Source organism: Streptococcus sanguinis SK355, from assembly GCF_000212855.1.
Classification (GTDB): Bacteria; Bacillota; Bacilli; order Lactobacillales; family Streptococcaceae; genus Streptococcus; species Streptococcus sanguinis_A.
The window spans coordinates 939477-979996 of the sequence record NZ_GL890993.1; the positions used below are offsets into that span (position 1 = coordinate 939477).

The following is a 40520-nucleotide window of genomic DNA, read 5'->3' on the forward strand; positions in this document are numbered from 1 at the left end:
AAACGCAATAAAATCAACTGATTACAAAAGTGTTGATTTTATGCGTTTTTATGTGAACTATTATTATATTTCGGCTAGAAATTGAGTTTTTTCTAACTTCTTGCTCTATATCAGCAGGGTTATTTAACTTCTCCGCTTTCAACAACTAGGTCGTCAGCCTTAGCTGCTTCGCCGTATGTTGGGTGGAGGGTTTCTTCATAGGCCTTGTGGAAGAAGTTTTCTTTGCCGAGTTTCTTGATTTCGTCGTTGATGTAGTTGAGTAGCTCGGTATTGCCTTTCTGCACAGCTGGGGCAATGGTATCTGGATCACCTAGCGAAGTGATGCCGACTTCAAAGCCTTTGTTCTCCAGTGCCCAGGCTAGGACTTCAGTATTATCTGTAGAAAAGGCATCGCCGCGGCCGTCCAGCAGGGCTTGGTAAGCATCGCTGTACTGATCATACTTTTGCAGCTTGATATTCGGGTAGTTCTTTTCAAAGTAGGTTTCAGCTGTGGTTCCTTTGGTGATGATCAGGGTCTTACCTTCCAACTGCTCAGGCTTGGTGATAACTGAGCCTTTTGGTGATACAACTCCAAGAGATACTTTCATATAGGGCAGGGCGAAGTCAACTTGTTTTTTCCGCTCGTCTGTGACAGTGAAGTTGGCTAGGGTAATATCGACCTTGTTGGAGATTAAGTATTCAGCCCGGTTGGCAGCATCTACAGGCACGTACTCTGGCTTAACACCCAAATCTTTGGCTAGTTGGTCGCCCAGATAAATGTCATAGCCTTGATATTTTCCGTTGTTATCTACATAGCCGAACGGTTTCTTGTCACTGAAAACCGCGATACGAAGCTTACCGCTCTTTTTAATTTCCTCAAGACTGCGGGCCTTGACTGTTTTGCTGGAAGCTGCGTCTTTGTTACCAGCATCTTTCTTGCTGGAAGTTCCGCAAGCGACAAGGAAGAAAGCCAGAGTTAGGGTTGTTAAAGCAAAGATTGTTTTAGATAATTTCATAGGAGACTCCTTTATAAGATATGGAAATGTGAAGAAAACACAGAGATACCAAAGAGTAGCCACATCAGTGGTGGGGTAGGCATAACTGTCAGCCTAGATGACTGAAGTCAAAGACATTGAGAAATTCCTGGGCTCGCTGGGTTTTTGGTTGGCTGAAGAACTGTTGGGCGGTATTTTCCTCGAGGATACCACCTTGGTCCATGAAGATAATCCGATCGGCAATGGCGCGGGCGAACTGCATTTCGTGGGTCACAATCAGCATGGTCCGGCCTTCTTCAGCTAGGTCATTAATGAGTTCTAGCACTTCACGGACCATCTCGGGATCCAGCGAAGCAGTTACTTCATCAAAAAGGATGATTTCCGGGTGCATGAGGAGCGAACGGACGATTGCCACCCGCTGCTTTTGGCCGCCAGACAGTTGGCGAGCAAAGCTATGCTTTTTATCAGCCAGGCCGACCCGCTCTAGCAGGCTTTCAGCTTCCTTAATGACCTCGTCCTTCTTGCGCCCCTGAGCCTTTATGGGACCAAGAATCAGATTTTGCAGGACATCCAAATGGGGGAAGAGCTCATAGCTTTGAAAGACCATGCCAATCTTCTGCCGAACGAGATGGAAGTCCTTTTTCTGGCTGAGGATGGACTGGCCGTCCAGTAAAATATCGCCAGATTGGATGCTTTCAAGGCCGTTAATGCAGCGAAGCAGGGTTGACTTGCCACAGCCAGATGATCCTAGGATGACCACGACCTCTCCTTTTTGGACAGAGAGAGACAGGCCTTTAAGGATGGCATTGCTGCCGAAAGACTTGCGAATGTCCCTTAATTCTAAAATGATTTCTGACATGATGTCCGTTACTCCTTCCAGATGGTTTCCAAATAAGAGGACAGCTTAGAAATAGGGAAGCAGACTGCGAAGTAAAGCAGCAGAATGCAGCCATAAATCCAAAAAGCAGCAGAAGGGATAGACAGACGATTACTGTCAATGATCTGCTGGCCGACCTTGACGACCTCGATGACTCCGATAAGGACGATGAGTGAGGTTGTCTTAATCATCCGCGTGATTAGGTTAATCGCCTGCGGCAAAAGCCGTCTCAGTATTTGTGGGATGACAATGTAGGCATAGAGCTGGCGCTGAGATAGTCCCAGTGCCTGACCACTCTCAAACTGATGCTTGGGTAGGGAAGTGATGGCACCCCGTACCAAGTCACCCATCTCCGCCGTTCCCCAAAGAGAGAAGACGATAATGGCTGAAAGCTCACCGGAGATATTGATGTCGAAATTTCTGGCTAAGCCAAAGTAAACCAGAAAGAGCAGAACCAGCTGAGGCATGACGCGGATAAACTCTAGGTAGGCTCTGGACAGAAAGCGCACGATCTTTGAGTGCGAGGTCATAATGATGCCAAAAATAGTCCCCAAGATGAGGGAGATTATGACCGAGAGGATGGAAATACCAATGGTAACACCTAGCCCTTGTAAGATACGTAAGAAATTATTCCCCTGAAAGAGAACTTGAATGCCCGAATCCTGCACGCCGCAGCCTCCTTTCTATCCAGCTAAAGCCAAGTGAAATTGGCAGCAAAATAATCAGATAAGCGATGACCAACATGAGCAGAGCCGTATCTGTCTCGTAGTAAAGGCCAATCAAGTCCTTAGCTACAAACATTAGGTCTGCCAAGGCAACAGCTGAAAATACTGAGGTTTCCTTGATTAAAAAGATGATATTGGCACTAAAGGAAGGCAGGGCAATAGCTGCAGCTTGAGGCAGGATGACATAGTAGAAGACTTGTACTGGTCGTAGGCCGATAGAGAGTCCGATCTCCCTCTGCGTCTGGCTGACTGCTTCAAGGCCGCTTCGGAAAGACTCAGCCATATAGGAACCGCCCAGAAAGATTAGCCCAATAGTTGCGCAAGCCTCAGAGGATAGAACAAGTCCAACACGAGGCAGGCCGAAGTAGAGAAAGAAAAGCTGCAACAACAGCGGCGTATTGCGGGAAAACTCGATATAGGCAGTTGCCAGCTGCTTCAAAATTGGAATCTTGTAAAAGCGAATCAGACTGACTAAAAATCCGACAGCAATTGACCCCAAAATCCCCCAAAAGGCGATGAACATGGTTAAAAGAAAGGCCTCTTGATAGAGGGGATAGTAATCACTGACGACGTCCCAGTTCACGGCTTTCACTCCTTTAAATAATTGATGTCCCTAGTGTAGCACAGATAGCAGACCTTTAGTAATATGTATTTTTTATCGCACTGATAAGGAAAATCTATCACTGGTCTGAAGAGAAATGCCAGATTGGGGGTTTGTTATTTCGGATGTGAAATTGATTAAACCAAGGTGCTTATAAAAAATTGCACTTTGATTTTGGATGAGTATAGAAAAACTAAAAATCCCTGACCTATGGTATAATAGGATAATATGACAAAAGACAATATTAGTTCAAACAAATTATACAAACTGCTCTTTGCTTTATTCAGCTGTGTCGTGGGGCTGTCGTTTCTGTTCATGATGCTGAAAGATGTCTCGTCCACTAATTGGTATAAGAGTCGATTTCAGGGGTGGCAGACCATAACGGCTGAGGTAAGCGGGTTTACGACCAGTCCGCAAAAACGCTCTACACCCGCTTACTACCCTATTTATCACTACATTGTTGATGGTCAAACCTACCAGGGGCTTTCAGACCTCTATCAAGATGAAGTGCCTAAGTCTGGGGAAACCATTAGCATTCTCTATAATCCCAAGTCGCCTGAGCAGAGCCAATATAAGAATGACATCCCAATCCCTATCCTTGTACTCATGCCATTGCTGGGATTCTTATTATTTATGGCATTCGCTGCCGGCTCCCTCTATCAGGCCTTTAATCCTCTACAGGAGCCAAAGCCGCAACCCAAGGCGGCAAAAAGGATCAGCATTGTTGAGGGAACGGTCCGTAAAAAGAATCCCATTGTATCTTTAGTCTACCTAAGCCTGATTATGATAGCCCTCACTTATATCTGTATCACTGCAACAGGGCAATTCAGAGCCGTATTTTATGGTTGGAAAACTACATCCGCTCAAGTCATTGACTATGATGTGTATGAAACCGGAGGAAGTAGAGGAGGAAGAGGATTAACTTTTTATAGTAGCATCTATCAATACCAAGTAGACGGCGTGGCTTATGAAGGCCATTCTGTTCTCGGTAGATTTACACAACCCAAAATTCAAAGTCAAATCCCTATTGCCTATAATCCTGAGTATCCCTATCAGAGTGCTTCTAGTGAAAACCGTCATTTCTTTTATATAGTCTTCTTGCCTGGCTTTAGTCTATTGCTAGTCGGCAAGATTCTCTCTCTAATCATTGCTTCTTGGATAAAGAAGGCTAGCCTCGCTCAAGCCAGAAGACTAGGGCCTGTCTATGACGGCTATATTATCGATGTTATCCCCGCTGAACAGTTTAGAGAGTATAATCAGTTGCATGAGATTTGGCTTGAATTTGAAATTAACCAAGTGCCCTATCAAACCAGCATTTGCCTTCCCTTAAGAGAGCATCATTTTATTTCTTACAGCCAGAATCCTAGACCTATCCCAGTCTATGTGGATCCTCATGATGATAGCCAGTTCCTGATAGATGACAATGATATCTATGCTATTACAAATAAAATACAGATTAGTTGATCCCCCTCCTAATGCCAGCTCCCTCATCATTGACCGGCAACTGGCTGTCCTACTGTCTTGACCTACTTTGATGTGCTTCCACATGAGTTGAAGAATATCGGGAATGCCGAATCTCACAGACACCATAGAGATTAGAATAGTACCATTTTTCCGTAGGATGCTAGAAGTTTATTTGCTGATTGTTTATTATAATATAAGAAAGCGTTTGATTTACAAGGAGGCAAAAAGATGACTGAAAAACTGACTTTTCCTGATGGTTTCTTGTGGGGCGGAGCGACAGCTGCCAACCAGTGTGAGGGCGCTTATGATGCGGATGGTCGCGGGCTGGCTAATGTAGATGTGGTGCCGATTGGTGCGGACCGTCTGGCCATCATCACGGGTAAGAAAAAGATGTTTGACTTTGAGGAAGGCTATTTCTACCCAGCCAAGGAAGCTATCGACATGTACCATCGCTTTAAGGAGGACATTGCCCTCTTTGGTGAGATGGGTTTTAAGACCTATCGTATGTCCATTGCTTGGAGCAGGATTTTTCCTAAGGGGGATGAGCTGGAGCCCAATGAAGCGGGCTTGAAATTTTACGAAGACCTCTTTAAGGAATGCCACAAGTATGGCATTGAGCCTTTAGTGACCATTACTCACTTTGACTGTCCCATGCACTTGATTGAGCAATATGGTGGTTGGCGGAGTCGTAAGATGCTGGAATTTTACGAGCGTCTCTGCCGCACTCTCTTTACCCGCTACAAGGGCTTGGTCAAGTACTGGCTGACCTTCAATGAAATTAATATGATTCTGCATGCACCATTTATGGGGGCGGGGCTCTGCTTTGAAGAAGGCGAAAATGAAGAGCAGGTCAAATACCAAGCGGCCCATCATGAGCTGGTCGCGTCAGCCATTGCTACCAAGCTGGCTCATGAGATTGACCCGGAAAACAAGGTTGGCTGTATGCTGGCAGCGGGGCAAAATTATCCTAACACCTGCCATCCACGTGATGTATGGGCTGGTATAGAGGAAGACAGGAAAAACTATTTCTTTATCGACGTGCAGGCGCGTGGTGAATATCCCAACTACGCCAAGACAGCTTGGGAGCGCGAGGGCATCAATGTCGAAATGACAGAAGAGGACCTGCAGCTGCTCAAGGAGCATACGGTGGACTTCATTTCCTTCTCTTACTATTCGAGTCGGGTGGCTTCGGGCGACCCTAAGGTCAATGAGCTGACCGAGGGCAATATCTTTGCTTCTCTCAAGAACCCTTATTTGGAAGCTTCTGAGTGGGGCTGGCAGATTGATCCTCTGGGCTTGCGCATTACGCTTAATACCATTTGGGATCGCTATCAAAAGCCCATGTTTATCGTGGAAAATGGTCTGGGCGCAGTGGATACTCCAGATGAAAATGGCTATGTGGCTGATGATTACAGGATTGACTACCTGGCGGCCCATGTCAAGGCTATGCGGGAAGCTATCAATGAGGACGGTGTGGTGCTGTGGGGCTACACGACCTGGGGCTGTATCGACCTGGTATCAGCCGGCACTGGCGAGATGAAGAAGCGCTATGGCTTTATCTATGTAGACCGAGATAATGAAGGAAAGGGAACACTCAAACGTTCCAAGAAGAAATCCTTTGACTGGTATAAGGAAGTCGTCGCAACTAACGGAGCATCTGTGAAATAGAAAAAAGGCTGAGATATGAATGTCTCAGCCTTTTTCAAGGATGTATGTTTATAGGAACTTTAGTCTAACTGAAATTTAAATACTTTTCAAGATTCATTATTTCAAGAATTCCTTTATTTGCTGGGCGATTTCCTCTGGCTTTTCATCATGGATATAGTGGGAACCTTCTAATGTTACAAGTTTGGCTTGGGCATTCTGCGCGACAAACTCTTCCTCTAGCTTGGGAGCTTCTCCGCCTTTCTGGACAGCCGCAAAGATAAGAGTCGGAATCTGCGGCACAGGTTCTTTGTTAATCGTTTCAACATTTTTCTTCCGATTCTTGACTTCGTTCATGACCGCCTGAGTGATTGACCGCTGGTGGAACAAGGCTTTAAAGATAGCTTTTTCCTGATCATTGAGGGCCCCAGACTTTATGGCTGGGCTGCTATTTTCATCAAAGAAAATCGGTAGGCGAGCTAAGCCTAGCATTCTCCCCAGCTGGATAGTCTGATAAGAGCCATAAAATTTCTGCTGGTCGGCCACCTCTGTATGAGGCATGGTCATATCCAGCCCGATAATAGCTTCTACTTCTTCTGGGTAATGATTGGCCCAGTGAATCGTTTCTAAACCAGCAATCGAATGCGGAACCAAAACATAAGGACCGGATATCTTAGCAGCTTTGAGGGCCTTACGTGTCTGCTCCACTTGTCTATCCAATGAGCGGTCATCGTTCCCATCATCGCTGTAACCATAGCCTAGACGTTCTACCACGACGATGCGATAATCGTCCTCCAGCTTGGAATAAAGAGCCTTGAAATCCAGAACCGGAGCATTGGTGCCCAGTCCCGCTAGGAAAACCAAAGTCTTCTTGCCCTTGCCGGCAGTGTAGACATTAAGCTTCTTACCCTCTACCTTGACTAGCTGACCAATCGGCTTCTCAATGAGTTTGCTTTCCTGAGCTATTTGAAAGCGGTGATAGAGAAAGATAGCCAATAAGGCCAGAGCTAAGAGTCCTACCAGCCAAGTGATTGTTTTAAGGATAAATATAAAGATTCTTTTCAACATAGGGATTCCTTTCTGTTCATCATATTTTAGACTCGCATACTTTTATTTATAATCTTTACTTCAAGCGGTCATATCGTGATTTACACTAAAAGCGAATAGAAGTTTAATCAGGTAAAGTGATAAAAGAGCTGTCATACTGATTGGCAATTTACTGTAACTAATAAGAAGAATGCAACCCAACCCCGCCATAGAAGCACCAGTTAATGCTTGCTCCCTGCAATCTTTCAGTAGTTCGCTAACAAACAGAGCGCCTATCATCGCAGCAAGCCAGACCATAGTACAGGTTAGTAAAAATTGATTAAAAAGTAGAGCTAGAAGTAAGGGCTGAATATGAATCAGGAGGAAAATACATCGTCGTTTTACAGACTCTTGATAATAATGATTAGTCCCTTGAGATAAATTAGCGATCACTCCTCCGCTGATATCTACAGATAAGAGGCAAAAAGTGATGATTTGCCATAATGGCCAATTCTGATCTGGCAAGGAAAGACGCCAGAGTAATCCAGTTACCAGAAAAGAGAAGGTCATCGTGATAGCTATGGTTATCAGGCTTGTTTTCCGTCCAAATAGTTCCTGTAAAAACTTAGGTGTGCAAATATCTCTCAATATTTTATTCCTCCCTGCCCCATGATAAATTCTATCTGTTCCAATCCTTTTTCCATTAAAAGTGATGGTGGCATATCCGTATAAAGATATCGGATTACCAAAAGCCCTAAATTGTTATAAAGTATTTCCAGCAGGAGGTCGATTGGGTAGTTTTCTGGCAGTAGATGAGCCTTGCTTTCCAAGTAAGTCTTAATTGATTGAAGATATTGACTATCAAGATACAGCAAGTTGCTCAAATATTGACTGGAATCAGTATCAGAGGTGAGAATTTGAAAAATGCTCTGCCAGTCGGATTTCTCAACTTCAGTTATAGTGCCAACATCAGATATAATCTGCTTTTTAATACTTGCCACAAGCTCTGTATAAGTTTCAGCATTTTCATCAAATTTTGTAGTCAGCTTAAACTGCTTCTGGATGACTATTTCAATAAAAATTTGCCCCTTGCTTTTAAAATAATTATATAGAGTTCCAGTAGCTATATCACAGACTTCTGCAATCTCTCGCATAGAAACTGCTCCAAAGCCCTTAGAGAGAAACAACTCCCCTGCCACTTCTAAAATAGCTTGACGATTCTTCTCTTTTTTACTTACTTTCATTTTTAAATTCCTTTTCAAAATATGAATACGTTCATTTTATGAACTTGTTCATATTGTAATAAATAAAATATAAAAAATCAAGAAAAAACTAAATACAATTTAGTGGTCAAAAAATAGAAAGCCAGAGGGACTGATATATAAAATTTGCCTTAGAGCACCCACCACTGCCAAAGCAGATAGACTTGTCAGGTGTATCTATATTGTTTCTGTCGCGATAGAGTTGGAAATAACAGCTAACAAACATTAGATATGTCTGGTTGGCCGCAAGGCCAAACTTAAAATAGCAGAATAGAACTAGGCCACTTTTTGATTTTCGGTGAGTATTAGTCGCTCAGTTATGCCTTTGACTTCTCATAGAATTTTTGAAGAAGATTATGAAATAGGGAAGGGAACTCAGTTATTTTTTCTTGCGATATATTTTTCATAATAACGGTTGCTATCAAAAGGATAAGGAGTCTCTTTTGATTTGAACAGTTGCTCAGGGATAAGAACGACACTGCTTACAAGAACTGTTCCACTGATAATGGCTAAAATGATTATTGACAAGCCGGGGAGATTTGTAGGATACTGGTTCAGAACATAGTAGAGAGCATGAAGCGTAAAGACAACCGCTGTCGCAAAACCTGGGTTATAAATGGTTCTTTTTCCTACTGTTCGAAAACGTCGGTACATACTGAACCCAAAAATCAGGTGGCCAATCATTTCAAAAAAGCAAAAGATAAGATTCCAGATGACAATGATCTGATTGACACCGTAGAAAAGACAGACAATACCAATTAATTCAGCTAACATAATAGTCAGCATATCAGAAAATTGATTCATAGGATAGCGATCGGGCTTTCGAGAGCGCCGAAGCATGTTGTAGTTATAATGAAAACCGCCAGGAAATCTCCATTCCTCTAGACAGTGCAAAGGGAGCATGACATAGATTATAGCGACAAATCTGCTTCCAGCATCTAGTGTAGTCCAATTTGTGATAAGATATAAGAGAATACCGATTCCCATAGCAAAGAGAATGGGAATCCAGATTTTTAACCAAACAGAAATCAGTTTGGACATAACAATACCTCATTTGTATAAGATAAGTCTAGTATAGACAAAATCTGCCATGAATGATACCAACAATTTTGCCCAAAGTGTCCGAAAGGAAAGTCATGAGTTTGTTATTTGCATTAGAAGAAACCAGAGAATTTTTTATGGAAGCTTTTCTCAAGGCTTTACGCGAAAAGCCTTTAAATAAAATATCAGTAAAAGAACTTTGTCAAAGGACGGGTTATAATAGGTCGACATTTTACTACTATTTTGAGGATGTTTACGATCTCAGGAAGCAAGTGGAAACCAATTTGATTCACTCTATCATTTCTGAAATCAGTCTGCAACCAAATCTGACAGACGAGAAATTTATAAAATCTTTGATTACTGTTCATAAAGTCTATGGTGAAATAATCGTATTTCTAAACAGAGATTCTTCCTTTTATGAATCTTACAAACAAGCCTTGCAACCTCATTTGCTGGCATTTTTAAAAGTTGAAAAAATAAATACAGAATTAGACTTGATTTTTGATTTTGTAATGGGAGGGATTTTCGCGCTGCTAGAAAAATATGCCAGGCAGGATATTCCCTTAACAGTTGAGGAACTAACCCTCTTTATTCAAGAACAAATTAACAAATTATCAGTTTGGCATTCATACTCAAATAATGAAAATTCACACTAGGCAGGAATAACTTGAGTATGAATCAAAAAACGTATGACATGTTACTATTTGATAGCTAAGCATATGTTTTCTCTTTCTCACCTATCTATTCTGTCAACCTGACACTGCTTCTCTACATCTTCCCCTCATACCTCCAAGCAGCTAATATGGAGGACATCATATTTTTCCAAAAAGCCAAAGCCCACTTTCCCAAAGGAAGGCAGGCAACTTATATCAAAGCACCCACCACTGGTAAAGAGACCAGTAAAGGATATTAGCAACCACTGCCAAAGCAGATAGACTGGTCATTGCTGTCAGGAAGAGGCGGCCCTTGCTGAGCTTTTCTCTGGATTTTCTGAAGAGCGGCAGCAGAGCAGCAGCGGTTAGTAGGAGTCCCAAGGCAGCAAAGAGCATGTAGCGCCAAGGAGCTAGAGAATCAAGGTCATCTGACATCAAAGGTATCATAATCATTAGTAGGTTTAGGGGAACCGCCAGAATACCAAGGGAAGTCAGTAGATTCCAGATCTTCCAAGTGCGGTCAGTGCGCTCAACCGTTTTTCGGGAAATCAAGCGATAAGCTCCTAATAAAAAGCTGATGATGAGCGTTCCAAAACTATAGACAATTCCAAGGATGCCTAATCCTAAGATGATATAGTCCTTATAGAAGTCGAAAGCAGAGATTTTCTCATAGTCCACCACAGCGACGGGAATTGTAATCCTTCCCTTGCTCTTATAGATGGTCCAAAAATTGGTACTCAAGATTCGGTTCTGAGCAGGATTGTCAATCTTTTCTATTGAGGGCGTCATGAGTCTTAGAAAGGACAGGGGGCCATGGAGAAAGGTACGTGGAGAAAGGTAGTAGCCTGGTGTAAACTGCTTTTGTGTATCTTCGTCAGCTGTTTTACGTCTTCCGAAAACCAGTTCAGGCATTTGGTAGTTGTAATTCTCTTCCATGCTTTGATTGGTCATGACTATGTAGCCGATGCCACTTTCCAAGTCTAGCATGAGACGAGAACTGAAACCATCAGTATTGCCGCCGTGACCAATGATGCTGACTCCGTATTCATTGATCCAAAAACCGTGGGCATTGCGGGCTATGTTTGTACCTGGATAGGTCGAAGTGGGATTGTAGAGGGTATTCCAAGTTTCTGGACGTTCAAAGAGAGCCTTGCGCCCCAGCAGAGCCTGAGCAAATTTCTGTAAATCCTCCAAGGTACCGGCTGCTTGGCCAATTGAGTAGAGACCATATTCATAAAAAGCTGTCCCTAGTGAATTTCCCTTTGTATCATAGGCCTTAGACTCTTGGCGTTTTTTCTGGACATAGGGATTATCAGATAAGTTCGGTAGGAGAGCTGTCTTGTCCATGCCAAGCGGCTGGAAGATATGCTCGTGGGTATAGTCAGCAAAGGTCTGGCCGGAAATCCGCTCGACAATCAGAGAAGCTAGCCCAGCACCATAGTTGGAATAAGAGGTTACTGTTCCAGGTTCAAAGGACTGGACAGGCTGGAGCATGCGTAGATTTTCCTCTATATTTTTATCACCTTTTGTGTAAGACAGAGATTCATCAAATCCCGTCTGATGATTCATGAGATCCAGCATCGTGATAGCTTTGTCGAAGTGTAGATTTTTAAGAAAATTCTCTGGCAGGTAGGTCTTGATATCTTCCTCTAGGTCAATCTTTCCTTGTTCCCAGAGTTGCATGACAGCTATCCAGACGGTCAGCTTGGTCACAGAGCCCCAATCAAAGACGCTGCTGTTGTCAGCTTTGATGCCTTTTTCTTTATCCATATAACCGAAGTTGCCTTGGTAAATGGTGCTATCCTTGTCAAATACTGCCGTTTCCATAGCGGCAGTCGTCTTTTCATGCTCCTTGACATAGTCTTCGATTTTTTGTCCAACTTGGTTGCGGTCAATGCCAGATGGGAGTTTCTGCTCTTCAGCCAGTGTGGTAATTGGTCGAAAGAGTCCTAAAGTCAAAAGAGTTAAAAGGATTAGGGAAAATGTTTTTTTCATAGCTGGCTCCTTTCATATTAGAATACCCACCACTGATATAGAGACCAATAGAGGATATTAGCGGCCACTGCTAAGGCAGATAGGCTGGTCACGGATGTTAGGAAGAGGCGGCCTTTGCTGAGCTTTTCTCTGGACTTTCTGAAGAGAGGTAACAGAGCGGCTGCGGTTAGCAGGAGTCCCAAAGCAGCAAAGAGCATGTAGCGCCACTGAGCGATTTCGCTGAAATCTCCTGAAGTTGCTGACATGAATAGCAGAAAGAGATTGATTGGGACAGCCAAAATACCAACAGCTGTTAGGAGGTTCCAGACCTTCCAAGTGCGGTCTGGCTGGTCTTGTTTCTTGCGAAAGATAAGCCGATAGACTCCTAGAAGCGGGCTGATGATGAGCAGGCCGAGGGCGTAGATGATACCAAGTCCGGCCAAGCCTAGAACAACATAGTCTTTAAAGAAATCAAAGTCAGAGACTTTCTCATAGTCTGCGACAGCCACTGCGATACGGGTCTTGCCTTGGCTCTGATAAATGGTCCAGAAGTTGTTTGGCAATCGCTGATCGTCAGATGGTTCCTGCAAGTAGTCTGCGGAGGCTGGAATCATTTTAAAGATAGCTAGAGGGCCTTGATTAAAGTTACGCAGAGTGCGATAATAGCCTGGACTGAACTGCTCTTTGGTTTCCTTGCTGGCCGTTTTGCGCGATCCAAAGACGAGCTCTGGCATTTGGAAATTATAATTTTGCTCTGTACCTTGATTGGTCATGACGACATAGCCGATACCGTGTTCCAAGTCCAACATTATTCGTGAAGTAGCGCTAGCTGTATTTCCGCCGTGGCCTAACACAGTAGTACCGTATTCGTTGGCCCAAAAGCCATGAGCATTGCGGATGATATCCGTGTCAGGGTAGGTGGAACTGGCAGTATAGAGGGTGTTCCAGGTCTCTGGGCGCTCAAAGAGCGTCTTGCGAGCCAGCAGGGCTTGGGCGAACTTCTCCAAGTCTTTCAAGGTGCCAGTAGCCGCTCCGATAGGATAGATGCTAGTGATGAAATGGTCCTTGCTCAGTAAGTTTCCTTTAGTGTCGTATCCTTTGGTTTCTTGACGCTTTTTCTGAACGTAGGAATTGTCTGATAGATCCGGCAAAATAGCCGTTTTATCCATGCCCAGTGGTTGGAAAATATGCTCATGGGCATAGTCGGCAAAAGTCTGACCAGAGATCCGCTCGACAATCAGAGCAGCCAAGCCAGCACCGTAATTTGAATAAGCTGTGACTGTACCGGGTTCAAAGGACTGGATAGGTTGTTGTTCTTTAAGGATTTCTTCGATACTTTTATCGTCTTGTAGGTACATGGTTACCTCATCAAATCCTGCCTGATGGTCCATCAGATCCAACATGGTGATAGGTTTGTCATAGCGGAGATTTTTGAGGAAGCCCTCTGGCAGATAGGTGCGGATGTCTTCTTCTAAGTTAATCTTACCTTGCTCCCAGAGCTGCATGACAGAGATCCAGACGGTCAGCTTAGTCACGGAACCCCATTCAAAAACGCTATCGTCATCGGCCTTGATGCCTTTTTCTTTATCCATATAACCGAAGCTTCCTTGATAAATTGTACCATTCTTGTCAAAGATAGCAGTCTCCATGCCGGCTGTTGTTTTTTCATGTTCCTTGACATAGTCTTGGATTTTCTGGCCGATCTGGTCACGTTCGATACCAGATGGTAGCTTTTGAGCCACCTCAGCCAGCGCAGTAGCTGGCTGGAAGAGCCCTAGAGTTATAATCGTTAAAAGCGTTAGAATAAATGTTTTTTTCATAGCATTTCCTTTCTGTTCAACTTTAGTATTCACATAAGCTGAGTTCAGATAGTCGGCGCAGTCTCCTTTTAATTTAGAATTAGGTTATTCTTGTTTCATTGGTCATAGGATTTTCTCCTTTGCAGAATTATGCAGACGAAGCCCATCTCCCCTAAGGAAGACAGGCTCTTCATCATAATGCCCACCACTGATATAGAGACCAATAGAAGATATTAGTGACCACTGCTAAGGCAGATAGGCTAGTCATGACAGTCAGGAAGACACTTCCTTTTCCGAGTCCTTTTTTAGCTTTGATCAGAAGCGGATAGACTAGGCAACCTCCTAAGATGAGTCCTAGACCAGCAAAGATTGTATAGCGCCAAGGAGCTACAAAGCCGATGTTACCGCTGGTCATTGCAAGGAATAATAAAGCAAAATTTGCTCCGGTTGCTAATACTGTCAGTGAAGTCAGAGTATTCCAGATTCTCAGGGCTTTTGGCATCTTGGCTGGTGTTTTTTTCAGCAAGCGAATAAGCCCAGCAACGCCACTAATGAATAGATTGATGAAAGCGTAGACCACTCCTGCAACTGCTAAGAAGTACATGGCATAATCTTTGTAGATTTCTGTATCCGATATCTTGAGTGTATCGCCTGTGGTGCTAGTGATTTTTTCTTGGCCACCTTCATGGCTTAGCACCGCATAATTTTGGTTTAATTGCGGATTGTCCATACTTTTAGGGACGTAACTCGTATAAAATAGAGTTCGGGCAAATGACAGGGGACCAGTCTCGAAGTACCGAGCGGAACGATAGTAGCCCGGCTTGAAATTTTCAAAGGTAGCCTTATCAGTCTTTTTCTTAGCTCCAAAAACAAGTTCAGGCATCAGAACATTATAAATATCCTCGCCTTTTTGATTGGTCATGACAGTAAGGCCAATACCGTTTTTCAAGTCTAGTAAAATGTAAGATGAATAACCAGTGGAATTCCCACCGTGTCCCAGAACAACAGTGCCATATTCTTCGACCATAAAGCCGTGAGCATTTAGTAGTCTATCCGTTCCAGGGAAGGTTGAAGTGGCAGTATAAAGTGTTTTCCAAGTTTCTGAGCGCTGAAACAATTTTTCTTGCTTTAACAGGGCTTGAGCAAACTTCTGAAAGTCTTCAGGGCTAGAAGCTGCCTGACCAACAGAATACAAGCCAAAATCAAAGTAAGCCGAACCGAGCGAGTTTCCTTCTGTATCATAAGATTGAGCTTTCTTTCGTTTTTCACGGACATAGTTATTATCCGCGAAGCCAGGAAGGATGGCGGTTTGGTTCATGTCCAATGGCTGGAAGATATGCTCATGGACATAGTCGGAGAAACGCTGACCGGAGATTCGCTCAACGATATAGGACGCCAAGCCTGCTCCAAAATTAGAATAGGCTGTTGTTGTGCCAGGTTCAAAAATCTGAGCTGGCTGACTAACCGACAAAATCTCCTCTATCGTCTGCCCCTTATTTTCCAGATAAGCAGCATGAGCCCCCTCTTCAAACCCCGCCTGATGGTTCATCAGATCCAGCATGGTGATAGGTTTGTCATAGCGGAGATTTTTGAGGAAGCCCTCTGGCAGATAGGTGCGGATGTCTTCTTCTAAGTTAATCTTACCTTGCTCCCAGAGCTGCATAACAGAGAGCCAGACAGTTAATTTGGTTACGGAGCCCCATTCAAAAACGCTGCCGTCATCAGCCTTGACTCCCTTTTCCTTGTTCATATAGCCAAAATTTCCTTGATAAATGGTACCGTCCTTATCAAAGACTGCCGTCGCCATGCCAGCTGTTGTTTTTTCATGTTCCTTGACATAGTCTTGGATTTTCTGGCCGATCTGGTCCCGTTCGATACCAGATGGTAGCTTTTGAGGCTCCTCAGCCAGCGCAGTAGCTGGCTGGAAGAGTCCTAGAGTTATAATCGTTAGAAGCGTTAGAATAAATGATTTTTTCATGTGAGTCTCCTTTTTCCTTAGCCCTCAAGGGCGAAAGTAATACTTTTAAAAACGATTTTGCAAAAAATTTTAAACATTCTGAGCCTCCTTTTTATAGCACATACATTTCTTATTTCTTTCTATTTTAAAGTCCGATTCTCAAATATCCTTCAAGTAATTCTAAAATATTTCTAAAGTTTTTCGAATAGTCCATCTTTTATTGACTTAGCCTCTTATCCTTGCTACACTAGTGATAGGAAATTTCTGGAGGCGAGTGTTTATGGCTCATATTTTACTCATTGAAGACAATAGTGATATTCATGAAATTCTAAAAGAACTTTTTCAGAAGGAACACACGGTTTATTCCGCCTATTCGGGGACGGAGGGCATTTCGCTGTTTGAGAGGGAGGAGATTGATTTGGTTCTTCTGGACATCATGCTGCCGGGGAAGAATGGTGATGAAGTGTTGAGGGAAATTCGCAGTAGCAATGCGACGGTGCCAGTGGTTATGCTGACGGCCCTTGGGGAGAAAGCGTTGGTTAGCCAGTACCTGCTGAATGGTGCTAATGATTATATTGTCAAACCCTTCAATCTGGATGAGGTTTTTGCCCGTATCACCGTGCAGCTGCGCAGCCAGCAGGCTTTGACTGGCGAGGAAGAAGGCCAGTCCTTTAAAAATATCCGTCTGCTCAAGGCTACCTTTGAGGCGGTTTGTGGAGAGAAAAGCGTACGTCTGAGCAAGAAAGAATATCATATCCTCCAGCTCTTGCTCCGTCATCCCAAGAAGATCTACACCAAGGAAGAGCTCTTTGAGCAGGTCTGGGAAGAGAGCTATCTGCCTGGGGATAATACCCTGAATACTCACCTCAGCAATCTACGTAAGAAACTGGCTCAGTTGGACCCAACGGAAGAATACATAGAGACTGTTTGGGGACTAGGTGTCCGGCTCAAGGAGGACTGATATGTTGGTGTTAGTCATTTTATTTGCCCTTATCAGTCTGTTTCTGGCTATTGGTTTCATACGCTATCATCTGGCGGTCAAGGACGTGGCTCAGCAGATTCGTCGGAAGCGGCAGACAGGGAGCCAGAATCGTCTGGCTCCTGCTGCTCATGCCCCCAGTATTTTGGAATTGACAGAGGAAGCAGAGCTGCTCTTTAGGGAGCTAGATAAGACGACCTTTGTTGTCCAGCAGGAAAAGAAGACGCTGGATATGGCTATCAGTAATATTGCCCATGATATCCGCACCCCTCTGACCATTGCCAGTGGCTACACCCAGCAGCTGCTGAAGGATGATAGTCAGGAAAGTCAGCAGCTGGTCAAAATTGCAGATAGTCTGGGAATGGTATCCAAACGGCTGGAAGCCTTGATGGAGTACCGCCGGCTGATGGAGGGAGCCATTCGGGCCAATGTCCAGCCGACAGATATATCTCAGCTGGTAACCCAGCAGCTTTTTACCTATTATGACGCCTTCCAGAAAGCCCAGATTGACTTGCAGGTAGAGCTGGCTGAGGGTCTAGAGTTAGAGACAGACCCAGAAATTCTAGAGCGCATTGTCCAAAATATGATAAGCAATGTCCTCAAGCACGGCCGTATGTCCGCCAGCATTTCTCTGAAAAAAGAGGGCGAGCATTGTATCTTTACCGTCAAAAATATCGTCCAGCAGCCTATCCAATATCTGGATAAGCTGACCAATCGCTTTTACTCAGAAAATCTATCCAGCAGCGAGGAGTCTTCAGGGCTGGGGCTCTACATTACCCAGCAGTTAGTCGAAATCCTAGGCGGGGACTTGACAATGAAAGCCGAGGACGACTGGTTTGAACTAGTTGTGACTTTGTAGAGGATAGTGTATGATAAGGGAAAATGATTTTTTAAAGGAGTAAAATGCAACCGAATTATCGTATTACAGAGAAGATATTGAACCTAGTTCAGAAAATTTCTGAACTGACTACTCAACTTTCGATTGAAAAACGTAAGCTGTATTTGCGTAAGGAAAACCGAATCCGATCTATTCAATCATCACTTGCTATTGAGAATAATAGCTTATCACTAGAACAGGTAACGGACATCATTGAAGGCAGGCGTGTTCTTGGTCCGTTAAAAGACATTCATGAGGTGCAAAATGCCTATGAAGCCTATGAGCGAGTGTTCAGGCTAAACCCTTATAGTCTGGATGATTTTCTTCTGGCACATGGCTTGCTGACTAAGGATTTAGTCAGGCGGTCGGGACAGTTTCGGCTAGGGGATGTTGGAGTCTATGATGGCGAGGGAAGAGTAGTTCATGTTGGGGCTAGACCACAGTTTGTCCCCAATTTGGTCAAGGATTTATTCAAATGGGCAGAGCAAAGCGAGGTCTCGGCCATTGTCAAGTCCTGTATCGTTCACTTTGAGTTAGAGATTATTCACCCTTTTGAAGATGGTAATGGGCGAATGGGATGTCTATGGCAGAGTCTGATTCTCAGTCAATGGAATCCAATTTTTGAATGGCTGCCAGTAGAATCAGTTATTTATGCTCATCAGCAGGGTTATTATGATGCCTTGACCATCAGCAATGATACTAATGACTCTACAGTATTTACTGAGTTTATGTTGCAGGCCATACTAGAAACACTAGAAGAATACCAAGAAAAAGCTGATGAAGATGCGGACAGGATACTTCACAAGACATTAAAGCCAAGAGAGTTAGAAATTTATCAGCTGATAAAAGCTTACTTGGAGGAACATTCACAAATAGCTAATGCAAAAGTACAAGAGATTACAGGATTAAGCGAGGCTACAACCCGTAGATATTTGAATATATTTGTAGAATTCGGTCTTCTGAAAACAAGTGGAACAACGCGAGATCGGGTCTATCAGTTAGCTTAAAAAAATCCGCTCAAAATCCGCTCAAAATCCGCTCATAAACCTCAGCTAATTTTCGAATTGGCTGAGGTTTATTTTTAGATTAAGTCGAAGAAAGGCATGATAAAAATGTCTTTTTGTTTTGTGATTTGAAAAGCAAGTCATATCAGCGAGGTCATTTTAACAGTCAAAGTGAAAAATCAGCCAACTACTCTAAACCCTTGATATAACTGACTTGCAACTGACAGTTGACAATGATTCCAAGTTCAATCACTCAAAAAGCAACTAGATTTTTTCTTTATTCCAAGTCCAGTCGCTAGAAAGGCAACTGGCTTTTTTGTTAATCTGAAAGCAGAAGCCGAGTTTTTGATTTCGGAATGAACGAGTCGCTGTCTTTGAAGATTTGGATCAAAAACTTGAGTTTAATTATATTATAAGGAGGTATTCTCATGAATACAGAAACAACTATCAAACCACAACCCAAACTAATTTTGCCGTTCCTGGCTTGGAACTTCGGCTGGACATGGGGATTCTGGCTATTGGACATTATCCTCAAAAACCTTTGGCCAGACAGTCCACCTACAGCCTATCTAGCTCTTGAAGCTATTCTAAATGGTATTGCTATGTTTGGGCCTATGCTGGCCAGCCTGATCGTACTGAAAAAGAAAGGCTTCAAGGCCATTTGCTCCTATCTCTTTTCAGGCAAGAAAGAGACCTGGCTCTACTTGCTAATCTATGGTGGCGGTCTGACCGCCTTCTATGCCCTAGCTTCTGGCGGCAAGCTGGTAGACGGCGCTTTAGTAAGATTTCCTTGGTTTTTTATCTATTGTATTGTCCTATCGGGCGGGATTGAAGAATTCGGCTGGCGCGGCTTCCTACAGCCGGCCTTGGAGAAAAAGTTTTCTTTCTTTGTCTCTACCTTGATGACCGGTATTATTTGGGCCATCTGGCATATTCCTCTCTGGTTTTACGATCGCTTTTATGATCGAAGCCAGGACCTTTTCTCAGTTTTTATCATTTTCAGTATCCTTCTATCTTTTTGGCTTGCAGCTCTGTATAAGAAGACCCAGTCTGTCCTTGCTTGTAACATCTTTCATGCACTCTCCAACACTCTCATCCCGACTTTTGTTGGAATAGCTCAAGCTAACAATTTGGATTTTTCTCAAGTTAATCCCTTCTTTTACTTTGGAGGTGTGATTCTCCTGACACTTTATAGTATCTATCTCTGGTATCGGACGGATAGGGAGGAAAAAGCTCTTCCATCTAAGGAAGAAGTCTAGCATTTTATGAAGAGATGACAATCAGACTTTGCAGTCTCTCCGCCTTGTGCTATAATAAGTTTCAATGAAAGAAAGTATAAAAAATAAGAAAGAGTAGGTAAAACAATCCATGAATCTATCAGACAGAATCCAGTACCTGCGAAAAGTGCGGGGCATTTCTCAGGAGGGGCTAGCCGAAAAACTCGGTGTGTCTAGACAGGCCGTTTCCAAGTGGGAGAGCGAGCAGAGTATGCCTGATTTGGATAAGATCATTTCCATGAGTGACTATTTTGAGGTGACCACAGACTATCTGCTCAAGGGAATTGAGCCTGTAGTCCAGAAAGAGGAAGAGCAGTCAATCAAGCACAGGAGAATAGCCAGCAATATTTGCTATCAGCTCTCTCTTGGCTTTGTCGGTCTGGGCATCATCCTCTCCATTATCCTAGCTGATTTTCTCAAGATCAGTATCTTGCTAACGCCGGTGCTGATCGTTCAGGGAGTAGGGCTGCTGGTGTGGGGAACGGGCCGCAATCTATCCGAGGTAAGACCTTCTTTTCAGGTTAAGCTAGCCTTGATTTTATTCTTGCTCTTTGTTCCCCTCGGATTTCTATCTAATGTTCTTTTTCCTCTGGGCAAGATCTTTCCATATCCGACCAGTTTGGCAGCTAGTCTTACCTTTGTCACTTTCTACCTTATCCTAGGAGTCTGCATCAGTCTGTTCTTGAAAAAGCAAGATTGGAAGCAGTGAAAGAAAGCCGATAAAGAGGGCTAGACCAGAAAGGGTGAAATCTGCTCATCATCCAATTAAAATCCGCTCAAAAAAACTCAGCTAATTTAGTGATTAGCTGAGTTTTTATTTTACAAATCTCTCTTTTTCAGTGTAGCCAGTCCTGCTAAGCTAAAGACCGTGATCAGACTGAGAGCAAAGATAGCTGTTTTGATGATGACACTTGGTATTGAAGCGTCTCCGTAGACGAACTCCATCTTGATAGCCTTGAACCATTCATTATTGGCATCAACCATTTGACTAGGGAGGCCGAGTAAGATGTAGGTCATGATATAGGTGATAAAGACGACACTATAGTTTCGAGTCAAGTAGAGGACAAAGCTGGTAATGCAGTACCAAGCATAGGTACAGATGACCTGCATGACAAAGAGTATTGCGAATTGTCCCCAGAAATTAACTGGCAGGGTTCCCATATTACCACCGGTTCGGACAAATTCGATGACAATACCAAAAATGTAGAGTAGTATGAACTGCATAGGAAGTAAGCTACCGATAGTCAGTGATTTAGAGAAGTAATACTGGGTCCGAGTCTTGCCTGTAGTCAGGTTATTGTGATAAAGTTTGTCATTGAGATCAACACCGAGAAGCAAGCTAGTCATGACATTGCAGGCAATAAAGAGCATGCCGCTGTTGTAGGAGACGACATCTATGGCAAAAAAGATACCGTTGTCGGAACTGACAACTTTGGAAGTGAAAATGCCGAGGAGAATTCCAAAGATGCAGAAAGCCTGCACTCCCCAGAATCCTACGGAGCGGAAGAGACGGTAGTAATCCGCCTTGATACTATTAAACATGAGTGTTTCCTCCTTGTTGGTTGATTAAGTCTGTAAAGTATTTTTCTAAGTCTTTGTGGGCGTAGTAGATTTCCCCGATTGGGATGTCGGCTAGGACTAGTTCCTTGGCAATCTTGCGAATTTCTTGTACCTTACCGGAAATATGCAGCTCATCTTCCTTGTTGGTCGGTCTGAGCTGGTAGCCTAGCTTGTCTTGCACTAAATGAGCAGCTTGCTTGATATTATCCGTTTTGAGGATGATATAGTCGCCGCTTTCTCGGTCAAATTCTTCCTTAGACAGCTCCTTGATGAAATGCCCTTGATTGATAAAACCAAAGCGAGTTGCGACTAGATAAAGCTCGGACAGGATATGGCTGGAAATGATGATGGTGATGCCTAATTCTTGATTGAGGCGCTTGACCATTTCTCTAAATTCCTGAATCCCAACTGGGTCTAAACCATTGATGGGCTCGTCCAAGATGAGCAAGTCGGGACGCCCCAAAATGGCAATGGCAATGCCCAACCGCTGTTTCATCCCTAGAGAGAAATTACGGAATTTCTTCTTTCCAGTATCGGTCAGGCCGACATATTGCAGGGTTTCTTTGATGACTTTGTCAGCATTTGGAATGCCCCGGTCGGTACAGTAGTAGCGCAGATTTTCATAGGCCGACATGTGGGCATGAGCTACAGGGGTCTCGATAACAGATCCAGTATGGCTGAGGGCCTTGGTCCATTCTTGTTGGTTCTGAGAGCCCAGGACAGATACGGTCCCTCCGCTAGGATAAATGACTTGCGTGATGATTTTGATCAGTGTGGTCTTACCAGCACCGTTTTTACCGATGAGACCGTAAATCTCTCCTTTCTTGATGGAAAGACTGACATCTTTCAGAGCATACTGATCACCGTATTTTTTAGTGAGTCCTTTCACTTCTAAAACATTTTGCATGATGTTTCTCCTTTAATTACTTTGTTTATACTTTTAGTATACAAACTAAATTTCAAATATTTCTCAAGAAATTCTAAAATATTTCTAAAGAAATTTAAAATTAAAAAGATTAAAATGAGCTAGTTAAGAACCAGCTCATTTTTTACTATAAATCCTTTTTGTGGAAAGTATAGAGGCTTGCTGCAGTAAAGATTGTTCCTAAGACCAAGGCGATTAGAATAATTCTTAAGGTTACACCGCTGCTTTGAAGCGTCTCAAAATCAAAGCTCATGGTGAAATGCTGCAGCCATAAAGATTTGGGATAAAATTGAGCAAGAGCTCCGGTTAAGGATGCGCAGAAAAGGTAACCTCCCAGGGCAGCAATCATAGATTTACTCAGATAAAGAATAAAGGAAATAATAGCTGTCCAAGCAATGACAGTTAGGCACTGCACAAAGAATAGAAGAATAAACTGAAGCAGGAAGGTGACGGATAAATCACCAATACCGTTTAGAATGGCTGCTAGGATAAAGTTGATGCTATAATAGAGAGCCAACTGCAGGAAGGTTACGCAGACCATGACTAGGGCTTTAGAGACGAAGAAACTGGTACGGGAAACGCCACTGGTTAATGTATTCTTGTAAAGCTGCTTGTTCAGATCTGTCCCGATGACGACCATAGAGAGGATAATGATGATAAATGTATTATTACCGATAGCGTTGGACACAGCTTGTATAAGCTGGACAGCATTTAATTTGCCAAAGACTGCGCTCAAGGTCGTCAGTAGAAAGATGAATTCGGTAATCCAAACAGCCTTGGAACGAAAGAAACGGTAAAAATCTGCTTGAAAAGTATGTAACATGGTTTTTTCTCCTTACTGGACTAAATCTGTAAAGTATTTTTCTAAATCTTTGTGAGCTGCATAGATACCATTGACATGAATGTTGGATAGGGCCAACTCCCTGTTGATGTCATTTAGTTCCTGCTCTTGGGCGACAATGTGCAGTTCGTCAGATTTATCAGCGTCCTTGAGCTGATAGTGGAGCTTGCCTTGGATGAGATTGGCAGCCTGTTCTTTATCGCTAGTCTTGAGGACGATATAATCTTCGCTGGCTCGGTCAAAATCGTCTTTGGTGAATTCTGCGACAAGCTGTCCTTGGTCAATCACTCCAAACTTGGTGGCTACCAGATAAAGCTCGGACAAGATGTGGCTGGAAATGATAAAAGTGATTCCCAATTCTTGATTGAGTCGCTGAATCATCAGTCGAAATTCCTTGATGCCAAGAGGATCTAGGCCGTTGATGGGCTCGTCTAAAATCATGAGTTCAGGCTTGCTGATAAGTGCAATAGCGATTCCTAGACGCTGCTTCATTCCTAGCGAAAAGTTGCGGAATTTCTTTTTACCAGTATTGCTCAGTCCGACATAGGCCAGGGTTTCCTTGATGAGCTGGTCGGGCTGGGCAATCTGGTGGACCTTGCAGTAGTAGTTGAGGTTTTGATAAGCAGTCATCTGATTGTAAGCGACTGGTGTTTCGATGACAGTTCCTATCTTGCGCAGGGCTTCGTTCCATTCCTTAGAGTTCTGCGAACCAAAGACAGACACGGTTCCGCTGTTGGCATGAATGAGCCGGCTAATGGTTTTGAGAAGAGTGGTTTTGCCAGCCCCGTTCTTGCCAATCAGTCCATAAATATCGCCTTTCTGAATCGAAAGACTCACATGATCGAGGGCGTATTGCTGGCCATATTGTTTGGTAACTTGCTTTACTTCTAAAACAGTTTGCATGGTATATTCTCGCTTTCTTAGGTTTGATTTTAGTATACAAGCTAGATTTCAAATATTTCTCAAGAAATTCTAAAATATTTCTAAAGAAATGCAGAACAACCAATCGGCTGACTGGCTGCTTGGGGTGTTCATTTTTTATGTTAAAAGATGTCAAGTTCTCAAAAGCAACAAAGGTTTCAGCAATGCTTTGTGAAGAAGAATAGTCATTGCTAGACCTGTAGCTAGTTAAGCTGTTCTGGTATAAGTTGAGGGTCGAATTCTTCTTTGGTAAATTCTGTGACAAGCTTGCCTTGTTCCAGAACGCCAAATTTGGTGGCAACCAAGGAAAGTTCAGATAGGATGTGACTGGAAATGATAAGGGGCGTTCCTAGTCCTTGGCTGATTCGCTGGATCATGAGGTGGAATTCCTTAACATCAATAGGCCCAAGATTATTAAAAGGCTCATCCAATATCAGCAGGTCTGGATTATCAATAAGGGCGATAGCGATACCTAGCCGCTGCTTCATGCCTAGGGAAAATTCACTGAATGTTTTCTTGCCAGTCTTGGTCAGTCCGGTGTAAGTTAGGCATTCTTGGATAACCCTATCAGGATTGGCAACCTTTCGATCAATGCAATAATAGAGCAGATTATCAAAGGCCGTCAGATGCTCGTGGGCAATCGGTGTTTCGATGATAGCTCCGCTTTGCTTGAGCGCCTTCTTCCATTCCTTCTGATTGTCAGCAGAGGAAAAGAGGGCAGTGGTTCCGTTGCTGGCATGAATGAGCTGGGAAATCATCTTCATCAAGGTAGTTTTTTCACTCCCTTTCTTGCCAATCAGTCCATAAATATCGCCTTTTTGGATAGATAGGCTGACTTGATCAAGGGACTCTTGCTGGTTGGATTGTTTCGTAATATGTTTAATTTCTAAGATATGCTGCATGGTGATACTCCGTTTCTTTGTGCTTACTTTTAGTTTACAACCTAGACTTCAAATATTTCTCAAGAAATTCTAAAATATTTCTAAAGAAATACAGAACCAATCCAAAAGCAATAAAAAAGCAGCCAAAGGGCTGACTGCTTAAATTTATAAGTCTCTGTGCTGAAAGGCTTGGTAACCACCTAAGAGAGAACCAGCTAGGATAAGGAATAAGAATAGTTCAGAATTTATCTGAGGGAAAACGATGACGAGGCTAGACTGAAGCATAGTCAGGGCGAAAAAGACGAGATAGCTGGCTAGGGTGGAGCGGGTCAGGTAGAGAAGACAGGTAACTACGGAACTGCAGGTCATAATAAAGAGAAAGGAGCGAAAGAAAGACAAGGAAAAGCTCCAGAAAAAGTTCTTTGGCATAGTTCCAAGTCCGTGGAAGAGGCTTCCAAAGATAAAGGCTACAGCAAAGGCTGCTATTAGTTGAAAGATGATAATTATGACAAGAACAGCTATTTTGGATAAGTAAAATTCTTTCCGAGAAACCCCGAAAGTTAATATATTGTTGTATAATTTTCTAGTCAGGTCACGACCTAACAGAAAGATAATGAGCACGAGGACAGTAATCATGACAAAGGGCAGGAAATCTTTAGCAAGCTCCCCGAGAGCTTCAAATCCTGTCCAACCTTGGATGACTATTTCTTCTGGATCAGAAGATGTAGAGATATAAAAATTAAAGTTTCTTTCACCAAGAGAGCTGATGAAAATGAGAAAAAAGAGTAGCCCTTCTATTAGCCAAAAAAGTTTGGAGCGGACAAGCTGGTAGAGCTCCGCCTGAATAGTATGTAACATGAAATCTCCTCTGAATGATTAAGATTGTTCCTGCTTTTTATAAATCTTTCTTTTTGAAAACCATCAGCCCGCCACCTAGAAAGAGCAGGGTGACCGTTACCACTGTCAGGATAGCCTTGATAACAGTCCCGCCATCTGCTGCCATATTTGTGTTAAATCGCAGAGTCAGATAGAGCAACCATTCATTTTCAGGGTAAAAGATGAGGGGAATAGTCAGTAAGGTACCACCAAGGAAATAGGTCAGAAAGATAGACGCGATGGAGTGGCTGGCATAGAGTACAAAAGAAATGATGGCAATCCATGTAACCGTGCTGAGAAATTGAATGAAGAGAGCAGTTCCCAGCTGAGGCAAAAAAGAGCTGGGGGCACTTCCAATTCCGTTGGACAGACTAGCGGTCACAAAGGAGATAGATAAAATCATCAGGAAGTGAAAGGCTGCGATGCTAACGCAGACAAAGAATTTAGAAAAATAATAGCTGAGCTTAGATATGCCATAGCTCAGACAGTTTTTATAAAGTTTCCGAGACAGGTCCACTCCAAGGACCATACCGATACCAATGATGGTGAAAAAGAGCAGACCGTCTGTATTGCCTGCAAAATAGTCCAGAGCTTGAAGTCCGGTTAGTTTTCCTAGAGCTTGAGTAGCAGCCTCATTTCTGGAGATATTTGCTCCAAAATGAATATTTGCTTGGAAGAAGGTTGCTGAGAAAATCACACAAACTAATAAAAATTCAGTAATCCAAAAGCCTTTTGAGCGTATGAGCCGGTAAAAATCGGCTCGAATGAAATCCATCATGATAAGCCTCCCTTTGTCATTTGACCAAGTCTGTAAAGAAGTTTTCTAGGTTTTGTCGTGCATAGTAAATCTCCTGCACCGGTATATCTGCAGCCGCAAGTTCCTTGACAATCTTGCTAATCTCATGCGAATGGGTGAAGATATGAATCTCGTCAGAAGCATTGACCACCTTGATGCGATGCATGAGCTGGTCGTGAATCAGCCGGCTGGCTTCTTCTAACTGCGACGTTTTAAGCACGATATAGTCTTCACTCTGTTCTTCAAACTCCGCCTTGGAAATCTCGCGAATCAATCGTCCTTCCTCGATAATACCAAACCGGTTCCCCACCAAGTAGAGTTCAGACAGGATATGGCTGGAGATGATAAAGGTCATGCCCAACTCCTCGTTGAGCCGCTGCACCAGCTGGCGGAATTCCTTGATGCCGACCGGATCCAGGCCGTTGATAGGCTCATCCAGTATCATCAGGTCAGGTCTGGTAAGAAGCGCGATAGCCAGACCCAGCCGTTGTTTCATCCCGAGTGAGAAGTCGCGGAATTTCTTCTTGCCGGTATCCGTCAAGTCCACGTATTCCAAGGTTTCACGGATGACTTTGTCCGCATGGGGAATATGGCGGAGCTTGCAGTAGTAGCTGAGATTTTCATAGGCTGTCAGGTGGTTGTGAGCGACCGGTGTTTCGATGACCGATCCGACCCGTTTGAGGCTCTGCGTCCATTCTTGATAGTTCTGAGAGCCAAAGAGGGAGACATTGCCACTGCTTGCTTCCAAGAGCTGGGTGATGACCTTGATCAGAGTGGTTTTTCCGGCCCCGTTCTTGCCAATCAAACCGTAAATATCTCCTTTTTTTATCGTCAGACTCACATCGGTCAGAGCGTACTGCCGGCCGAATTTTTTGCTGACTTGCTGTAAAACCAAAACATTTTCCATGATCAATTCTCCTTTTCATGATGTTAGGAGAGAAAACTCCCCTTCTTATTAACTAGTATAGCGCCAAACTTTCAAATATTTATAAAGAATTTCTCAAATATTTCTAAAGTTTTTGATGAGGATTAAAATCAAGTGGCAAATTGTGGAACTCTTCATCCTCAATTTCCAGCTCGTACAGTCCTCTGACTGCATTGCAGGCGTAGATTTTCTCAGCCTGATCCAAATCGGCCAGAGTCAGAATTTTCTCAGTAGCTTGTCCCTTATCCAGTAGCTTCTGGCGGTAGATGCCCTTGAGCAGGCCTAGTTCAGCTGGAGGCGTGTAGAGCTTGCCGTCTAGCTCCAGCAGCAGATTTCCGATAGAGGTTTCCAGCAGCTGGCCTTGTGCATTGTAGTAAATCTGCTCTTGCTGCTCCAAGGTCAGATGTGGCCGATGGCTGGTTTTGAAATAGGTGAAAGGCTGGACTAGATTGGCTATTTGCTCGACTAGTTTTGCCTTTCTGAAAGTTTCCGTCAGCGGTAGTAGAGGAGCCGTTTCTAGCTCAATGCTGCCGTCTTTTTTAAGAGCTATACGCAGCCTGTAATCCTGCCCTTTATCCAGCTGAGCGCAGGTTTCTCTTAGCTCTTGCTTCAGTTTGTCTTGATCAAAAGGATAGGCAAAGTAGCCAGCTGCTTCAGTCAGTCTTTGCAGGTGTTGGTCCTGCAAGGTCAGCTTTCCGTCCGTCACTTTTCCAGTAGAAATCAGGTCGAATCGCGGATTTTTCCGATAGAGGACGGCAGATTTTTGCTGTGTCTCGATGTATTCGGATTTCCACGTGCTGTCCCAAGTAATGCCCCCGCCAACACCATAGATGGCTTTTTCCCCCTCTAGCTGAATGGTGCGGATGGCGACATTGAAAATCCGTCTCTGGTCTGGCAGGCAGATACCGACTGTACCGCAGTAGATCCCTCGAGCCGCTTTTTCTGTCGCCTTGATGATAGCCATGGTCGAAATCTTAGGAGCGCCTGTGATGGATCCGCAAGGAAAGAGTGCCTTGAAAAGCTCTGCCAGTCCGATTCCCTCATGCAGCAGGCTTTTGATGGTAGAGGTCATCTGCCAGACTGTAGAGTATTGCTCGACGCTGCAGAGACGCTCAACCCGCTCGCTGCCCGTCCGAGAAATACGGTTCATGTCATTACGGAGCAAATCGACAATCATCATATTTTCTGCTCGGTTTTTGGCATCTTGAGCTAACCATGCAGCCTGCTCTCTATCCTGCTCTAAGGTCAGTCCCCGATTGGTGGTTCCTTTCATAGGACGAGTTGTCAGTTGACCTCGATGCTCCTCGAAAAAGAGTTCAGGGCTGATGGACAAGATGGTAGTCTGATCATGCTCTACATAGGCATTGTAGGCAGCGTTTTGCTCGACGACCAGCCTGTTGTAAATAGCCAAGCTATCCTCAGGATTGAGCTCCGCGCACAGCTGTACCGTGTAGTTGACCTGATAAGTATCACCCTGGCGGATATGATGATGAATAGTCTCGATAGCCTTCTGGTATTCTTGCTCAGAAGTCAGCCCCTGCCAAGCTGCTGGCATTTCCACTTCCTCATAGGTCAAGGGAATGGAAGCCTCCTCAGCCTGCTCGTGGATAGTAAAGTAGAGGAGGTATTCTTTCTGGAGCGGAGCCTGATGAACCTGAAACTTTTCCTCAAAGGCTGGAGCTGCTTCATAGCTGACATAGCCGACAGCATAGTATCCTTTCTCCTGCCAGCCCTCAATCTCTGTCAAAAGTTCCTTTACTTGGTCAAGACGGCGAGTCTTTAGCTCCTTGATAGGATTCGTAAAAATGAGACGTTGGTCCAACTGCTTAAAATCAATAATCGTTTTCTTGTGCATAAAGCTATTTTATCATAAGATAATATGAATGAAAACGGATTTATCGGATGAGACAATCATTCTTTTCTAATGGTTGACAGATTAGAAAGTAGCTAGGTATACTATTTTTAAAAAAGAAAGAATGAGATTTATATGAAGTCGAATAAATTGTTATTGGTAAATGGAATTGCCGGTATCTTAGGAGGTCTGATAATCCTTTACGCTTCTTCGAATAGATGGCATAGGGTGGCTTGGTAGTATTAATCAGCTTGCTGTTTTTGGGGCTTTCTATTGCCGGAATGGCTCATTATAGTGAAGAATCAAGAGTCAATAAGATGAGCCATAAGTTTCTCTTCTTTGCTTTTCTTGCAGGAGTTATTTCATTTTTGGGGGACTTGGCCGGCGTTCTAGCTATCATATCGGCGATTTTTTATCTTCAAGATGTACTCAAATTCAAGATCGATGATAAAGCTGACTGACCTATATGTCGCTCTGCTTTCTTCTGCTCGAAAGCCCTCGAAAATTATGATAAAATAAGGAAATGACAAAACCTTAAAAGGAAACCTTATGAAAAAAATAAATGAATCTTATAAACTCATCATCTTTGCGGCATTTGCTCTGGCTTTGGTTCTCTATATCGGGAACATCTGGTCTGGCCTGCAGAGTCTGACTTCGGTTTTTTCACCCATTATACTAGGTGGAGTCCTAGCCTTTATCTTTAACGTCCCAATGAAAAAGCTGGAAGACTTCTTGGACAAATGCCGAGTGCCCCAGAAGCTACAGCGCGGTTTAGCCTTGGTTTTAGAGGTGCTGATTTTAGCTCTCATTATGACGGGGATTGTTTCCATCGTCGTGCCGACTTTGACCACAGCGGTCAATCAGCTAAGCGCGACCATCGGAAAGGTAGCGCCTCAGGTAGCCAAGTGGCTACAGCAGTCTGGCTTGCTTTCCTCTAGTCAGTTGCAAGATTTAACCAAGCAACTGCAAAACAGTGACATTGTCAACCGAGCCATCTCTCTTCTGGGGAGTCTGACGGGCAATATCTCTGCTATCTTTGGCAATTTCTTCTCTGTCATCATGTCTATCTTCCTCATGTTTGCCTTCTTGAGCAGCAAGGAGCATTTGCAGACAATCACTAGCCGTCTCTTGCAGGTTTTGCTTCCTGAGAAGGCTGTGAAACGCCTATCCTATGTCGGTTCTGTCATTGTCGAGACCTATGATAAGTTTCTGATGGGGCAGATGATAGAGGCCGTTATTGTCGGTGTTCTAGTCTTTATCGCATATTCTCTGACAGGCCTGCCTTATGCGGCCTTGACAGGAGTTTTGGCCGGAGTGCTCTCTTTCATTCCCTACATCGGGCCTTTCTCAGCTTGTTCTCTGGGTGCTATCTTTATCTTCACCGACAGCCCTTGGAAAGCCCTTCTTTCAATCGCAGTCTTTCAGGGAGTGCAGCTGATTGAGGGCAATGTCATCTATCCGCGCGTGGTAGGCCAGTCCGTCGGTCTTCCAACTCTCTTTACCCTAGCCGCTGCCCTGATTGGGGGTAACCTCTTTGGCTTGGTCGGCATGATTTTCTTCACGCCTATCTTCGCAGTTATCTATCGCTTGGTTAGAGAGTTTGTTGTGGAGAAGGAGGAGAGGAAAGCACTAGTAAAAGAATGAAAAGAAACCAGCGAGAATAAAAATCGCTGGTTTTTCTTTTTCTGAAGTCATAACTTCTACCTATAGCTAACAATAATTACAGTCAATGGTGCTTCTAAAATAGGGATTTTGGACTGATTGACAAGATGGGTTATAGTTTTAGGCTATATCAAACTCTGGGAAATTCCAATTATACAGAGGGGGGATTTTCTGATAAGATAAAATCAAGAAAAATTTTGGAGGACGTTTATGTCAACGACTATTATTGGTTTCCCACGTTTGGGTGAATTCCGCGAATTGAAATTTACAACTGAAAAATACTTTAGACATGAAATCTCAGCAGAAGAGCTTCTGGCTGCGGCCAAAGAGTTGCGTGCTAAACACTGGAATATTGTCAAGGAAAAGGGGATTTCAGAGATTCCGTCAAATGACTTTTCTCACTATGACAATGTGCTGGATGCGGCCTTTCTCTTTAACGTGGTGCCGTCATCTGTGCAAGAGTTGGAGTTGACTGACTTGGAGCGGTATTTTGCCTTGGCTCGTGGCTATCAGGGCGAAAAAGGGGATGTCCGTGCCCTTCCGATGAAAAAATGGTTCAACACTAACTACCACTATATCGTTCCTAAATTTGAAAAAGAAACCCAAGTCAAATTGGCTGGTCACAAGATTTTTGATGAATTTGCGGAAGCGAAAGAGCTAGGCTTGGTAACCCGTCCAGTTGTAGTTGGTCCATTCACTCTCCTGCAAGTATCTGACTTTGAAGACGGTGTAGCGCCAGCTGACTTTGTAGATGCCTTAGCAGTAGCCTATCAAGAAGTTTTTGCCAAATTAGCAGAGCTGGGTGCAGAGCGTATCCAGCTGGATGAGCCAAGTCTGGTCAAAGACCTGTCAGCAGAAGAAAAAGCTCTCTTCTTGGACCTTTATAAGAAACTTCTAGCAGACAAGAAAGGCTTGGAAGTCTTGATTCAAACCTACTTTGGTGACGTTCGTGACATCTATGCGGACCTTGTAGAGCTGCCAGTAGATGCGATTGGTTTGGACTTTGTCGAAGGCAAGAAAACACTTGAACTTGTAAAAGGCGGTTTCCCAGCTGATAAGACACTTTATGCAGGGATTGTCAACGGTAAGAACATCTGGCGCAACAACTACGAAAAGAGCTTGGCGGTGCTTGAGCAAATCCCAGCTGAAAATCTTGTTTTGACAAGCTCATGTTCACTGCTTCATGTGCCATTTACAACGGCTAATGAAGAATTTGAACCAGCAATCTTGAACCACTTTGCCTTTGCGGTAGAAAAATTGGATGAAATCCGTGACTTGGATGCTATCCGCAATGGCGGTGGTGCAGAAGCACTTGCTGCTAACAAAGCTCTCTTTGCAGCAGAGCGTGTTGGGCAAAATGCAGAGCTGGCTGCTCGCATCGCTGGCTTGACGGATGCGGACTACACTCGCCTGCCGGTCTTTGCAGAGCGTGAGGAAATTCAGCACAAGGCGCTCAATCTGCCACCATTGCCAACTACGACAATTGGTTCCTTCCCTCAAACCAAGGAAGTTCGTGCCAAACGCTTGGCCTTCCGTAAGGGTGAGTTGTCAGCAGAGGACTATGACAAGTTCTTGGCTGAGCAGATCGATGAATGGATTAAATGGCAAGAAGAAGTTGGCTTTGACGTGCTGGTGCACGGTGAGTTCGAGCGTAATGACATGGTTGAGTACTTCGGTCAAAACCTGTCAGGTTACCTCTTCTCTAAGAATGGTTGGGTACAATCATACGGTATGCGTGGAGTGAAACCACCAATCATCTGGGGTGATGTGACTCGTCTCAACCCAATCACTGTTAAATGGTCTAGCTATGCACAAAGCCGTACAGACAAACCTGTTAAGGGCATGCTGACTGGACCTGTAACCATCCTCAACTGGTCATTCCCACGGGAAGACATCTCTATCAAGGATTCTACCCTTCAAATCGCTCTTGCTATTAAGGATGAAGTTCTTGACCTTGAAGCTGCAGGCGTGAAGATTATCCAAATCGACGAGGCTGCTCTTCGTGAGAAATTGCCACTCCGTCGTAGTGACTGGTACGAAGATTACCTTGACTGGGCAATTCCAGCCTTCCGCTTGGTACACTCAACAGTAGCACCAGATACGCAAATCCACACTCACATGTGTTACTCAGAATTTACCGATATCATCCCTGCTATCGATAATATGGATGCGGACGTGATATCCTTTGAAGCGAGTCGCTCTAACTTGGAAATCTTGGACGAGCTTAAAGCGAAAAACTTCCAAACAGAAGTGGGACCTGGGGTTTACGATATCCACTCTCCTCGTGTGCCAAATGAAGGCGAAATCGACCACACTATCGAAGCTATCCTTGCTAAAGTACCAAGCAAGAAAGTTTGGATTAACCCTGACTGTGGTCTCAAAACACGTGGTATACCAGAAACCAAGGCTAGCTTGGTGCGCTTAGTAGAAGCAGCTAAAGCAGCTAGACAACATTTGCAATAATCCTCCTGGAACCTCAAAAGTTGATCTTGATGGAGGAACATACCAAAATTAAAGCGGAGCTGACAATCCTGCAGGAGCTGTTCTTCTAGGATTGTCCTCAGCTATTACTACCATCATTGAAAGGAACTTTTTGTTATATGGTTCGTCGTCATACACCTAGTCTCTCATTTGAAGTATTTCCTCCCAATCCGGCAGTAGGCAATGATAAGATTTTTCAGGCATTGAGAGAGATGCAAGATTTGGCTCCTCACTTTATCAGTGTGACAGCCAGCAATAATAAGTTTGACATTGAGGAGACGACGGTTCGTTTGACTGAGTTCATCGCCAATGATCTCAAGATTCCGACGATTGCTCACCTGCCTGCGGTCTATCTGACCAAGGACATGGTGTCTAATATCTTGCAGTCTTTGGATCGGGTTGGTGTCCATCAGATTCTGGCTTTGCGAGGGGATATTTTTCCAGATACAGCGCCTAAGGATGATTTTACCTATGCGACTGACTTGATCGAGTACATCAAGACAGAAGCGCCGCACTTTAACATCATCGGAGCTTGCTATCCAGAGGGGCATCCAGATTCGCCAAATCAGATTTCAGATATTCAAAATCTCAAGAAAAAGGTGGATGCGGGCTGTTCTAGTCTGGTGACCCAGCTTTTCTTTGACAATGAGCGCTTTTATGATTTTCAGGACAAGTGTATTTTAGCGGGTATTGAAGTGCCCATCCATGCTGGGATTATGCCGATTCTCAACCGCAATCAGGCTCTGCGCTTGCTCAAGACATGCGAGAATATCAAACTGCCAAGAAAATTCCGGGCTATTCTGGATAAGTACGAACATGACCCAGAGTCTCTGAGAGCAGCTGGTCTAGCTTATGCTGTGGATCAAATCGTTGACTTGGTGACCCAGGACGTGGCGGGCATACACCTTTACACTATGAATAACGCTGCAACAGCCTACCATATCTATAAGGCTACCCATGCTCTCTTTAATCATCACCCATCCGTCCAATCTTTTTAAGATGAATGAAGAAACCACTAATCAGATTCATTTGCTGTTTAGTGGTTTTTGTTTTATAATAAGGATAAAAGTTTTATCCAAATCTAAGGAGGAGCTGATGGAGCATTCGCTGACCTTGGTTAAGTCTATGCAGTTTGGCCAAGAAGACTGTTTTTTTGCTTTCTGTGGTTATTCAAAAACGGAAGCCCATCATAGCTTTGGGCCGGCTGTTCGGGATGTTTATGTCATTCATATCGTACTGGAGGGGCGGGGGACTTACTCCGTTGGCAATCAGCGCTATGATTTACAGGAAGGGCAGGGCTTTGTGGTGCCACCGGGTCAGTCGGTCTTTTATCAGGCTGATGGAGAAGAGCCATGGTCTTATGTCTGGATGGGACTGGGTGGGCACCTCTTGCCTCGTTATCTGCAGGCTCTGGGACTACAGTCAGGCCAATGGTCTTTTGAGCTGACTTCTTTCCAGGAATTTAAGGCCTTGGTCTTTGAAAGTCTGGCCTATGAGGGTAGCGGAATAACAGCTGAACTAGCTCTGCAAAGGCAAGTTTATCGCTTTCTAGAGCTCTTGTCCCAGCGTCTCAAGCAGACATCCTTAATCGTGGAAAGCCGTCAGGTCAATCCTTATGTCCAGCAGGTATTGGAACTGCTGAGCAGTCATCTGCCAGAAAGTTTATCTGTGCAGGACTTGGCGCAGAAATTGGCTCTGCATCCTTCCTACCTATCTCGGCTTTTCAAGGATGAAGTAGGCAAGGGAATTAAGGAGTACAGTAATGATTTGCGGCTCAATATGGCAGCTGATTTGCTGACGAGCAGCCAGCTTTCGGTGGAAGAGATTGCTAGTAAGACAGGCTTTTCCGGGACACAGAGCTTTTCAAAAGCTTTCAAGAAGGCGCGTGGCCAGTCGCCCTTGAATTTTCGCAAGGCTAGCTCTCATCTGGGACAGGAGCTGTAAAAAGTCACATTTGGATAAATAATACTAGAGAGAAAGGCTTACCAAAAGTGGTAGCCTTTTTTATAATGAAAGGAGAAGCATGATTGCGGACTACGAAAGGAGAAGGTCATGAATAAAGCGAGTATTTTGTTTAAGGAAGAGTACAGACAATTTCATCTGACTAATGGCGAAATTTCTTATATCTTTCGGGTTTCTGAGGATGGTAAACTCTTGCAGCTATACTACGGCGCGGCGGTACCGGAGCGGGATTATTCTTATCTGGTGGAGCTGCAGCATCGACCTATGACGGCCTATCGGAAAGAAGGGGATTTACGCTATTCTTTGGAGCATGTGCGGCAGGAATTTCCAGAATACGGCACGACAGACTTTCGCCATCCCGCTATCTGTCTGCGGCAGGAGACTGGCTCGCGTATTACTGACTTGGTCTATGTCAGTCATCAGATGGTAGGTGGTAAGCCAGCTTTAGAGGGGCTGCCAGCTACTTATACAGAGGATCAAACGGAGGCTAAGACTCTTATTTTAACCCTGCAAGATGAGTTGACAGAAGTGGAAGTTCAGCTGTTTTATACGATTTTTGCTGATTGGCCGGTTATCGCTCGTTCCTGCAAAGTGATCAATCAAGGCAGGGAAACCTGCTACCTGGAATCCCTAGCTAGTCTGTCGCTGGATCTGCCAGATGCTGAATATGACTGGCTGCAGCTATCGGGAGCATGGGCCCGGGAACGCCATATCAAGGAGCGACCGCTTCAGCAGGGGATTCAGTCCATTGAGTCAACCCGCGGCATTTCCAGTCCTCACCACAATCCCTTTGTGGCTCTTAAGCGACCGGAAACGACTGAGTTTTCAGGTCCAGTGCTAGGAGCGACCTTGGTGTATTCAGGTAATTTTCTTATTCAGGCTGAGGTGGACACCTATGATGTAACACGGCTGCAGCTAGGCATTAATCCTTTTGGTTTTGAGTGGAAGCTGGCTGCGGGCCATTCCTTTACCAGTCCAGAAGCTCTGCTGGTTTACTCTGAGCAGGGCCTCAACGGCATGAGTCAAGTCTTTCATCAGCTATTTCGTCGACGTCTAGCCAGGGGCTACTGGCGCGAGCGAGCGCGTCCAGTCCTCATCAATAACTGGGAAGCTACCTATTTTGACTTTAGTGAGAATCAGCTGCTGGATCTTGCTGAAAAGGCTAAGGAAGTAGGGGTGGAGCTTTTTGTGCTAGATGACGGCTGGTTTGGCCAGCGGACTAATGACCGAGCTGGGCTGGGGGATTGGTTTGCCAATCCAGAAAGGCTGCCGCGGGGTCTGGGCTCGCTAGCAGAGCGAATTCACGGTTTGGGCATGCAGTTTGGTCTTTGGTTTGAGCCGGAAATGGTCAATAAGGACAGCCAACTCTACCGAACTCATCCTGACTGGCTGCTTGCAGTGCCAAATAGACAGCCCCACCATGGTCGGAATCAGTTCATTTTGGACTATTCTCGGCCGGAAGTAGTGGATGAGATATTTGAGCGTCTATCGGCGGTTATCGAGGAAGCGCAGCTGGATTATATCAAATGGGATATGAATCGCCCTCTGACGGATGTCTTCTCAGCTGCCTGGCCAGCTGAACAGCAAGGAGAGATTTTTCACCGCTATGTCTTGGGTGTTTATGACTTGTATGAGCGTTTAATCAGTCGGTATCCAAGTTTGTTATTTGAATCCTGCTCTTCTGGTGGAGGCCGCTTTGATCCAGGTATGCTCTACTATGCTCCTCAAGCTTGGACCAGCGATGACTCGGATGCTATCGAGCGCTTGAAAATACAGTATGGGACTAGCCTTCTCTATCCGCTTTCATCCATGGGAGCCCATGTCTCCATCGTGCCCAATCACCAGACCAACCGTCTGACTCCGTTGAAGACACGGGGTAATGTTGCCTTTTTCGGTTCCTTTGGCTATGAGCTGGATCTTAATCAGCTAAGCCCAGAAGAATTGGCTGAAGTCAGGGAACAGATAGCTTTTTACAAGCGCCATCGAGAGCTGATTCATAATGGAACTTTTTATCGACTGCAGTCGCCATTTAAGGGAGATGGGCAGACAGCTTGGATGGTTGTCAGTCAGGATCAGAACACCGCGCTTTTAGGCACTTTCAAGGTCCTCAATCAAGTCAATCGCTCTCATCAGCGTTTGCAACTGAAAGGGCTGGCTGCGGATACGGTCTATCGGCTAGAGGGGCGTACCTATACTGGAGCTGAGCTTATGCGAGTTGGGCTGGTCACAACGGACGCTTCCAGCGGTCAGCTTCTGGAGGATTCTGAGCAAAAGCCGAGCTATGACTTTGATTCTAAACTCTGGCTATTTGAAGCAGAAGATGAGTAGATAAGATGGGGAATAAAAAGAGCAGAAGGAACAAGCTGATTAAAAGCTGTCCTTCTTGCTTTTTCCTCTGAGAAAAAAAGGATAGTACCATTATCTCTGATAATTCTATAGGAAAAGGCTTTCAAAAAGGTATATAATAGAGTGAAGCTTTTATAAAATAAAGCTGGGTCACAATGGGAGAATTTGTAAAAATTGAAGAAAACGTTTGCTAGCTTGGATTATTAGTAGAAAGCATTCGGCAAATGCGAGGAAGAGGAAGTTTTATGACGAGAAAAATCATCTTTCTGGATGTGGACGGTACCATCATCGACTATGATAATCATATACCGGAGTCGGATATACTTGCCATTCGCAAGGCACGGGAAGAGGGCCATCTGGTCTATGTCTGTACCGGTCGCAGCAAGGCTGAGATGCCGCCGGAAATTTGGGATATTGGCTTTGATGGTATGATTGGTGGCAACGGGTCTTATGTGGAGCATGAGGGGCAGGTTGTTCTGCACCAGCTGATTCCGCGCGATGTCGCTAAGAGGCTAGTGGACTGGCTTCAGGAGCGGGGGCTAGAGTTTTACCTAGAGAGTAATAACGGTCTCTTTGCAAGCAGGGACTTCCGCGAAGCAGCACGACCAGTGCTTCGGACCTACATCCTTGGAAAAGGTGCTAAGCCAGAAGAAGTCGTAAATATGGAGGCTGAAGAAGCCCTTCACGGCCTGGTTTATGGTGGGGAGCTCTACCGAGACGACCTGAACAAAGTCAGTTTTATCCTAAAGAGTTACCAAGACCATCTGGATTCCAAGGCTGCTTTTCCTGAGCTCAAGGCAGGTACTTGGGGAGGCAAGGGAGAGCATGCTCTCTTTGGTGACTTAGGAGTCAAAGATATTACCAAGGCGCATGCCATTGAGGTCCTCCTGAAGCACCTTCATGCTGACAGAGCAGATACTCTGGCTTTTGGTGATGCCAAGGTTGATATTCCTATACTGGACTATTGTCAGGTCGGCGTTGCTATGGGAAATGGCGGAGCGGAAATCAAGACCATAGCCGATCTGGTGACAGACTCGGTCAGCCAAGACGGTCTCTACAAGGCCTTTGAAAAGTTAGAACTCATCTAAAGGAGATGTGAATGATGGCAAAAACTCTTTATCTGATGCGGCATGGGCAGACGCTTTTCAATCTGCGCCATAAGGTGCAGGGCTGGTGCGATGCTCCTCTGACTGATTTTGGAATTTATCAGGCCAAGGTGGCAGGGCAATATTTTAAGGATGCCAGTATTACATTTGACGATGCTTATAGCTCTACTCAAGAGCGGGCCTGTGATACCTTGGAATTGGTAACGGACGGTAAGCTTCCCTATAAGCGTGTCAAGGGACTCAAGGAGTGGAACTTTGGCACTTTTGAAGGGGAAAGCGAAGACCTCAATCCACCCCTGCCTTATGGAGATTTCTTTGTTACCTATGGGGGTGAATCACAAGATCAAGTGCAGGAGCGTATGGCAACGACCATTCTTCAGCTCATGCAGGAGACGGATGGTCAGTCTGTGCTCATGGTCTCCCATGGCGGAGCTATGGCCAATTTTGCTAGAGCTTGGCAGAAAAACTGGCGTCTGGATGATTTGGGTCACATGACCAACTGTGGTATCTTGAAGTTTACTTTTGAAGATGACCAATTTTACCTAGAAGAGGCCATTGGCCACGATTTTAGCGATTGGGAGGGAAAATGAAAGATTTATATTTAATGCGGCACGGCCAGACTTTTTTCAACCAAGAAGGCTTGGTGCAGGGAGCTTGCGATTCTCCTTTGACAGAACTGGGGCAGGAACAGGCCCGGCAGGCAGGAGCTTATTTGAAAGAGCGGTGCATTCGTTTTGGTCAGCTCTACTCGTCCACCCAGGAGCGAGCTTCTGATACCTTGGAACTTGTCTCCGGCCGGTCCGACTATACTCGCCTTAAGGGCATTAAAGAATGGAACTTTGGTCTCTTTGAAGCCCAGCCTGAACGCCTGCAGCCGAAATTTCGACCAGGAGCCACCTCATTTGAAGACCTATTCGTCCCTTACGGTGGAGAAGGTGTGGACCAAGTCGGTGAGCGTGTGCTAATCACTCTGACTGAGGTTATGGAGAAGGCAGGAGCAGAGCCAGTCTTAGCTGTTAGCCACGGCGGTGCCATGTGGGCCTTCTATCTCAAGATTGCAGCCCAAGCTCTGGATCCTAAGGTGCGCTTTGGCAACTGCGCCATCTGCCATTACCAATATGAGCAGGGACACTTTAAGCTGGCAGAAGTCATTGATCCGCTGACGGGTAGTGTGTATGAGTGTGAATGAAGAAGCAGAGTATTCATCATAATGAGAGTTCAGAAAGATTATCACTATAATAAAAACCTCAGA

The 40520-nt window shown here is 44.5% G+C and carries 36 protein-coding genes and 1 pseudogene; 17 read left to right on the top strand and 20 right to left on the bottom strand.

Annotated features, from left to right (window positions below):
• Positions 1 to 119 precede the first annotated feature (119 nt).
• The 4 genes from HMPREF9389_RS06660 to HMPREF9389_RS06645 form a co-directional block, all read right to left on the bottom strand.
• The gene (locus HMPREF9389_RS06660) at positions 120 to 995 is read right to left on the bottom strand and encodes a cysteine ABC transporter substrate-binding protein (RefSeq protein WP_002929206.1); all 876 of its coding nucleotides are present in this window, start codon (positions 993 to 995) and stop codon (positions 120 to 122) included.
• 88 nt (positions 996 to 1083) lie between these two features.
• On the bottom strand, positions 1084 to 1833 hold the full coding sequence (locus HMPREF9389_RS06655) for an amino acid ABC transporter ATP-binding protein (RefSeq protein ID WP_002907267.1): 750 nt from the start codon (positions 1831 to 1833) through the stop codon (positions 1084 to 1086).
• A gap of 8 nt (positions 1834 to 1841) precedes the next feature.
• The gene (locus tag HMPREF9389_RS06650) at positions 1842 to 2519 is read right to left on the bottom strand and encodes an amino acid ABC transporter permease (RefSeq protein ID WP_002929207.1); all 678 of its coding nucleotides are present in this window, start codon (positions 2517 to 2519) and stop codon (positions 1842 to 1844) included.
• Entirely contained in the window at positions 2479 to 3159 is a 681-nt protein-coding gene (locus tag HMPREF9389_RS06645; RefSeq protein WP_002929208.1) for an amino acid ABC transporter permease, read from the bottom strand. The genes HMPREF9389_RS06650 and HMPREF9389_RS06645 overlap by 41 nt, the downstream gene beginning before the upstream one ends.
• A 246-nt stretch (positions 3160 to 3405) precedes the next feature.
• On the opposite strand from HMPREF9389_RS06645, the gene HMPREF9389_RS06640 reads away from it, so the two are divergent.
• Both HMPREF9389_RS06640 and HMPREF9389_RS06635 read left to right on the top strand, forming a co-directional pair.
• On the top strand, positions 3406 to 4641 hold the full coding sequence (locus tag HMPREF9389_RS06640) for a DUF3592 domain-containing protein (protein WP_002929209.1): 1236 nt from the start codon (positions 3406 to 3408) through the stop codon (positions 4639 to 4641).
• A gap of 228 nt (positions 4642 to 4869) precedes the next feature.
• The gene (locus tag HMPREF9389_RS06635) at positions 4870 to 6309 is read left to right on the top strand and encodes a 6-phospho-beta-glucosidase (protein ID WP_002929214.1); all 1440 of its coding nucleotides are present in this window, start codon (positions 4870 to 4872) and stop codon (positions 6307 to 6309) included.
• Positions 6310 to 6405: 96 nt separating this feature from the next.
• Here HMPREF9389_RS06635 and HMPREF9389_RS06630 read toward each other — a convergent pair whose 3' ends face one another.
• From HMPREF9389_RS06630 to HMPREF9389_RS06615, 4 genes are all read right to left on the bottom strand, one after another.
• Positions 6406 to 7353, bottom strand: coding sequence for an alpha/beta fold hydrolase (locus HMPREF9389_RS06630; RefSeq protein ID WP_002929216.1), 948 nt, complete (start codon positions 7351 to 7353; stop codon positions 6406 to 6408).
• A 60-nt stretch (positions 7354 to 7413) separates the two neighbouring features.
• Positions 7414 to 7959, bottom strand: a complete 546-nt coding sequence (locus tag HMPREF9389_RS06625; RefSeq protein ID WP_002929219.1) for a hypothetical protein — start codon at positions 7957 to 7959, stop codon at positions 7414 to 7416.
• Positions 7956 to 8555: a TetR/AcrR family transcriptional regulator gene (locus HMPREF9389_RS06620; RefSeq protein ID WP_002929222.1), complete on the bottom strand. Its 600-nt coding sequence runs from the start codon at positions 8553 to 8555 to the stop codon at positions 7956 to 7958. The genes HMPREF9389_RS06625 and HMPREF9389_RS06620 overlap by 4 nt, the downstream gene beginning before the upstream one ends.
• A 393-nt stretch (positions 8556 to 8948) precedes the next feature.
• Entirely contained in the window at positions 8949 to 9614 is a 666-nt protein-coding gene (locus HMPREF9389_RS06615; protein WP_002929224.1) for an HXXEE domain-containing protein, read from the bottom strand.
• Between the two features lie 95 nt (positions 9615 to 9709).
• Here HMPREF9389_RS06615 and HMPREF9389_RS06610 point away from each other — a divergent pair, with 95 nt between their 5' ends.
• Positions 9710 to 10270 carry a TetR/AcrR family transcriptional regulator gene (locus HMPREF9389_RS06610; protein ID WP_235787854.1) on the top strand — a complete coding sequence of 187 codons (561 nt, stop codon included), beginning with the start codon at positions 9710 to 9712 and terminating at the stop codon, positions 10268 to 10270.
• Between the two features lie 213 nt (positions 10271 to 10483).
• Here the strand turns inward: HMPREF9389_RS06610 and HMPREF9389_RS06605 are convergent, their stop codons facing one another.
• The 3 genes from HMPREF9389_RS06605 to HMPREF9389_RS06595 form a co-directional block, all read right to left on the bottom strand.
• A complete protein-coding gene (locus HMPREF9389_RS06605) occupies positions 10484 to 12262 on the bottom strand; it encodes a serine hydrolase domain-containing protein (RefSeq protein WP_002929229.1) in 1779 nt (592 codons plus the stop codon).
• A gap of 17 nt (positions 12263 to 12279) precedes the next feature.
• Entirely contained in the window at positions 12280 to 14061 is a 1782-nt protein-coding gene (locus HMPREF9389_RS06600; protein ID WP_032906368.1) for a serine hydrolase domain-containing protein, read from the bottom strand.
• A 172-nt stretch (positions 14062 to 14233) separates the two neighbouring features.
• Positions 14234 to 16018 carry a serine hydrolase domain-containing protein gene (locus tag HMPREF9389_RS06595; RefSeq protein WP_002929235.1) on the bottom strand — a complete coding sequence of 595 codons (1785 nt, stop codon included), beginning with the start codon at positions 16016 to 16018 and terminating at the stop codon, positions 14234 to 14236.
• A 259-nt stretch (positions 16019 to 16277) separates the two neighbouring features.
• Between HMPREF9389_RS06595 and HMPREF9389_RS06590 the strand changes: the two genes are divergently transcribed.
• The 5 genes from HMPREF9389_RS06590 (at position 16278) to HMPREF9389_RS06570 (ending at position 20843) form a co-directional block, all read left to right on the top strand.
• Positions 16278 to 16958: a response regulator transcription factor gene (locus HMPREF9389_RS06590; RefSeq protein WP_002896543.1), complete on the top strand. Its 681-nt coding sequence runs from the start codon at positions 16278 to 16280 to the stop codon at positions 16956 to 16958.
• 1 nt (position 16959) lies between these two features.
• Entirely contained in the window at positions 16960 to 17835 is an 876-nt protein-coding gene (locus HMPREF9389_RS06585) for a sensor histidine kinase (protein WP_002929237.1), read from the top strand.
• 44 nt (positions 17836 to 17879) lie between these two features.
• Entirely contained in the window at positions 17880 to 18860 is a 981-nt protein-coding gene (locus HMPREF9389_RS06580) for a Fic family protein (RefSeq protein WP_002929239.1), read from the top strand.
• A 425-nt stretch (positions 18861 to 19285) separates the two neighbouring features.
• The gene (locus tag HMPREF9389_RS06575; RefSeq protein WP_002929240.1) at positions 19286 to 20116 is read left to right on the top strand and encodes a CPBP family intramembrane glutamic endopeptidase; all 831 of its coding nucleotides are present in this window, start codon (positions 19286 to 19288) and stop codon (positions 20114 to 20116) included.
• A gap of 109 nt (positions 20117 to 20225) precedes the next feature.
• Positions 20226 to 20843, top strand: coding sequence for a helix-turn-helix domain-containing protein (locus HMPREF9389_RS06570; protein ID WP_002910627.1), 618 nt, complete (start codon positions 20226 to 20228; stop codon positions 20841 to 20843).
• Between the two features lie 110 nt (positions 20844 to 20953).
• On the opposite strand, the gene HMPREF9389_RS06565 is transcribed toward HMPREF9389_RS06570, so the two are convergent.
• The 9 genes from HMPREF9389_RS06565 to pabB form a co-directional block, all read right to left on the bottom strand.
• The gene (locus tag HMPREF9389_RS06565) at positions 20954 to 21676 is read right to left on the bottom strand and encodes a lantibiotic ABC transporter permease (protein ID WP_002929241.1); all 723 of its coding nucleotides are present in this window, start codon (positions 21674 to 21676) and stop codon (positions 20954 to 20956) included.
• Positions 21669 to 22601, bottom strand: a complete 933-nt coding sequence (locus HMPREF9389_RS06560; RefSeq protein WP_002929242.1) for an ABC transporter ATP-binding protein — start codon at positions 22599 to 22601, stop codon at positions 21669 to 21671. The genes HMPREF9389_RS06565 and HMPREF9389_RS06560 overlap by 8 nt, the downstream gene beginning before the upstream one ends.
• A 145-nt stretch (positions 22602 to 22746) precedes the next feature.
• Positions 22747 to 23442, bottom strand: coding sequence for a lantibiotic ABC transporter permease (locus HMPREF9389_RS06555; RefSeq protein WP_002929245.1), 696 nt, complete (start codon positions 23440 to 23442; stop codon positions 22747 to 22749).
• Between the two features lie 12 nt (positions 23443 to 23454).
• Entirely contained in the window at positions 23455 to 24363 is a 909-nt protein-coding gene (locus tag HMPREF9389_RS06550) for an ABC transporter ATP-binding protein (RefSeq protein WP_002929248.1), read from the bottom strand.
• Positions 24364 to 24584: 221 nt separating this feature from the next.
• Entirely contained in the window at positions 24585 to 25283 is a 699-nt protein-coding gene (locus HMPREF9389_RS06545) for an ATP-binding cassette domain-containing protein (RefSeq protein WP_002929250.1), read from the bottom strand.
• 144 nt (positions 25284 to 25427) lie between these two features.
• Positions 25428 to 26120, bottom strand: a complete 693-nt coding sequence (locus tag HMPREF9389_RS06540) for an ABC transporter permease (protein WP_002929252.1) — start codon at positions 26118 to 26120, stop codon at positions 25428 to 25430.
• Between the two features lie 37 nt (positions 26121 to 26157).
• Positions 26158 to 26916: an ABC transporter permease gene (locus HMPREF9389_RS06535; protein WP_002929254.1), complete on the bottom strand. Its 759-nt coding sequence runs from the start codon at positions 26914 to 26916 to the stop codon at positions 26158 to 26160.
• Positions 26917 to 26932: 16 nt separating this feature from the next.
• On the bottom strand, positions 26933 to 27841 hold the full coding sequence (locus HMPREF9389_RS06530; protein ID WP_002929255.1) for an ABC transporter ATP-binding protein: 909 nt from the start codon (positions 27839 to 27841) through the stop codon (positions 26933 to 26935).
• Between the two features lie 103 nt (positions 27842 to 27944).
• Positions 27945 to 29714 (bottom strand): aminodeoxychorismate synthase component I, encoded by a 1770-nt coding sequence (gene pabB, locus HMPREF9389_RS06525; protein WP_002929256.1) that lies wholly within the window; start codon positions 29712 to 29714, stop codon positions 27945 to 27947.
• A gap of 132 nt (positions 29715 to 29846) precedes the next feature.
• On the opposite strand from pabB, the pseudogene HMPREF9389_RS0111280 reads away from it, so the two are divergent.
• The 9 genes and pseudogenes from HMPREF9389_RS0111280 to HMPREF9389_RS06485 all read left to right on the top strand — a co-directional run bounded on the left by HMPREF9389_RS0111280 (position 29847) and on the right by HMPREF9389_RS06485 (position 40457).
• Positions 29847 to 30172: pseudogene (locus tag HMPREF9389_RS0111280) on the top strand (insulin activator factor).
• An 88-nt stretch (positions 30173 to 30260) separates the two neighbouring features.
• Positions 30261 to 31355 (top strand): AI-2E family transporter, encoded by a 1095-nt coding sequence (locus HMPREF9389_RS06520; protein WP_002929258.1) that lies wholly within the window; start codon positions 30261 to 30263, stop codon positions 31353 to 31355.
• Positions 31356 to 31583: 228 nt separating this feature from the next.
• On the top strand, positions 31584 to 33836 hold the full coding sequence (gene metE / locus HMPREF9389_RS06515) for a 5-methyltetrahydropteroyltriglutamate--homocysteine S-methyltransferase (RefSeq protein ID WP_002929259.1): 2253 nt from the start codon (positions 31584 to 31586) through the stop codon (positions 33834 to 33836).
• Positions 33837 to 33973: 137 nt separating this feature from the next.
• A complete protein-coding gene (gene metF, locus HMPREF9389_RS06510; RefSeq protein WP_002929260.1) occupies positions 33974 to 34852 on the top strand; it encodes a methylenetetrahydrofolate reductase [NAD(P)H] in 879 nt (292 codons plus the stop codon).
• Between the two features lies 1 nt (position 34853).
• Positions 34854 to 35798, top strand: a complete 945-nt coding sequence (locus tag HMPREF9389_RS06505) for an AraC family transcriptional regulator (RefSeq protein ID WP_002929261.1) — start codon at positions 34854 to 34856, stop codon at positions 35796 to 35798.
• 108 nt (positions 35799 to 35906) lie between these two features.
• A complete protein-coding gene (locus HMPREF9389_RS06500; protein ID WP_002929262.1) occupies positions 35907 to 38144 on the top strand; it encodes an alpha-galactosidase in 2238 nt (745 codons plus the stop codon).
• A gap of 263 nt (positions 38145 to 38407) precedes the next feature.
• Positions 38408 to 39250: a Cof-type HAD-IIB family hydrolase gene (locus HMPREF9389_RS06495; RefSeq protein ID WP_002929263.1), complete on the top strand. Its 843-nt coding sequence runs from the start codon at positions 38408 to 38410 to the stop codon at positions 39248 to 39250.
• An 11-nt stretch (positions 39251 to 39261) separates the two neighbouring features.
• Positions 39262 to 39858 carry a histidine phosphatase family protein gene (locus tag HMPREF9389_RS06490; RefSeq protein ID WP_002929264.1) on the top strand — a complete coding sequence of 199 codons (597 nt, stop codon included), beginning with the start codon at positions 39262 to 39264 and terminating at the stop codon, positions 39856 to 39858.
• Positions 39855 to 40457, top strand: coding sequence for a histidine phosphatase family protein (locus tag HMPREF9389_RS06485; RefSeq protein ID WP_002929265.1), 603 nt, complete (start codon positions 39855 to 39857; stop codon positions 40455 to 40457). The genes HMPREF9389_RS06490 and HMPREF9389_RS06485 overlap by 4 nt, the downstream gene beginning before the upstream one ends.
• Positions 40458 to 40520: the final 63 nt, after the last annotated feature.

Coding starts and splice junctions, on each gene's coding strand:
- HMPREF9389_RS06660 (WP_002929206.1), bottom strand. CDS start 995: ATGAAATTATCTAAAACAATCTTTGCTTTAACAACCCTAACTCTGGCT.
- HMPREF9389_RS06655 (WP_002907267.1), bottom strand. CDS start 1,833: ATGTCAGAAATCATTTTAGAATTAAGGGACATTCGCAAGTCTTTCGGC.
- HMPREF9389_RS06640 (WP_002929209.1), top strand. CDS start 3,406: ATGACAAAAGACAATATTAGTTCAAACAAATTATACAAACTGCTCTTT.
- HMPREF9389_RS06635 (WP_002929214.1), top strand. CDS start 4,870: ATGACTGAAAAACTGACTTTTCCTGATGGTTTCTTGTGGGGCGGAGCG.
- HMPREF9389_RS06630 (WP_002929216.1), bottom strand. CDS start 7,353: ATGTTGAAAAGAATCTTTATATTTATCCTTAAAACAATCACTTGGCTG.
- HMPREF9389_RS06620 (WP_002929222.1), bottom strand. CDS start 8,555: ATGAAAGTAAGTAAAAAAGAGAAGAATCGTCAAGCTATTTTAGAAGTG.
- HMPREF9389_RS06615 (WP_002929224.1), bottom strand. CDS start 9,614: ATGTCCAAACTGATTTCTGTTTGGTTAAAAATCTGGATTCCCATTCTC.
- HMPREF9389_RS06610 (WP_235787854.1), top strand. CDS start 9,710: ATGAGTTTGTTATTTGCATTAGAAGAAACCAGAGAATTTTTTATGGAA.
- HMPREF9389_RS06605 (WP_002929229.1), bottom strand. CDS start 12,262: ATGAAAAAAACATTTTCCCTAATCCTTTTAACTCTTTTGACTTTAGGA.
- HMPREF9389_RS06600 (WP_032906368.1), bottom strand. CDS start 14,061: ATGAAAAAAACATTTATTCTAACGCTTTTAACGATTATAACTCTAGGG.
- HMPREF9389_RS06595 (WP_002929235.1), bottom strand. CDS start 16,018: ATGAAAAAATCATTTATTCTAACGCTTCTAACGATTATAACTCTAGGA.
- HMPREF9389_RS06590 (WP_002896543.1), top strand. CDS start 16,278: ATGGCTCATATTTTACTCATTGAAGACAATAGTGATATTCATGAAATT.
- HMPREF9389_RS06585 (WP_002929237.1), top strand. CDS start 16,960: ATGTTGGTGTTAGTCATTTTATTTGCCCTTATCAGTCTGTTTCTGGCT.
- HMPREF9389_RS06580 (WP_002929239.1), top strand. CDS start 17,880: ATGCAACCGAATTATCGTATTACAGAGAAGATATTGAACCTAGTTCAG.
- HMPREF9389_RS06575 (WP_002929240.1), top strand. CDS start 19,286: ATGAATACAGAAACAACTATCAAACCACAACCCAAACTAATTTTGCCG.
- HMPREF9389_RS06570 (WP_002910627.1), top strand. CDS start 20,226: ATGAATCTATCAGACAGAATCCAGTACCTGCGAAAAGTGCGGGGCATT.
- HMPREF9389_RS06565 (WP_002929241.1), bottom strand. CDS start 21,676: ATGTTTAATAGTATCAAGGCGGATTACTACCGTCTCTTCCGCTCCGTA.
- HMPREF9389_RS06560 (WP_002929242.1), bottom strand. CDS start 22,601: ATGCAAAATGTTTTAGAAGTGAAAGGACTCACTAAAAAATACGGTGAT.
- HMPREF9389_RS06555 (WP_002929245.1), bottom strand. CDS start 23,442: ATGTTACATACTTTTCAAGCAGATTTTTACCGTTTCTTTCGTTCCAAG.
- HMPREF9389_RS06550 (WP_002929248.1), bottom strand. CDS start 24,363: ATGCAAACTGTTTTAGAAGTAAAGCAAGTTACCAAACAATATGGCCAG.
- HMPREF9389_RS06545 (WP_002929250.1), bottom strand. CDS start 25,283: ATGCAGCATATCTTAGAAATTAAACATATTACGAAACAATCCAACCAG.
- HMPREF9389_RS06540 (WP_002929252.1), bottom strand. CDS start 26,120: ATGTTACATACTATTCAGGCGGAGCTCTACCAGCTTGTCCGCTCCAAA.
- HMPREF9389_RS06535 (WP_002929254.1), bottom strand. CDS start 26,916: ATGATGGATTTCATTCGAGCCGATTTTTACCGGCTCATACGCTCAAAA.
- HMPREF9389_RS06530 (WP_002929255.1), bottom strand. CDS start 27,841: ATGGAAAATGTTTTGGTTTTACAGCAAGTCAGCAAAAAATTCGGCCGG.
- pabB (WP_002929256.1), bottom strand. CDS start 29,714: ATGCACAAGAAAACGATTATTGATTTTAAGCAGTTGGACCAACGTCTC.
- HMPREF9389_RS06520 (WP_002929258.1), top strand. CDS start 30,261: ATGAAAAAAATAAATGAATCTTATAAACTCATCATCTTTGCGGCATTT.
- metE (WP_002929259.1), top strand. CDS start 31,584: ATGTCAACGACTATTATTGGTTTCCCACGTTTGGGTGAATTCCGCGAA.
- metF (WP_002929260.1), top strand. CDS start 33,974: ATGGTTCGTCGTCATACACCTAGTCTCTCATTTGAAGTATTTCCTCCC.
- HMPREF9389_RS06505 (WP_002929261.1), top strand. CDS start 34,854: ATGAATGAAGAAACCACTAATCAGATTCATTTGCTGTTTAGTGGTTTT.
- HMPREF9389_RS06500 (WP_002929262.1), top strand. CDS start 35,907: ATGAATAAAGCGAGTATTTTGTTTAAGGAAGAGTACAGACAATTTCAT.
- HMPREF9389_RS06495 (WP_002929263.1), top strand. CDS start 38,408: ATGACGAGAAAAATCATCTTTCTGGATGTGGACGGTACCATCATCGAC.
- HMPREF9389_RS06490 (WP_002929264.1), top strand. CDS start 39,262: ATGATGGCAAAAACTCTTTATCTGATGCGGCATGGGCAGACGCTTTTC.
- HMPREF9389_RS06485 (WP_002929265.1), top strand. CDS start 39,855: ATGAAAGATTTATATTTAATGCGGCACGGCCAGACTTTTTTCAACCAA.